52 protein-coding genes and 4 tRNA genes (2 of these 56 running past the window's edge) are annotated in these 57,671 nt (G+C 38.5%); 45 read left to right on the forward strand and 11 right to left on the reverse strand.

The genetic code is table 11. The annotated features are described in order from the left end of the window. From FGL72_RS00615 to FGL72_RS00650, 8 genes are all read left to right on the forward strand, one after another. Window positions 1-274, forward strand: the 3' portion of a protein-coding gene (locus FGL72_RS00615; protein ID WP_004901554.1) for a DUF956 family protein. It extends 104 nt beyond the left edge of the window; only the last 274 of its 378 coding nucleotides appear in the window; its start codon lies off the left edge, out of view; the stop codon is at window positions 272-274. Beyond that, complete coding sequence (locus tag FGL72_RS00620) at window positions 274-1,107, forward strand: YitT family protein (protein WP_004905442.1); 834 nt, start codon at window positions 274-276, stop codon at window positions 1,105-1,107. The genes FGL72_RS00615 and FGL72_RS00620 overlap by 1 nt, the downstream gene beginning before the upstream one ends. Window positions 1,108-1,257: 150 nt before the next feature. Continuing rightward, complete coding sequence (gene groES / locus FGL72_RS00625) at window positions 1,258-1,542, forward strand: co-chaperone GroES (protein WP_004901550.1); 285 nt, start codon at window positions 1,258-1,260, stop codon at window positions 1,540-1,542. A gap of 75 nt (window positions 1,543-1,617) precedes the next feature. Next, window positions 1,618-3,237, forward strand: a complete 1,620-nt coding sequence (groL, locus tag FGL72_RS00630) for a chaperonin GroEL (RefSeq protein WP_004906732.1) — start codon at window positions 1,618-1,620, stop codon at window positions 3,235-3,237. A 136-nt stretch (window positions 3,238-3,373) separates the two neighbouring features. Then, window positions 3,374-3,784: a flavodoxin gene (locus FGL72_RS00635; RefSeq protein ID WP_012305410.1), complete on the forward strand. Its 411-nt coding sequence runs from the start codon at window positions 3,374-3,376 to the stop codon at window positions 3,782-3,784. A 111-nt stretch (window positions 3,785-3,895) separates the two neighbouring features. Next, on the forward strand, window positions 3,896-4,339 hold the full coding sequence (locus FGL72_RS00640; RefSeq protein WP_146992291.1) for a DUF3290 family protein: 444 nt from the start codon (window positions 3,896-3,898) through the stop codon (window positions 4,337-4,339). Further along, window positions 4,336-4,980: a DUF421 domain-containing protein gene (locus tag FGL72_RS00645; RefSeq protein ID WP_004905436.1), complete on the forward strand. Its 645-nt coding sequence runs from the start codon at window positions 4,336-4,338 to the stop codon at window positions 4,978-4,980. Before FGL72_RS00640 ends, FGL72_RS00645 begins: the two co-directional genes overlap by 4 nt. 45 nt (window positions 4,981-5,025) lie before the next feature. Then, window positions 5,026-5,913, forward strand: coding sequence for a prenyltransferase (locus FGL72_RS00650; protein WP_004906724.1), 888 nt, complete (start codon window positions 5,026-5,028; stop codon window positions 5,911-5,913). A gap of 19 nt (window positions 5,914-5,932) precedes the next feature. Here FGL72_RS00650 and FGL72_RS00655 read toward each other — a convergent pair whose 3' ends face one another. The 5 genes from FGL72_RS00655 to cbpA form a co-directional block, all read right to left on the reverse strand. After that, a complete protein-coding gene (locus FGL72_RS00655) occupies window positions 5,933-6,919 on the reverse strand; it encodes a LacI family DNA-binding transcriptional regulator (protein WP_146992947.1) in 987 nt (328 codons plus the stop codon). Between the two features lie 65 nt (window positions 6,920-6,984). Further along, entirely contained in the window at window positions 6,985-7,230 is a 246-nt protein-coding gene (locus FGL72_RS00660) for a hypothetical protein (RefSeq protein WP_004901528.1), read from the reverse strand. Window positions 7,231-7,248: 18 nt separating this feature from the next. Then, window positions 7,249-8,658: a glycoside-pentoside-hexuronide (GPH):cation symporter gene (locus tag FGL72_RS00665; RefSeq protein WP_040190584.1), complete on the reverse strand. Its 1,410-nt coding sequence runs from the start codon at window positions 8,656-8,658 to the stop codon at window positions 7,249-7,251. A gap of 17 nt (window positions 8,659-8,675) precedes the next feature. Continuing rightward, window positions 8,676-10,376 carry a glycoside hydrolase family 13 protein gene (locus FGL72_RS00670; protein ID WP_085699598.1) on the reverse strand — a complete coding sequence of 567 codons (1,701 nt, stop codon included), beginning with the start codon at window positions 10,374-10,376 and terminating at the stop codon, window positions 8,676-8,678. Between the two features lie 186 nt (window positions 10,377-10,562). Further along, complete coding sequence (gene cbpA, locus FGL72_RS00675; protein ID WP_004901521.1) at window positions 10,563-11,210, reverse strand: cyclic di-AMP binding protein CbpA; 648 nt, start codon at window positions 11,208-11,210, stop codon at window positions 10,563-10,565. A 119-nt stretch (window positions 11,211-11,329) separates the two neighbouring features. On the opposite strand from cbpA, the gene pth reads away from it, so the two are divergent. The 14 genes from pth (at window position 11,330) to FGL72_RS00745 (ending at window position 26,406) form a co-directional block, all read left to right on the forward strand. Further along, window positions 11,330-11,899: an aminoacyl-tRNA hydrolase gene (pth, locus tag FGL72_RS00680; protein WP_085699600.1), complete on the forward strand. Its 570-nt coding sequence runs from the start codon at window positions 11,330-11,332 to the stop codon at window positions 11,897-11,899. A 20-nt stretch (window positions 11,900-11,919) separates the two neighbouring features. Further along, complete coding sequence (mfd, locus tag FGL72_RS00685) at window positions 11,920-15,456, forward strand: transcription-repair coupling factor (RefSeq protein WP_133286009.1); 3,537 nt, start codon at window positions 11,920-11,922, stop codon at window positions 15,454-15,456. Between the two features lie 17 nt (window positions 15,457-15,473). Beyond that, on the forward strand, window positions 15,474-15,767 hold the full coding sequence (locus tag FGL72_RS00690) for an RNA-binding S4 domain-containing protein (RefSeq protein WP_004901515.1): 294 nt from the start codon (window positions 15,474-15,476) through the stop codon (window positions 15,765-15,767). 62 nt (window positions 15,768-15,829) lie between these two features. Then, window positions 15,830-16,225, forward strand: coding sequence for an FtsB family cell division protein (locus FGL72_RS00695; protein ID WP_004905424.1), 396 nt, complete (start codon window positions 15,830-15,832; stop codon window positions 16,223-16,225). Between the two features lie 29 nt (window positions 16,226-16,254). Further along, complete coding sequence (gene tilS, locus FGL72_RS00700; protein WP_085699602.1) at window positions 16,255-17,562, forward strand: tRNA lysidine(34) synthetase TilS; 1,308 nt, start codon at window positions 16,255-16,257, stop codon at window positions 17,560-17,562. Beyond that, window positions 17,562-18,101, forward strand: a complete 540-nt coding sequence (gene hpt / locus FGL72_RS00705; RefSeq protein WP_004901507.1) for a hypoxanthine phosphoribosyltransferase — start codon at window positions 17,562-17,564, stop codon at window positions 18,099-18,101. The genes tilS and hpt overlap by 1 nt, the downstream gene beginning before the upstream one ends. A 23-nt stretch (window positions 18,102-18,124) precedes the next feature. Continuing rightward, window positions 18,125-20,215, forward strand: coding sequence for an ATP-dependent zinc metalloprotease FtsH (gene ftsH / locus FGL72_RS00710; RefSeq protein ID WP_004901503.1), 2,091 nt, complete (start codon window positions 18,125-18,127; stop codon window positions 20,213-20,215). 64 nt (window positions 20,216-20,279) lie between these two features. Further along, a complete protein-coding gene (hslO, locus tag FGL72_RS00715; protein WP_004901500.1) occupies window positions 20,280-21,176 on the forward strand; it encodes an Hsp33 family molecular chaperone HslO in 897 nt (298 codons plus the stop codon). A 117-nt stretch (window positions 21,177-21,293) separates the two neighbouring features. Then, a complete protein-coding gene (gene lysS, locus FGL72_RS00720; protein ID WP_085699606.1) occupies window positions 21,294-22,775 on the forward strand; it encodes a lysine--tRNA ligase in 1,482 nt (493 codons plus the stop codon). 81 nt (window positions 22,776-22,856) lie between these two features. Then, a tRNA-Asn gene (locus FGL72_RS00725) sits at window positions 22,857-22,929 on the forward strand. A 127-nt stretch (window positions 22,930-23,056) separates the two neighbouring features. Next, window positions 23,057-23,129 (forward strand) — tRNA-Asn (locus FGL72_RS00730). 29 nt (window positions 23,130-23,158) lie between these two features. Next, a tRNA-Thr gene (locus tag FGL72_RS00735) sits at window positions 23,159-23,231 on the forward strand. A gap of 352 nt (window positions 23,232-23,583) precedes the next feature. Then, a complete protein-coding gene (locus FGL72_RS00740) occupies window positions 23,584-25,740 on the forward strand; it encodes a peptidoglycan amidohydrolase family protein (protein WP_004906698.1) in 2,157 nt (718 codons plus the stop codon). Window positions 25,741-26,094: 354 nt separating this feature from the next. Then, window positions 26,095-26,406 (forward strand): hypothetical protein, encoded by a 312-nt coding sequence (locus FGL72_RS00745; RefSeq protein WP_004901496.1) that lies wholly within the window; start codon window positions 26,095-26,097, stop codon window positions 26,404-26,406. Window positions 26,407-26,460: 54 nt separating this feature from the next. Here the strand turns inward: FGL72_RS00745 and FGL72_RS00750 are convergent, their stop codons facing one another. Next, window positions 26,461-27,633, reverse strand: coding sequence for an MFS transporter (locus FGL72_RS00750; protein WP_004906695.1), 1,173 nt, complete (start codon window positions 27,631-27,633; stop codon window positions 26,461-26,463). Between the two features lie 388 nt (window positions 27,634-28,021). On the opposite strand from FGL72_RS00750, the gene FGL72_RS00755 reads away from it, so the two are divergent. From FGL72_RS00755 to FGL72_RS00765, 3 genes are all read left to right on the forward strand, one after another. After that, a complete protein-coding gene (locus tag FGL72_RS00755; protein WP_004901491.1) occupies window positions 28,022-29,341 on the forward strand; it encodes an APC family permease in 1,320 nt (439 codons plus the stop codon). Window positions 29,342-29,592: 251 nt separating this feature from the next. Continuing rightward, a complete protein-coding gene (locus FGL72_RS00760; protein WP_085699608.1) occupies window positions 29,593-32,283 on the forward strand; it encodes an HAD-IC family P-type ATPase in 2,691 nt (896 codons plus the stop codon). A 110-nt stretch (window positions 32,284-32,393) separates the two neighbouring features. After that, window positions 32,394-33,797 carry a DUF2130 domain-containing protein gene (locus FGL72_RS00765; protein ID WP_085699610.1) on the forward strand — a complete coding sequence of 468 codons (1,404 nt, stop codon included), beginning with the start codon at window positions 32,394-32,396 and terminating at the stop codon, window positions 33,795-33,797. 119 nt (window positions 33,798-33,916) lie between these two features. Here the strand turns inward: FGL72_RS00765 and FGL72_RS00770 are convergent, their stop codons facing one another. After that, window positions 33,917-34,786 (reverse strand): Cof-type HAD-IIB family hydrolase, encoded by an 870-nt coding sequence (locus FGL72_RS00770; protein WP_085699612.1) that lies wholly within the window; start codon window positions 34,784-34,786, stop codon window positions 33,917-33,919. 12 nt (window positions 34,787-34,798) lie between these two features. Next, a complete protein-coding gene (locus FGL72_RS00775) occupies window positions 34,799-36,283 on the reverse strand; it encodes a BglG family transcription antiterminator (protein WP_085699614.1) in 1,485 nt (494 codons plus the stop codon). A 212-nt stretch (window positions 36,284-36,495) separates the two neighbouring features. Here FGL72_RS00775 and ulaG point away from each other — a divergent pair, with 212 nt between their 5' ends. The 7 genes from ulaG to FGL72_RS00810 are packed head-to-tail and all read left to right on the forward strand — an operon-like array spanning window position 36,496 to window position 42,160. Then, entirely contained in the window at window positions 36,496-37,569 is a 1,074-nt protein-coding gene (ulaG, locus tag FGL72_RS00780; RefSeq protein WP_004901478.1) for an L-ascorbate 6-phosphate lactonase, read from the forward strand. A gap of 23 nt (window positions 37,570-37,592) precedes the next feature. Further along, window positions 37,593-38,063, forward strand: a complete 471-nt coding sequence (locus FGL72_RS00785) for a PTS sugar transporter subunit IIA (protein WP_036058399.1) — start codon at window positions 37,593-37,595, stop codon at window positions 38,061-38,063. Between the two features lie 13 nt (window positions 38,064-38,076). Further along, entirely contained in the window at window positions 38,077-39,585 is a 1,509-nt protein-coding gene (locus tag FGL72_RS00790; protein ID WP_133286010.1) for a PTS ascorbate transporter subunit IIC, read from the forward strand. 45 nt (window positions 39,586-39,630) lie between these two features. Continuing rightward, window positions 39,631-39,936: a PTS sugar transporter subunit IIB gene (locus FGL72_RS00795; RefSeq protein ID WP_085699616.1), complete on the forward strand. Its 306-nt coding sequence runs from the start codon at window positions 39,631-39,633 to the stop codon at window positions 39,934-39,936. A 10-nt stretch (window positions 39,937-39,946) separates the two neighbouring features. Beyond that, the gene (locus tag FGL72_RS00800; RefSeq protein WP_004901470.1) at window positions 39,947-40,585 is read left to right on the forward strand and encodes a 3-keto-L-gulonate-6-phosphate decarboxylase UlaD; all 639 of its coding nucleotides are present in this window, start codon (window positions 39,947-39,949) and stop codon (window positions 40,583-40,585) included. After that, window positions 40,585-41,466, forward strand: a complete 882-nt coding sequence (locus FGL72_RS00805) for an L-ribulose-5-phosphate 3-epimerase (protein WP_146992294.1) — start codon at window positions 40,585-40,587, stop codon at window positions 41,464-41,466. Before FGL72_RS00800 ends, FGL72_RS00805 begins: the two co-directional genes overlap by 1 nt. After that, window positions 41,450-42,160 carry an L-ribulose-5-phosphate 4-epimerase gene (locus tag FGL72_RS00810; protein ID WP_085699618.1) on the forward strand — a complete coding sequence of 237 codons (711 nt, stop codon included), beginning with the start codon at window positions 41,450-41,452 and terminating at the stop codon, window positions 42,158-42,160. Before FGL72_RS00805 ends, FGL72_RS00810 begins: the two co-directional genes overlap by 17 nt. A gap of 129 nt (window positions 42,161-42,289) precedes the next feature. Here the strand turns inward: FGL72_RS00810 and FGL72_RS00815 are convergent. Both FGL72_RS00815 and FGL72_RS00820 read right to left on the reverse strand, forming a co-directional pair. Further along, a tRNA-Glu gene (locus tag FGL72_RS00815) sits at window positions 42,290-42,361 on the reverse strand. An 81-nt stretch (window positions 42,362-42,442) separates the two neighbouring features. Beyond that, window positions 42,443-42,766 (reverse strand): hypothetical protein, encoded by a 324-nt coding sequence (locus FGL72_RS00820; protein ID WP_048801607.1) that lies wholly within the window; start codon window positions 42,764-42,766, stop codon window positions 42,443-42,445. 426 nt (window positions 42,767-43,192) lie between these two features. On the opposite strand from FGL72_RS00820, the gene treR reads away from it, so the two are divergent. The 9 genes from treR to FGL72_RS00865 all read left to right on the forward strand — a co-directional run bounded on the left by treR (window position 43,193) and on the right by FGL72_RS00865 (window position 53,891). Next, window positions 43,193-43,891: a trehalose operon repressor gene (treR, locus tag FGL72_RS00825; protein WP_004901460.1), complete on the forward strand. Its 699-nt coding sequence runs from the start codon at window positions 43,193-43,195 to the stop codon at window positions 43,889-43,891. A 47-nt stretch (window positions 43,892-43,938) separates the two neighbouring features. Next, window positions 43,939-45,960 carry a PTS sugar transporter subunit IIABC gene (locus tag FGL72_RS00830; RefSeq protein WP_085699620.1) on the forward strand — a complete coding sequence of 674 codons (2,022 nt, stop codon included), beginning with the start codon at window positions 43,939-43,941 and terminating at the stop codon, window positions 45,958-45,960. A 12-nt stretch (window positions 45,961-45,972) separates the two neighbouring features. After that, window positions 45,973-48,345, forward strand: a complete 2,373-nt coding sequence (locus tag FGL72_RS00835) for a glycosyl hydrolase family 65 domain-containing protein (RefSeq protein WP_085699622.1) — start codon at window positions 45,973-45,975, stop codon at window positions 48,343-48,345. Next, window positions 48,338-49,006, forward strand: a complete 669-nt coding sequence (pgmB, locus tag FGL72_RS00840; RefSeq protein ID WP_085699624.1) for a beta-phosphoglucomutase — start codon at window positions 48,338-48,340, stop codon at window positions 49,004-49,006. The genes FGL72_RS00835 and pgmB overlap by 8 nt, the downstream gene beginning before the upstream one ends. A gap of 123 nt (window positions 49,007-49,129) precedes the next feature. Beyond that, window positions 49,130-50,002, forward strand: coding sequence for an ATP-binding cassette domain-containing protein (locus tag FGL72_RS00845; protein WP_040190561.1), 873 nt, complete (start codon window positions 49,130-49,132; stop codon window positions 50,000-50,002). Continuing rightward, window positions 49,999-50,745, forward strand: a complete 747-nt coding sequence (locus FGL72_RS00850) for an MFS transporter permease (protein WP_085699626.1) — start codon at window positions 49,999-50,001, stop codon at window positions 50,743-50,745. The genes FGL72_RS00845 and FGL72_RS00850 overlap by 4 nt, the downstream gene beginning before the upstream one ends. Before the next feature lie 60 nt (window positions 50,746-50,805). Further along, window positions 50,806-51,273, forward strand: a complete 468-nt coding sequence (locus tag FGL72_RS00855) for a LytTR family DNA-binding domain-containing protein (RefSeq protein WP_004901442.1) — start codon at window positions 50,806-50,808, stop codon at window positions 51,271-51,273. After that, window positions 51,260-51,652, forward strand: a complete 393-nt coding sequence (locus FGL72_RS00860) for a DUF3021 family protein (RefSeq protein ID WP_371862923.1) — start codon at window positions 51,260-51,262, stop codon at window positions 51,650-51,652. Before FGL72_RS00855 ends, FGL72_RS00860 begins: the two co-directional genes overlap by 14 nt. Window positions 51,653-51,812: 160 nt before the next feature. Beyond that, window positions 51,813-53,891 (forward strand): DNA topoisomerase, encoded by a 2,079-nt coding sequence (locus FGL72_RS00865; protein ID WP_085699628.1) that lies wholly within the window; start codon window positions 51,813-51,815, stop codon window positions 53,889-53,891. A 37-nt stretch (window positions 53,892-53,928) separates the two neighbouring features. Here the strand turns inward: FGL72_RS00865 and FGL72_RS00870 are convergent, their stop codons facing one another. Next, the gene (locus FGL72_RS00870) at window positions 53,929-54,225 is read right to left on the reverse strand and encodes a winged helix-turn-helix transcriptional regulator (protein ID WP_004901435.1); all 297 of its coding nucleotides are present in this window, start codon (window positions 54,223-54,225) and stop codon (window positions 53,929-53,931) included. Window positions 54,226-54,354: 129 nt separating this feature from the next. Here FGL72_RS00870 and FGL72_RS00880 point away from each other — a divergent pair, with 129 nt between their 5' ends. The 4 genes in view from FGL72_RS00880 to FGL72_RS00895 are tightly spaced (at most 26 nt apart) and all read left to right on the forward strand, a layout consistent with a single transcriptional unit that may run on beyond the window. Further along, window positions 54,355-55,554: an ATP-binding protein gene (locus FGL72_RS00880; RefSeq protein WP_085699630.1), complete on the forward strand. Its 1,200-nt coding sequence runs from the start codon at window positions 54,355-54,357 to the stop codon at window positions 55,552-55,554. A 15-nt stretch (window positions 55,555-55,569) separates the two neighbouring features. Then, window positions 55,570-56,124: an NAD(P)H-dependent oxidoreductase gene (locus tag FGL72_RS00885; protein WP_085699632.1), complete on the forward strand. Its 555-nt coding sequence runs from the start codon at window positions 55,570-55,572 to the stop codon at window positions 56,122-56,124. A gap of 26 nt (window positions 56,125-56,150) precedes the next feature. Then, window positions 56,151-56,828 (forward strand): triose-phosphate isomerase, encoded by a 678-nt coding sequence (locus FGL72_RS00890; protein ID WP_004901429.1) that lies wholly within the window; start codon window positions 56,151-56,153, stop codon window positions 56,826-56,828. 7 nt (window positions 56,829-56,835) lie between these two features. After that, on the forward strand, window positions 56,836-57,671 hold the 5' portion of the coding sequence (locus tag FGL72_RS00895) for a CinA family nicotinamide mononucleotide deamidase-related protein (protein WP_004901426.1). Its footprint extends 418 nt past the window's final position; the window shows 836 of its 1,254 coding nt (coding positions 1-836); the start codon lies at window positions 56,836-56,838; the stop codon falls past the right edge of the window.

The following is a 57,671-nucleotide window of genomic DNA, read 5'->3' on the forward strand; positions in this document are numbered from 1 at the left end:
CGAGTTCTTCAATGATAATAATGTGTCAGATTTTATTCAAATCCCTTGGGCCAATATGACGGTTGTCTATGCTAGTGTTTCTAAAAATAAAATTGGTCGACGTTTTAAAATTCAAACGGATAAAGGTGTTTTTGATTTTTCGTCACCTGAAGCTGGCAAGATATTAAAATTAATACGCGAGCATCTGGGTAACGATAAAGTACTCAAAAATCCAACACTAATTAAACGGCTACTCAGAATATTTAAAAAAAAGCACGTTAAGAAAGGCGTTTAATGAAATTATTACAGAAGTATCAAATTTTACGATATGTGATTATTATTACGGCGTTAGAAATTGTTGCCATTAGTATTAACTTTTTTTATGCGCCCGCTAAAGTAGCTGCTGGTGGTGCAACTGGTTTTGCTATTTTAGTAAACGAATTGTTTGGTGTTGATCGTGCTGTCACGGTACTCGCCATCAATATCATTATGATTGTTTTAGCAGCTGTGTTTCTTGATCGAGGGACAACTGCCAGAATAACATTTGGTAGTCTTATCTTACCAATTCTTTTAAAAATCACACCTAGTGAACAAGTCTTAACAGATAGAACCTTTTCTGTGCTTGTGGGCGGTACTATTTTTGCTATTGGCGTGGCATTATTGTATCGTGTTGATGCATCGAGTGGGGGTACAGCAGTGCCGCCAATGATTTTAAAAAAATATTTTCGTATTGCGCCGGCTGTTTCATTGTTAGTTATTGATATGGTTGTCTCGTTAGGTAACTTAGTAACGGAAGGGATCGAAGCATTATTATTAGCTTTCTTTTCTTTGATGATTACCGCAGTTGTCATGAATTATATTGAAACTGGATTAGATAGACGCAAGATGGTTTATATTACAAGTAATCATCACATCAATGCAGTTAAAGACTATTTATCAGAAAATGAGACTGGTTATACAGCAATGGATGTTCGTGGTGGTTATACTGGTGATGGTCGTGAAATGTTAATGGTTATTTTAGATAACCACGATTATAATCGTTTAATTCGCGGTGTGCACCAAGTTGATCCAGAAGCATTTATGATAGCTTATGATATCAGTGAAGCACATGGTGGAACTTTCTTATAGAGAACAATTACCTAAGCAGATGAAGTCATTTTCTAATGATGAAAATGTGCTTTTTTTATTGACAATTCATGGTAAAGTGCTATACTTAAAATTGTAATTAGCACTCATTGTAAAAGAGTGCTAAAACTTAAAAATCGGAGGTATTGTCTCATGTTGAAGCCATTAGGTGATCGCGTGATTATTGAAGTAACAGAAGCTGCAGAACAAACAGTTGGTGGCATTGTTTTAGCTAATAATGCCAAGGATAAGCCAGTCACAGGTAAAGTTGTGGCTGTTGGTTCAGGCTATGTTCTAAACGATGGTTCAAAGCAAGACCTAACAGTTAAGTCTGGTGATCAGGTCTTGTTTGATAAGTATGCAGGGCAAGAAGTATCATTTGAAGGGGCAGATTATTTGGCACTTCATGAAAAGGATATTGTTGCGATTGTTGAGTAACAACAAAAGAGACGTAGTCACTTTTTAAGTGAATTCAAAATATAACGATAAAAATTCTAAAGAGGTATTTTAACAATGGCTAAAGAATTAAAGTTTTCAGAAGATGCACGTGCTAAGATGAAGGCTGGCGTTGATAAGCTTGCTGACACAGTTAAGACAACAATTGGTCCTAAGGGCCGTAATGTTGTTTTGGAACAGTCATACGGCGCACCAACGATCACAAATGATGGTGTAACAATTGCTAAAGCAATTGAATTAGAAGATCATTTTGAGAATATGGGCGCTAAACTAGTCGCTGAAGTCGCCTCAAAGACAAATGATATTGCTGGTGATGGCACAACAACAGCAACGGTTTTGACACAAGCAATCGTTGCAGAAGGCTTGAAAAACGTCACAGCTGGGGCTAACCCAGTTGGTATCCGTACGGGTATTGAAAAGGCAACTGCGGCTGCTGTCGCAAAATTGCATGAAATGTCACATACAGTTAATACAAAAGATGAAATTGCTCAGATTGCTTCAATTTCAGCGGCTAATGAAGAAGTAGGTGCTTTAATTGCCGAGGCAATGGATAAGGTTGGTAATGACGGTGTCATTACCATTGAAGAATCAAAGGGTATTGAAACAACACTCGATGTTGTTGAAGGTATGCAATTCGATCGAGGTTACATGTCACAGTACATGGTAACTGACAATGACAAGATGGAAGCAAACTTGGATAATCCATACATCTTGATTACAGATAAGAAGATTGGTAACATTCAAGATATTTTGCCTGTGTTACAAGCTGTTGTTGAGCAAGGTCGCGCGATGCTAATTATTGCTGATGATATCACCGGTGAAGCATTACCAACACTTGTACTAAACAAGATGCGTGGTACATTTAATGTTGTTGCGGTTAAGGCACCAGGATTCGGTGATCGTCGTAAAGCACAACTTGAAGACATTGCTATCTTAACTGGTGGTACGGTTATTACCGAAGATCTTGGATTGAATTTGAAAGATGTTACAATTGATCAGCTTGGACAAGCAAGCAAGGTTAATGTGACAAAGGACAACACAACGATTGTTGAAGGCGGTGGTGACAAAGCAGCTGTAGCAACGCGTGTGGAAACAATTAAGCAACAAATCGCTGAAACAACTTCTGACTTTGATCGCGAAAAGTTACAAGAGCGTTTGGCAAAATTGGCTGGTGGTGTTGCCGTCATTAACGTTGGTGCAGCAACCGAAACTGAACTCAAGGAACGCAAGTATCGTATCGAAGATGCTTTGAACGCAACGCGTGCAGCTGTTGAAGAAGGTTTCGTTGCTGGGGGTGGCACAGCGCTTGTTAATGCCATTTCTGCTGTAGAAGCTTTGTCAGAGGCTGGCGATGTACAGACTGGCATTAACACAGTGATTAAGGCGCTTGAATCACCAGTACGTCAGATTGCTGAGAATGCTGGCCTTGAAGGCTCAGTAATTGTCAACAAGTTGAAAGATCAAGACGAAGGATTTGGTTACAATGCGGCAACTGATGAATGGGTTGATATGATTGCCGCTGGTATCGTGGATCCAACTAAGGTAACACGCTCTGCCTTGCAAAATGCAGCCTCTGTCTCAGCTTTGTTGTTGACTACTGAGGCGGTAGTTGCTGAAGAACCAAAAGATGAAACACCTATGCCTATGCCACAAGGTGGTATGCCAGGCATGATGTAATGAAGTGATACAGTCAAACGATAACCTTTTTGATAGGGTTTATCGTTTTTTTGTGAATTGATAAAGCTTCAGGGTTGCGGTATACTGTCATAGAAACTAATTAAGAGTTGCCAGCGAGCAATCATTGGAGGCGTATATGATTATTTACTTTTCACAGGGTGGGCATACGAAAAAGGTTGCAGAGGAGATAGCCAACAAAACAGGCGATCGCTTATATGCTATCGAACCAGTTGTACCCTATCCAAGTAGTACAATATTAGCAACGCCACGTATTACTAAGGAAATTGCCACACAGAGCATACCAGAAGTCAAAAAAGCGCCGACAGATGTGTTATCAGATGATACGATATATCTCGGTTATCCAATGTATGGCATGGACATGGCACACGCTATGCGCGGATTTTTGGCAGTAAATGATTTATCCGGAAAGACGATTAAGCCTTTCATAACGAGCGGAACAAGCACCGTTAGTATGAGTCTCAAAACGCTCCAACAATTAGCCCCAAATAGTGTTATCGATAACAGTTTTGATCCTAAACAGTTATAGAAGTGTTTTTTAATTAAGATGAGTAAAGCGCAGCTGTTTGTAATAAACATAAACTGCGCTTTTTATTGTTGTTTGAATTGTTTTAAAAAGCGGTCGGGGGAGAGATAGATTGTGAATTTTTATAGTATTAATTTTTTAAGTCAGAATGCTAACTTGAACGATACGATTGTCATTTATACTATGGTAGTTGTTTTTGGATTAATGGCGGTTGGTGCAGTTGCCTCATTACGAAATCGTTATAATACTAAATATCGAGACTTAAGTATTATTGCATTATTGTTGTTTTTATTTTTAGCAGGTGCTAGATATACAGACTATGAACAAGCAAAGTCAAATGATACACAAGTAACGCAGATGCCTTCTTTTGCACAAAAAGTTGCTGAGACACAACATGTAAGTAAAAATGACCTCTATTTTAATCAAAAAACGATCAATGATGGCATGATTGTTAAAATAAAGGACAAGTTTTTTCGGATGACAATTAGTCCTGACCAACAGTCTTATACATTAACGCGAACTTATATTACAGCAAAGGAGATTAACTATATCAAATGACAACCTATTTTCCGATTTTAATTAAATTAGCGATTGGTTTGTTAGCGTTAATTATCCAAATTAATATTATGGGTAAAGGTAATTTAGCGCCTACATCAGCACTAGATCAGGTTCAAAATTATGTATTAGGTGGCATTATTGGGGCAGTGATTTATTCCGATACCATTACTATTTTCCAATTTACGATTGTGCTTATTATTTGGACGATGCTCGTGATGTCGTTGAAATTTGCTAAGCAACATAACAACCTTGTTAAAAAGCTAATTGATGGGCAACCACGCGTCGTGATTGAACGTGGTCAAGTTCGTGTCGATAATGTGTTACGTGCCAGTATGACGGCTGATGAATTAATGTTTAAGCTACGGACACAAGGGATTTATAAAATTGCAGACGTCAAGCGGGCTATTTTGGAGCAGAATGGGCAATTAACTGTGATAGAATTTGGTGATGATAGCATTAAGTATCCCATTATTTACGATGGCCAAATTAATGTGGATGTATTAGAGATGGTTGATAAAACAGAAGACTGGCTCAATGATCAGGTTAAGGCACAAGGTTATCAGCACATTGGCGATATCTTTATTGGTGAATTTATTGATGGTGAGGTGCGGTTAGTTGCTTATCATAAAACTCAAAGTTAGCTGACGATATTTTTCTGGTAAAATAAAAGACTAGAGGTTGAAAAAATGACACCAAAACAGTTTTTAGACTTAGTTGAGATTCGTGTTGTGATTCCTAGTGTGGCCCCTTTAATGGTCGGATTAGCCTATAGTCAGTGGCAATATGGCCGTTTAAATTGGACCAACGCACTATTACTCATAATCGCGACAGTATGCGTTCATTTAGCAGTTAATACATTTAATCGCTATGAAGACTCAAAACGACAAAAAGAAAATGAGTTTTTGCGTGAAGCAGCACAAGGTGAAGTGATTTCTAACAAGCAGGTACTGTACGTTGCTGCAGGGTTGGCATTGATTGCCGCCATTGCTGGTGTTGTAGTTGCTGTGCGTACTGATTATGTGACATGGATTATTGGTATCGTCAGCTTTTTAATTGGTTATTTGTACTCGGCAGGACCCAAACCAATTACTAATACGCCTTTTGGAGAAATTGTTTCAGGCATCACCATGGGTTATTTCATTTTTGTTGCCCAGGTATATGTCAATACACGTATGGTACCGATGCCAAGTGTATTATGGCAATGGTTTATGGTCAGCTTGCCTTTGACAGTGTTTATTGCAGAAATTATGTTGGCCAATAATATCGCAGACCATGCTGAAGATGAACGTAACAACAGACATACGATTGTTCATTATACTGGTATCGCTGCCGCAAAAAAGCTTTATCTATTTTGGGCAATATTAGCCGTGGTGGCGTTGTTGATTGTGACGTACGTTGGTTGGTTACCGGTGACAAGTTATGCAATTATTATTTTGTTACCTTTGATTATCAGTAATGCGCGTCATTTTACTGCCCGGCCAATCAAAAAAGAGACCTTCATATTGGCTATCAAAAACTTAATCATTGTTATGCTCGGTATGACAGTAGCGATTCTTGCTGGTATATTGATTTGAATTAAAAAAGTTAGACCGTTTATGGTCTAACTTTTTTTGTAGTGAAACCTTGTTGAAAAGTAACAGGCAAAGTTGTAATTGTTGCTTGGGATACGGGATGCTGTGACGCCATTTGTTCGTATAATTTTTCCACAGTTGTTTTGGCAATGGCTTCTACAGGCTGACGTATTGAGGATAAAAAAATTTTTTGGCGTTTATAAACATGCGCAGCATCAAAACCAATAATTTGGACAGTGTTGGGAACATCAATATGCTGTTGCATAAGCAGATGCCAAAAATCACTGGCATACTCATCGGCATCTGAAAATATTCCATCGTAAGCAAAATCATGATTGTGAGTATGATTAATAATGAATGCTTCAAAGTCGTTAATGAAATCAGGTGAGTCAGAGGCCAGAAAGGTACTAACTGATAGGTTATTTTTAGTACAAAAATCTTTAAACCCTTTTTCTCGAATACTAGATATATTTTTAACAGGTGCTTTAGAAATAAAGAGCAGTTTCTTGGCACCGAGCGTCTGTAATTGTTTGGCTGCTAATTGACCGCCTGCATAGTTGTCAGATACAACGAGAGGAAATTGAGGCGAAACAGGTTTTTCGATAGCCACGAGTGGAATATTAGGAGAGACAATATCAGCAATATCGGAATATGACATGGTAATAATGCCAGCTACTTTTTGCATATTAGCCATTTGAATGTAATCAATTTCATCTTCGGGATTACTATTAGAATTGCATAAAATCATTTTATAGCTAAATTGATTTAATGATAGCTGCATGTGGTAGCTCAATTCTGAAAAGAAAGGGGTGTTGACCGTTGGAATAATTAGCACAACGTAATTTGACTTGTTGGTTTTGAGCGCTCGTGCAGTAGCATTGGGCACGTAATTTAATTGCTCAATAGCTGCTTCTATTTTCAATTGTGTTGCTGGTTTTGTACGACGACCATTGATGTAATTAGATATCGACCCTCTCGATACTCCAGCAACGCGCGCAACATCATTCATATTAACCACTAGTCATACCTACTTTTATTTTCTAAAAAAACGTCTGATACAGACGTTTTGACATGTTAAGGTTGAAACCTACCTGATAGTATTTTATCAAATAATTCGGAAATTTGCTTTTGTTTCATCTGATCCATTTGACTAATTTCAAGGTGATTAAAATCTTTAATTAAATAATATGTTTCTAAGTAGAGTGTTAATTGTTGTTTGATGAACTGTGTATTCGTTGTTTTCGGCTCTTTTTGTGTATTGCGAATGATTGTCATCGCAAATTCAGTGGGATCGATTTGTAATTTGTCTTCGGATAGCATGTTTATTTCCTCATTTCATTAGTTGCTGAAGGCTGCATCCTCGGCAGCTTCTTTTTGGTGTTTTGCATTAAGTTCTTGTCGCATAATCCGTTCTTTGTTTGGCGTGAGTTGATAGAATAAAATAAGAATAAAGGATAATACGAGTGCAAGTAATGGGACCCAAACGTAGTTTGCTTCAATACTAAAGAGCGAAGCAGCTGTTTGCGTTTTATTTGGGACGTAGTGACCGATTGAGAGTAGTAGGCCAGTAATGGCGCCACCTAAGCCCATGCCGAATTTTGCTGTAAAACTTGAAGCAGAAGTCACGATACCTTCGGCACGAACGTTATTTTTCCATTCACCATAATCAACGGCGTCAGCTAATAATACCGCGATTAAAGCACCGACAAAGCCGTTACCAAAGTTACCGACAATTGTGCCTAAAATAACAGTTACTGTGCTTAAAGTCCAAGCGCCGAGGCCCAAAATAAGTTGACCGACAATACTAATCAGTAGACCGCCCAGCAAGGTTCGTTTCTTGCCAATTTTTGTTACGACGTAAGGGGTTAAGAAGACAGAGACAAGACCAACGGCATTAAAGAACAGTGCAAGAGAGACTAAACCAGGTTCCTGTAAGTTATATTTGAAGAAGTAAATAGTGACTTGACCTTTAGTTTGCATACCCAGCCAGTAGACAAAATTGAGACCAATCACAATTAACCATGGCCAGTTACGCTTAAGGGCTTTGAGAGATGTTTTAATCGGCAATGGTTTTTGAGACTGCCGTGTTTGGACACGCTCTCTTAAGTTAGCAAAAACAAATAAATAAATGACGAAGAATACCAAAGCAGCAAGGACAGCTAACCAAAAGAAGCCACGCCGTGGATTATTTGCGCCACCAAACAGGCCAACTAATGGTAACGCTATAACAGAAATTAAAGTACCACCAAAATTTGAGAAGAGTGAGCGTATCGTAGATAAGACAACGCGCTCATCAGGGTCTGCAGTCATACTTGGCAGAATCGATGTCAAGGGGATGTTGACGGCCGAATATAACACATCAATACCAATATAGGTGACATAGGCCCAAACGATTTTCCAGGTCATGGGGAGATTGGGTGTGGTGAAACAGAGAATGGTAAAAATAGTAAACGGGGCATTAAACCATAAGAGAAATGGTCGACTACGACCCCATTTTGTATGTGTGTGGTCAATCATAATACCCCAGAAAGGACCATCTAAGGCATCAATAACACGAGCAACTAGCATTAAGGTACCGACAGCGGCAGCAGAAATACCAAATACATCCGTATAAAAATACATTAAATAAGTGCCAATAAGACTAAAAGTAAAGCTGCAGGCAAAGTCACTGGCACCATAACTGAGTCGTTCACGCCAAGGCAGTTTTCCTGTAATATAACTATCCTGTGCATTTATATGATTATCCATGATACAAGACCTCCTTGTTAATCAGTTGCAGCAGTTGATTGATAAAGGTAGACTTTCGTTTCATAAGGGCGTAGTGTGCTGCCCTGATCATCGGTATAATTTTGAACAATTAATTTATGATCACTTGGTATGTCGTAATAGCGTGTGAGTTGATTTGCAGTAAAATTAGCTATGACTAGCAGTGTTTGATCACTGTTTTGACGCGTATAAGCAAAGACTTCTGTATCTTTCTCATTGCCTGTTACTAAACTAAAAGTACCGTTTGTTACAACAGGCAAGGTATGGCGCCACTTGATGAGTTGCTTATAGAAATTGAAAACAGAGTTGCTGTCTGATAGTTGCTGTTGCGCATTTACCTCGGTATGGTTATCGTTGACGGGCAACCAGGGTTTATTTTGACTAAAACCGGCATACTGGCTGTTATCCCATTGCATCGGTGTACGTGCATTATCGCGAGAAGTTGTCTGTAAGTAACGTAGCATAGTTTCAGGTGAGACAAGTGCTTCTTTATCAACGAATTCATGATAGGCATTGAGAGATTCCAAATCACGATATTGTGATAAATCATGCCACGCGCTATTGGTCATTCCCAGTTCTTCACCTTGATAAATATAAGGCGTACCTTGCATGAAGTGTAGCATAGCACCAAGCATTTTAGCTGAATAGTCACGATATTGTGGATCATCGTCACCAAAACGTGAGACTGCGCGCGGTTGATCATGGTTGTTCCAATAGAGACTATTCCACGCTTTGCCGGCTAATTGTGTTTGCCACTTAACAAGATTTTCTCTCAAGTCAACTAATGAGACACGACGATCAGACCATTTTCCTAGTATAGGGTTCACATTACCATCTAAGCTGACATGTTCAAATTGAAATACCATATTTAACTCTGAACCATCGAGGTTAGCGTATTTGTCAGCTTGTTCCGTTGTGACACCGGCAGTTTCGCCGACGGTAATCCAATCATATTTTGATAAGACTTCTTGGTTCATTTCTTTGAGATACTGGTGTACATGGGGACCATTGGCAACAGCTTGGCCAGCATCTTCATAAGGTTGGCCTTTACCTGCGTGATCATCTGTTAAATTTTTTGGTTTAGATATTAGTGAAATGACATCCATTCTAAAACCATCAATACCCTTTGCCGCCCACCAATTCATCATACGAAAAATGGCCTTGCGAACTTCCGGGTTATCCCAGTTAAGATCAGGCTGCTCTTTAGCAAATAGGTGTAGATAATATTGTTGGGACTGTTCATCGTAGGTCCAAGCAGGGCCAGAGAAAAACGATCCCCAGTTATTTGGTTCATGACCGTCAACTGGGTCGCGCCAAATGTAATAGTCGCGATAAGGATTGTCTGTTGATGAACTACTTTGTTTAAACCAATCATGATCGCTAGAAGTATGATTAACGACAAGATCCATCATAATCTTTAAACCACGTTGATGAGCTTCAGTAACTAATGCATCAAAATCAGACATTGTGCCTAAGTCAGGGTTGATACTTTGGTAGTCTGAGATATCGTAGCCACCATCAATATTAGCAGTTTTATAGACCGGATTAAGCCAAATCACATCTGCACCTAACTGCTTAATATAGTCTAGTCGACTGATGATTCCACGCAAATCACCTAGGCCATCTTGATTACTATCTTGAAAGCTTTTGGGATAAACTTGATAAATAACGGCTTGTTGCCACCACTTTGAATTGTTCATGTGATACATCTCCTTTATTGTCATAACGACTAAAATGGAACGTTCCATTTATCAACTATAGTATATGCCTAAGTGTCATTTTATGCAAGCGCTTACATTTTTATGTAACAAAAAAAGAGTGACTAATTTGATACTTTTGGAAAGCACCATTGTTAGTGACTCATGAATTGTTTGAACTATATCAGTTTATGCATTGAAACGTTGTAAATCTTCAATACTAGTTACTTGAAAACGCTTTTTCTCAAGATGCTTTACCAGTTTTTGTAGTTGTGGACTATCGACACTAATTGGCAGTGTGAACATAAGTGTTACTGTTTCACTAACGGCTTGTAGGCTTAGTACCGACTCAATGTTTGAATAACGTGCAATGATACCAGAAATGAGCTTGAGATCACCTTGTGTATTATGTGATGCAATCGATACAGCCACACCACCAGTGCGAACAGACCAACTTTGTGACAATAAGTCCATTAAAGCATCATGCGTGAAAATCCCAGTAAAATAATGATTTTCATCTAGAACAGCAATAAATGGTAAATCGCGAATAGCAAAAAATACCTCATAAAACTGACTAGTCGTATAAATGAACTTAGTCGAGTTACGCATGATAGCGGTAACTGGCAAATTCATATCACCTTGCTTTGCAATGTGTTCATAGACGTGTTGTTTGTAAACGTTTCCCCGAAAAAGCTTGCCAGATTCATCTAAAATTGGCATTGTCCGTGTGTGAGCCTCTTCAGGAGAATTAAATAATTCATTTACTTGTGCAATCGTTGTATTTTCAGTTACGGTTGTAATATCTGATTTTGGTGTGATAAATGACTTATGAATCATATCTATGTCCTAAAATTAATTTTTTTATCATGAAATAGCCATATATCATGATAACACAGAATTCTGTTATACTGGTATATAAGATTAAGAAATTTATTAAGGACACACGTATAATCAATATGAAGTATGTTATTGGATTGGGAAATATTGGCACGAAATATGAGAAAACACGTCATAATATTGGATTTATGGCAGTAGATAATTTTGCTGAAGCACATCATGTCGCTTTTTCGCCCAGCAAACAATTTGCAATTGTGGGCAAAACAGCGATTAATGGGGAGCAAGTGCTAATCGTCAAGCCAACAACCTACATGAATGATTCAGGGAAAGCAGTGCGTGCACTGTTAGACTACTATGGCGGGAACATCGATAGTGATGTTTTAGTATTAGTTGATGATATGGATTTGCCATTTGGCAAGTTGCGTTTTCGAGGCAAAGGGTCAGCTGGTGGGCATAATGGGCTAAAATCTATCATAGCGCATACTGGCTCACAAGCTTTTTTGCGTTTAAAATTTGGGTTAGGTCATCCACAGCATGAGCAAGAGGCTGTGATTAATTATGTTCTTGGTCAGTTTACACGTAGTGAACAACCAGAAATTGATCAAATGCTAGATCGGAGTACACAGGCCATTGACATGTGGCTATCAGGGGCCAAGGTATCACAACTAAGTAATCAATTTAACGGATAATAGGCGGTAGTAAAATAATTATGACAAATGTGTTAACTGATTTTCTAGCACAAACCGACACAATTAAAACATTAAATCAGCATGCGCGCCCAACAACACGACAACTTTTGCTAGGCGTGAATGGTAGTGCTAGAGCTGCAAACATTGCCGCTTTATATCAGTCAAATCCGCGACAGATGTTAGTCATTACGGACACCCAGGCACATGCTGACCAAATGTTAGCCGATTTATCTGGCTTAACCCCTGAAGCAATAAGCTTTCCGGCTGAAGAATCCTTAGCAACTGAGATGGCCATTAGTTCACCTGAATTACGTTTGCAGCGCGTCTTAACGTTACTTAGGCTGCGTACACAACAGCCATGCATTGTTGTGACTAGTCTTGCAGGTGCCGAACGCTTTTTACCGGAGCCAAGTACTTTAGATCAGGCGTCACTATCGTTGACTGTGCAAGCACGATATGACATTCATCAGATTAAAAATACTTTGATGATGATGGGGTATATACCCACTAAGCTAGTACAAGGACCTGGTGAGTTTGCACAACGTGGTGCGATTGTTGATATTTACCCACTAACTGAAGACAATCCTATTCGATTAGACTTTTTTGATGATGAGCTCGATCAGATTAAAATATTTGATGTTGAGACACAAAAAAGTATCACTGTGCTTGAAGCGACAACGATACAGCCGGCAACCGACTTGATTGTCTCTGAAACGCGCTATGAGCAAGCAAAACAAATAATTGAAGCACAATTTAATACCTATCGTACGACATTATCAGGTATTGATAAAAAGCATATTACAGAGGGCTTTGCGGCAACGCAATATAGGCTTAGTAATCACACCCGTGATAACCAGCTGTTACCTTATGCACTGCATTTTTTTGGTAAAGAAACCAATTTATTAGACTATTTTGATGGGCAAGCATTAGTCGTTATTGATGAGTATACACGCCTCAAAGAAACAAGATTACAGCAGTTGATGCGTGACCAAGAGTGGTTATCCCATCAACTTGAAACTTATCAAATATTGCCACATCAATCCTTACGTGCAGACTTTGATCATATTGTTTCTAGTATGGCCCAACCATTTATTTACTTAGCTAATTTTCAACGTGGTCTCAATAAAATTCATTTCACTAACATTGTTGAAGTGACGACAAGGCCTGCTACTCAGTATTATGGTCAATTACCGGCAATCAAAAATGACCTTGTTTACGCGCAAGAATCGGGAACAACGGTTGTTATGCTAATTAGTGAACCGCAAAGAAGGCAACATTTCGGTCAATCGTTACAGGACTTAACGGTGCCACTGCATGAATCAAATCATTTATTAGTTAATGAGGTACAGTTGGCAGATGGCAATCTATCAGCTGGATTTGAATGGCCTAAACTTCATTTAACTGTTTTAACAGAGCACGAATTGTTTACCCAGTCGCGGCGGCCTGCACCGCGGCAACGAAAAATAGCCAATGCTGAACGTTTAAAATCATATAACGAGCTCAATGTTGGTGATTATGTTGTGCATATTAATCATGGTATTGGTCGTTATGAAGGCTTACAGACTATCACTGTAGATGGTGGTAAGCAAGATTATTTGTCGATTGCCTACCAAAAAAATGCTAAGATTTTTATTCCAGTCACACAGTTAAACCTGATCCAAAAGTATATTGGTGCCTCGGATGCAGCAAAGGCGCCCAAGTTAAATAAATTGGGTGGTGCAGAATGGGCAAAGACGAAGCGACAAGTTGCAGCCAAAATAGAGGATATTGCTGATGATCTCTTGGATTTGTATGCGCAAAGAGAGGCTTTGTCAGGATACGCCTTTCCACCAGATGACACCGCTCAATTACAATTTGATACCACATTTGGATACCCTGAAACACCAGATCAAATTCGTTCTATTGAAGAAATTAAGGCAGATATGCAAAAAGAACGACCAATGGATCGGTTATTAGTTGGAGATGTTGGTTTTGGAAAAACAGAGGTTGCCTTGCGTGCTGTATTTAAAGCAGCACATGCTGGGAAACAAGTTGCATTTTTGGCGCCAACCACAATTTTAGTGCAGCAGCACTATGAAACGATGCTGGCACGGTTTAGTGACTTTTCAGATATTCGTATTGGCGTCTTGAGTCGCTTCCAAACACCAGCGCAAAATAAAAAAGTAATCAAGGAACTTGAAGCACATGAACTTGATGTAGTGGTTGGTACACATCGATTATTAAGTCAAGATGTTAACTTTGCTGATTTGGGTCTACTCATCATTGATGAAGAACAACGTTTTGGTGTGAAACATAAAGAACGTCTGAAACAATTACGAAACAATGTTGATGTGTTAACATTGACAGCCACGCCAATTCCCAGGACACTTAATATGGCCATGGTTGGTGCGCGTGACTTATCCGTCATCGAGACGCCACCCGCTAATCGTTATCCAATTCAAACATATGTTCTTGAAGCGGATTGGACAATTGTTAGAAATGCGATTGAAAAAGAATTAGCACGAGACGGTCAAGTCTTTTATCTGCACAATCGTGTGGCAGATTTAGATCGTGTTGCCAGTCAAATAGAAGACTTAGTGCCATCTGCACGTGTAGCCAGTATTCATGGGCAAATGTCAGAAACGCAATTAGAAAGTGTGCTTTATGACTTTTTAAATGGCAACTATGATGTGCTCGTGACCACAACTATTATTGAGACGGGTGTGGATATTCCTAATGCGAACACGCTGATTGTTGAAAATGCTGATCACATGGGGCTTTCACAACTTTATCAACTACGTGGTCGCGTTGGTCGTTCAACACGTTTGGCCTATGCTTACTTTACTTATCCATTCACACGTACACCTAGTGAGGAAGCCGAAAAGAGGCTGGAGGCTATTAGAGATTTCACTGAACTTGGCTCTGGCTTTAGAATTGCCATGCGAGATTTAAGTATCAGAGGTGCAGGTGATTTACTTGGTAAGCAGCAGCACGGTTTCATAGATTCTGTTGGTTATGACATGTATACACAAATGTTAAAAGACGCCGTGGCAAAAAAACAAGGCAAAGTAACGCAAAATCAGCAACCAGAAACAGATACAGAATTGATATTGGGTGTGTTGGCTTATTTGCCTGACGACTATGTTCCTGATAATGCGCAAAAAATTGAACTTTATACGCGTATTAGACAAGCAAAATCAGATGAACAGTTTGAAGATATTGAAGCTGATATGTTAGACCGTTTTGGCGACATGCCAGATGAGGTCGCACGCTTGTTATTGGTTGGGCAAATTAAATCACTAGCTGATCAAACGCAGTTAGTCTATATTAGACGACAAAAAAATCAGTTAACCCTACAGTTTAATCATGATGCAACCGAAAAATTAGCTGGAGAAGCAATTTTTGAAACCTTAGCTGATGTGCCACTTAAAGTCGCCGTCCGAACAGAAGCGGGAGATTTACAGGTGATAATGACGGTTGATGATGTTGCTGAAAGTAGTATATGGTTAATTATTTTACGTCAGTATTTATTGACTGTCTTAGAAAAAGAGCAAAATATGACGAGCAACCAAATTTAATTAAAAGGAAATAAATTATGCGTTTAGATAAATATTTAAAAGTGTCACGCTTAATCAAGCGTCGCACTGTTGCAAAAGAAATCGCCGATCAAGGGCGCATTTCAATCAATGGGAAGGTTGGCAAATCTTCTTCTGATATTAGTACAAATGACATACTAGAAATAAGGTTTGGTAACAAAACACTAACCGTTAAAGTATTGAAAATTGTCGAAACGACTAAAAAAGAGGCATCTGCAGATGTGTATGAAGTGATTAGTGAAAAGTATGAGAATGATTTTCGTACACCGAGTGATGAGACGCCAAAAGTTTAAGTATTGTTAAATATTCTTGTAAAAATGATAAGAACGTGCCAAACTAGGACTAGGTAAAGTTCATGTCGACTCAAAAAAGAAGACAATTGAATAGGCAGCATGTTAATCCTGAAATACAGCAAATTATCCGAAACTCAGAATCGGCAAACATGCAGGCAAGGCGTCACTATAAAAAGGCGCATGCTAGTCGTGAAAAAAAGATTCTGTTTTTTGGCGCGGTTATCGCAACTATTTTTGCAGTACAGCTGCTTGTTAGCCAAGTGAAACTACACACGGCTAATGCGACTTTAACAACAACACAAAGTCGCTTGACATCAATACAAAAAACAAATGATAATCTTAAGGCTGATGTTAAACGCCTGAATGATCCAACTTATTTGCAGCAAATTTTGCGAGATAAGTACGGTTACACTAAGCAAGGTGAACTAATCTATAATTTGCCTTCGGATAAGCAGTAATAGGGCACCGGAATGGTGCTTTTTCTAATATGATTAATAAAATTGATGAACAATTACGACGCTATGCTTGGGAAGCAACGATTATTGTGGCTGTTTCAGGCGGAGTAGACTCGGTTGTCTTGCTCCATGCTTTGCGTCAATACTTACCTGACACCAAGTTAGTGGTTGCGCATGTTAACTATCATCTTCGTAAAGAAAGTGACGGTGATGCGCTTTTTGTGCGTCAGCTTGCTACGACCTATCAAGCAGTTTTTGAACAAATAGACTGGTCAATTATGCCTAGTCATGCTGTGGAAGAACAAGCACGTGAGTTCCGCTATCGTTTTTTTGCGCGATTGGCTGGCCAGTATCAAACCAAGACTATTGTTGTTGCACACCATGCCAATGACCAGGCTGAAACAGTGTTGCTCAAATTAATCCGTGGCGGACGGTTGGAACAGCTGGCGGGTATGTCAGTAAAAAAACGCTTAGTTTTGCGTCCCTTTTTGGGGATAACTAAGCAGCAACTGATAACTTATGCACAACAACATCATTTATCATGGCGCGAAGACGACACTAATTTTGATGCGACATACACGCCTAGAAATCTTTTGCGAAATATTGTCATACCCGAATTGAAGACAATTAATCTGCAAGTGGTTAATCATGTGAATAGCTTTGCCAAACAAATAGCCGAACAATCTGAACTTATCTCTTTTCAAGCGAAACAGTACGTACCGTTATTAACAAAGGATTGGACCAAAATTCCTGATTTGTGGCTTGAAGTCACGTTAGCCGCTTATTTACATGAGCAGAAGGTATATCGGTTTAAGCAACAGCAATTAAAACATATTCATCAATTGCTGATTAATGAGAAAAAACCGACTGGTTCGATTCAATTATCTCACACGGTTGTGTTAATTAAGAATTATCGGCAGGTTTATCTTAAAAAAACAACAGAAATACCAAATACAGTGCAAGATTTGCCGACACTTATGTTAAAATTAAATCAATGGCAAAATTTTGCAGATGATGTATATTGTTGGACAACAAATCAGCCAGTTAACTCTGACAATAGTTTTGTCTTTGGCTTGGTTGATGATCTGCCAGCTATATACTTGCGCCCAGTAAAAACAAGTGATAAACTTGCACTCATACATGGGCATAAAAAACTGCGACGCTTAGCGATTGATGAAAAATTATCACAAAATGAACGGCACGATATGGTCGTTTTATCAACACCAAATGACGATGTGATAGCCGTACGTGTTCGTCAGCGTTGGCGTTTAAGTGCAGATTTTGTCAGCAAACAAGATGCAACCAATTATTGGCTTGCATGGCGAATTGAGGAAAAGTAGTGGATAACGATATACAAGAAGTGTTATTTGACCAGGCTAGTATTCATAATGCTGCCTCACGCTTAGGTCAAAAAATTACACAAGATTATGCAGGCGAAAAACCGATTGTTTTGTCAGTGTTGAAGGGCGCGTATCTTTGGACAGCTGACTTATTGCGAGAAGTTGATTTATACGTTGACTTAGAGTTTATTAACGTATCTAGCTACCATGGTGGCGTTAAAAGCACCGATGAAATTACACTGGTGACAGATATTCGTTCCGATGTTAAAAATCGACAGGTCATCATTCTTGAAGACATTGTTGACACTGGACAATCATTGTTGTTCATGAAAGATTTGTTACGCAAGCGTGGTGCAAAGTCAATTAAAGTAGCAACCTTGTTAGATAAAAAAGAAGGTCGTAAGGTATCAATTGATGCTGATTATGTCGGCTTTGATGTGCGTAACGAATTTGTTGTTGGCTATGGTTTAGACTACAAAGAAATGTACCGAAACTTGCCATATGTTGGTATTCTGAAAAAAGAAGTTTATACTGACTAACTTCTAGAAATTGGGGAAACTTAATGAATAATAATCCAAAAGGTGGTTTCTTAAAAAGTTCTGTCTTCTATATTTTCATTTTCCTAGCTGTCGTTGGGATGATTTATGGTTTGTTTGGTAATGATAAGTCATCTTCTAAGACACTAACGTCAAGTGAATTTATGAAGGCACTGAATGACAAGGAACTTAAGTCAATTACAGTGCAACCTGGAAATGGTATCTATAATGTTTCAGGTGAGTATCGTACGGCGCAAAAGACGAAGGCTGACAAGGGATTAAGTTTCTTGCAGTCATCTCAAAAAGTAACACGCTTCAGTTCTACATTGCTACCTAACGATGCTTCTCTGAAGTCAGTGACACAAGTCGCTTCATCAACTGATACGGATATGGTTACAAAGCAACAAGAGTCGTCAGGCTTTTGGCTAAATTTGTTAGTATCGTTGATACCTGTTTTGCTTATCGTGGCAGTATTTTATGTCATGATGAGCCAGGCTGGTGGTAAAGGCGGCCAAGGTGGCATGATGAGCTTTGGAAAATCAAAAGCAAAGCCATCTGATCCTAAGGACAACAAAGTTCGCTTTTCTGACGTCGCTGGCGCCGAAGAAGAAAAACAAGAATTGGTTGAAGTTGTTGAGTTCTTAAAGTCACCTAAGAAGTTCGTTAATCTTGGTGCCCGTATTCCAAAAGGTGTTTTGCTTGAGGGACCTCCGGGAACTGGTAAAACATTATTAGCTAAAGCAGTCGCTGGTGAAGCGAGTGTCCCATTCTTTTCAATGTCAGGTTCTGACTTCGTTGAGATGTTTGTTGGTGTTGGTGCTTCACGTGTACGTGATTTGTTTGAAAATGCTAAAAAGTCGGCACCAGCCATTATCTTTATTGATGAAATCGATGCCGTTGGTCGTCGACGCGGTACAGGCATGGGTGGCGGAAACGATGAACGTGAACAAACACTTAACCAAATATTGATTGAAATGGATGGTTTTGAAGGATCAGAAGGTGTCATTATTTTGGCTTCAACTAACCGTTCTGATGTGCTAGATCCAGCATTGCTTCGTTCTGGTCGTTTTGACCGTAAAATTTTAGTTGGGGCACCTGATGTTAAGGGCCGTGAAGCTATCTTAAATGTTCATGCCAAGAACAAGCCATTGGCAGATAATGTTGATTTGAAAGCCATTGCGCAGCAGACACCAGGGTACGTTGGTGCCGATTTGGAAAACTTGTTGAACGAAGCTGCTTTACTTGCAGCACGTCGCAATAAGAAAAAAGTTGATGCAGCAGATATTGATGAAGCTGAAGATCGTATTTTCCAAGGCCCAGCAAAAACAAACCGTGGTATGTCAGAGCAAGAGCGTCGAACAACAGCATACCACGAAGCGGGTCATGCATTAGTTGGTTTGGTACGTTCAGAAGCATCAGTTGTCCGTAAAGTAACGATTGTACCACGTGGTCGTATTGGTGGGTATGCATTGATGACGCCTAAAAATGATCGTTACAACTTACGCTACTCTGAGGCAAAAGAGCAGCTAGCTGGTTTGATGGGTGGTCGTGCCTCGGAAATATTCATGTTTAATGAAGCTAGTTCTGGCGCGTCAAACGATTTTCAACAAGCTACTGGTTTAGCAAGACAGATGGTTACGGCATTTGGTATGTCTGACAGAGTTGGTATGGTACAGCTTGAAGGTAATGCCAGTGTCGGTTACGCTGAACAGGCTGGGAATCGTAGTTATTCTGAAGAAACCGCAAGATTGATTGATGAAGAAGTGCGTCGTATTACGAAGGAAGCATTTGAAGACGCTTCAGCAATTCTTTCTGAACATAAGGATAAGCTGGTTGCGATTGCCGAAGCATTGCTAGAAGTTGAAACATTGGACGAAAAGCAAATTAGAGATATTTACGAAACTGGTAAATTTACACGTAAAGATATACAAGATGATGATGAACTGGCGACAGCTAAATCATTTGAAGAAGCAAAAGCAGCCGTTGATGCTAAAGATTCAGAGGCTGAAGAGCGTTATGAACATCACGATGAACCAAAAAAACAAGATGATAGTCAGTCAGAAGTTGAAACACCAGATGATGCGCCAATTGATGACAAAAACGATAAAAATAAGTAAAATGATAGTTGGCGTTTAACGTCAACTTTTTTATTTTAATGACGCATGGCGTAGAAAGTATATTATGGCAGATCAATTTATTAAAACAGTGACAAAAAACAAATTTTTTCGAGCATATGCATTAGATGGTACGCAGCTTGTTCGTGCTGCAGCTTTGACACATGACACATCGCGCTTAGGAGCGATTGTTTTAGGGCGTGGTATGTTGGCAACGACATTAACTGCTCAATCAGTCTTAAAGGGCGAAGAACGACTTGCTATTCAAATTAATGGCCGTGGCCCAATTGGGAATATTGTGGTCGAGGCAGATGCTAAGGGTAGCGTTCGCGGTTACGTGACCAACCCGCAAGTTGCATCAATCGTTGATGACAAAGGACAATTGGATGTTGCGCAAGCTGTTGGTTCAAATGGTTTCTTACAAATAACTAAGTTTGCACCTTATTCAGATCCTTATATAGGGCAGAGTCAGCTGGTCTCAGGCGAAATAGGTGATGACTTTACCTATTACTTGGCGCAATCTGAACAAATACCATCAGTTGTTGGTGTATCAGTTTATATGAACGCTGATAACACAGTTGAAGCTGCCGGTGGTTTTCTCATTCAAGCATTACCGGATGCAACCGACGAAGCACTTGATACCCTAGAAAAAGCGTTAAAGCAAATGAAGCCCTTGGCGGATATGCTAGTTGATAGTTACACACCACTAGATATTTTAGAAGAAATTTTTGGTAAAGGTGAAGTCGAGATACTACAAGTAGCAGGGGTTGGTTTAGCTGCAGAGCCATCAAAAGCGGCTTACCGGGATATGTTGACAACTTTGCCCGCAGAAGAAGTACAAGCGATGATTGATGAAGATGGCGGTGCGGAGGTTGTGGGTAAGTTCTCTGGTAAACGGTACTTTTTCACAGCTGAAGAATTAAGCCGTATTGTTGCAGAAATTAAGAAGAATAATCAGGACTAACCTTTGAGGTTAGCTTTGTTTTTTGGTATAGTTATTATTAGTGAGAACTTTTAGAACTGGTTAATATAACCAGAATAATATGGAGGAAACGTGCTCAATTCAGAGCACTTTATACACATGGCAGAAGAAAAAGCCCTCAACGATCAAATGCTGGCTCGTCGTCAAAAATTAGCAACTATTGTTGATGATTTGCATTTAGATCCATTTGGTAAGCGTTTTGAGCGTACAGCAAAGGCGCAGGAATTACACGATTTATATGATAACAGTACATTGGAAACGCTCGAAGCAGAACAACATGAAGTTGTGATTGCTGGTCGTATGATTGCTAAGCGTGGTGCAGGGAAAGTGATTTTTGCTGATTTCCGCGACGTTTCAGGCAAAATTCAAGTCTATGCTAAGCGCGATGATTTGGGTGAAAATTATCCAATTATTAAGCGAGCTGATTTGGGCGATTTCCTTGGTATTAAAGGAATTATAATGAAAACTGAAGCGGGTGAATTAACCGTTTTGGCAACCGAATTAACGCATTTAACAAAGGCTTTACGTCCCATGCCTGACAAGTTCCATGGTATTGCTGATGTTGAAACTCGCTATCGCAAGCGTTATTTAGATTTGATTGCTAATGAGGAATCATTCAAGAAATTCCAATTACGCTCGAAGATAATCTCAGCAATTCGTGCTTATATGGATTCACAAGACTTTATGGAAGTTGAGACGCCAATTTTACAAACAGAAGCTGGTGGTGCTGCTGCGCGGCCATTCATCACACATCATAATGCACTTAATATTGACATGTATATGCGAATTGCGACTGAATTGTACTTGAAGCGTTTGGTTGTTGGTGGCTTTGAACGTGTTTATGAGATTGGCCGTATTTTCCGAAATGAAGGTATGGATCCTAAGCATAACCCTGAGTTTACAACAATGGAGACATATGCTGCATATATGGACTTCACAGACGTTATGGACGAAACTGAAGGCATATTCAAAGCAGCTGCTTCGGTAGTCTCTTCCGATTTAAAAGTGACGTATCAAGGGACAGAAATTGATTTGGGTTCAAACTTTGCGCGTAAGCATATGGTTGACTTGATTAAAGAACAAACAGGTATTGATTTCTGGCAAGACATGTCTGTCGAGGCAGCACAAAAGTTAGCTGACGATAAGCATGTTAAATATGAAAAATATTGGGGTGTTGGTCATATTATCAATGCATTCTTCGAAGAGTTTGTTGAAGACACACTGGTACAACCAACCTTTGTTTACGGTCATCCCGTCGAAGTATCGCCATTGGCTAAACGTAACGCTGAGGACTCTCGTTTTACAGATCGTTTCGAACTGTTTATCATGGGTAGCGAGTATGGCAATGCCTTCACTGAGTTGAATGATCCCATTGATCAGCGCGCACGTTTCGAAGCGCAAGTTGCTGAACGTGAAAATGGGAATGATGAAGCAGAAAATATCGATGAAGATTTCATTGAAGCACTTGAATACGGTATGCCGCCAACAGGTGGCTTGGGCATTGGCATTGATCGTTTGGTCATGCTGCTGACAGATTCTGATACGATTCGTGATGTTTTGCTTTTCCCAACAATGCGTTAAATTGTAAAAACTAATTATCAAAAACGCTTGACACATCGCCTAGTTATTCGTTATAATAATTAAGTTGTGTTAAGCAATTATTCCGACTTAGCTCAGTTGGTAGAGCACCTGACTGTTAATCAGGTTGTCGCCGGTTCGAGCCCGGCAGTCGGAGTTATATGAGAAGCAAATCTTAAAAGATTTGCTTTTTTTGTGCCATTTTTCTGGGTATCTTTATCGAAAAAAGTGTTGACATTTTTAGTCAAAACTGGCATAATTAAATAGTTGTGTTAAGCAATTATTCCGACTTAGCTCAGTTGGTAGAGCACCTGACTGTTAATCAGGTTGTCGCCGGTTCGAGCCCGGCAGTCGGAGTTATCAGGTAACCTCAGTGTTATCTACTTGCCGATGTAGCTCAGTTGGTAGAGCACGGGTATCGTAAACCTGGGGTCGGAGGTTCGATTCCTCTCGTCGGCATCAGTTTAAAACCTTCAATCATAAATGATTCGTGATTGAAGGTTTTTTTGTAATGTTGAGACTAATTGATTAGCTCAGTGTTATGTTGGTAATTTGAAAAATAAGCAAATGACGAGGTACAAAATACTTACTAACAAAAGATAAAAACAATTTGATTACAATATGTTGTTATTCTTATTAAAATGGCTGTTATTGCGAATCGATGTGATACAATAATGGCGGTGTAATTGACTTGCCTGATGACTCAGTGGTGATGGTCTACTTGTTTGCAAAATAGCTAAGTACTAAGTATTTCAACTTACTGCTTCCCATTGGTGCCAAAGGTATAGCCGTTTAATAATGGGAGAAAATCATGTTTAAACCTTGGTCTATTTTATCAACGTCTGTTATCATCGCAACAGCACTAACTACTATCAGTTTAAAGCAAGCAAGCGCGGATACAATAACTGGCGCAGCAGTAGCCGACAATAAAACGCAGACAGTAACAACGCCAATAACAGCTGACGCTACTATGGTGTTAACTGCAACTGATGTTAACCGTCACCAAAATGTTGCAACGGTAACGAGTAAAGTACCTGATAAAGCCAGTGACACAAAAAATGATGTTTCAGTAACAACGGCTAGAGATAAGAGTCAGAAACAAGAGATTGTTCAAACCCCAGACAAACAAACGAGTGCTGGCAATGATATACCAACAGATATACAAGTCTCTCATTCAGTGGCGCGTGATGACACATCTGCTACTGAAACGACAGACACAGACAAGACATCGGAATCTGCCAGTGCTGGTAAGGTAGTGGTCAATCAAGAGACACATGAACATACTAATTCTCTGCAAGTAGCAACATTAACTAGTTTTCAAAACCAAAGGACCTTTCGGGATTCTAATCGGGATTCTAAAATACAAGCTCGTTCTGGCTGGGTAAATGATAATGGTCAAAGAAAGTACCAAGAAAATGGTCATTTTATCAGTGGTGAGAAGAAAATAGATAACTACTGGTATAATTTTGATAACAACTATGTCATGTCACGTGGTTTGACACAATTACCAAATAAAATCGTGTACTACAATGCGCAAACTGGGCGAATGGTGTATGGGTATCTTTGGTACAATAATGATTTTATGTACTTTGATGATTATGATGGTCACATGATTAAGGGTGAACGGCATTACGGTAATAACAGCATGGAGTATTACGATAATTCTGGTATGCAAGTACGTGATGCTTATGTCTGGGCTGGTAACACATTTTATTATATGAAGCCAAATGGCGATGCGGTTAAAGGTGTGCGTTATTATGGTAATGGCAATATGGAATTTTATGGTGATGATTTCAAGCAAGTACGTAATAATTATGCACAAGATGCTGCTGGCCGATATTATTTAACTAGTAATGGGGATGCTTTCAAGGGTGTTCGCAACGTTGGTAATAGTTTTGAAATTTACGGTAACGATTATAAACAAGTTATCAATCAATATGTCGCTACTGGCAGTACCTTTTATTATATGGATCAAAATGGTCTGGCGATTAAAGGGATTCGCCATTATGGCAATAATAACATGGAGTACTATGGTAGTGATGCCAAACAAGTTCGAGACGCCTATGTTCACGACAATGGTGTGCTATACTATATGAAATCTAATGGCGACGCGCTGAGAGGCTTTCGGCATTATGGCAATAACATGTTAGAGTACTATGGAGATAATTTTGTTCAGTACCGTGACAAATACTTAATATACGGTCATAAAAGATACCATTTTGGCCGGTGGGGTGACGCTGACACGATTGATACTGTTGATGCCAATGGCAATGTGGTCGCCGTATCGAAATTCAACGTCTGGGACACAGCTTATATAACAAAGTTTGCTGATTCAACATTAGGCGGTAGTCATGACTTGAAGCAGCTGGCTGGACAAAATGTTACAATTCTCAACAAGACACAGACGAATTATTCAAATTCTTCATACTATTATACGGTTAGGCTGGCTAATAATAACATTATTAGTCATGTTTTAGAGCAAGACTTACAATCGTCTCCGGTACAATTTCACGTGGATGTTAATCAAGTCATTAATTGGTTTGAATATAATAAGGGTCGTTTGACTTATTCAATGTATGGTTCACGTAATGGCGCCGATGGTACAGCCGATTGTTCTGGTTCAATGACACAAGCTTTGTATGAGGCTGGGGCTAAACCATATGATTACTTGTACAGTACAGAGTCATTACATGATTATTTGACAAATAATGGATTCAAATTAATTATTGAAAATGCTTCTAGTTGGGATGCCAAACGTGGCGATATTGTGATCTGGGGTAAGCGCGGATTTAGTGAGGGAGCTTTTGGTCACGTTGGGATTATGACCACAACAGAAAATGACCCATACTTTATTTCAACATGTTATTTAACAGCAGGGGCAAAAGGATCAGCTGTTCAAGAAGTGCGTTATAATGAATTTGCGCAACGTGACAGTTACCCGTATTACTATGTTTATCGTCAAATGTAAGTTATTAAAAGCCGAAGGGCTTTTTTTCATTGCTTTCTGAAAATATTTGTTATAATGACAGTAGCAACACAGAAAGTTTTGAGTATTCATACGTTAATTTGGCGCAGCCATTAAAGGGGTAGCAAGAAATATGAATATGATTTTTAACATACTAGCTGACTTACACTTAGAAATTATATATCGAAAAATACGCTCAAGAATTGTAACTAGTTCGCCATAGATTTTTTCATGCGCACGTGTATAAATTGTGCTATCAAGCTGTCTCCAAAAATTTAAACGATAATCACAATAGGCATTGTGCGCATTTATCAGCTTAATGAGTCTAAATGACAATTGTTGAAAGTGAGTTGGCGCATGAATAGCGATTATTTGTACAAAGTCATTAAACACGCATTGTTAAAATTACAGGCAAAAGCTAATCAAAATGAGGCTGAGAGAGAAAAACTTATACCATATATTAAAAATTACCAAAAAGACCTAACAACACTTAAACGTAAGAAACGCGCAGTCCATCCAAATGATCTTAATAGTGGCGATTTAGCCGTGCGCTATGAAACACAAGTTGCCGTTGCCGACCACGAAGTTATCTTAATTATGCGAAAAACTGAACGGATAATTCAGGATCTGGCTAAGTGTCCGAGACGCGGTATTGCTGTTAATTATTAATATAAAAGAGACGTGCAATCTATTAATGGATTGCACGTCTCTTTTAAAATGTCGTTAAGCTGGCTTAAATTTAACAGTGAAAGTTAGCACACTCGCAATGACTAATATGACAGCCACGAAACTATATGGCAAAAAACTATTAATGTCCAGTAGCACACCGCCCAGAACAGGACCAATAATATTACCGACACTTGTCAAAGACATATTTAAGCCATTAATAAATCCTTGTTGTTCATTATCAATTTTGGATAGCATAGTTGTGATGGCGGGTCGTAGAATATCAAAACCAACGAAAATAATTAAGGTAGCGATAAATACTTCCCATTTGCTTTGCGAGAATAAAATCCACAAAATAGCAACAAATCCAGCCATAAAGCTGATACGAATGACCATCAGCTCACCGACTAACATGACGAGCTTTTCAAACAAAATAACCTGAAAAAAAAGAGATACGGCACCGTTGATTACTAAAAACCAAGCAATTTCTGTTAAATTAAAACCACGAACATCATGAAAGTATAGGCTGAACATATTCTCAAAGGCAGACAAACCAAACGATGCCACAAAAATCATTAATAAAAGCATGACTAATGCGACTGTCCAAAAATTACGAATAGTTTTAGTCTGAGATTGTGTCGTCTCAGCAATATTTTTGACGCGTAAGTCCTCGTCTTTTGGCATGAATATCATAAAAATGAGGAAAGCAGTGGCACCGAGTACAGCTGAACCAACGAAAGGCAGTGTATGATTAATATTAGCTAAAACACCACCAATACCAGGGCCTAAGATAATACCACCACTAAAAGAAGCGGATAACCAACCAATCACACGCGCACGATTATCGTTAGTTGTCATATCGGCTGCTAGTGCGGTAATTGAAGGAATTGACAATGCTGCCGCAAGACCACCTAATGCGCGAGCTAGGTTGAGTAACCACAAAGCATTGCCTATGCCAAAAGCGAAAACAGCTTCCGATACAGCAAAAAAGAATAAACCAGCAGCAATTAAGGGGACACGCGCAAATTTATCAGAAATTTTACCAATAATGGGTGAGGCCACAAATTGTACAGCTGCAAACAGTGCAGCCATAATGCCCATATCAGTGGCTGTCAGTCCCATATCATCTTTGATATAGGGTTCAACTGGAATAATGAGACCAATACCCAACATAATGAGTAATTGTGATCCAACTAATAAAGTTAATGCACGTTTTTGAATCTTTGTCATGAAATGTTCACGCTCTCTTTCAGTATTAAAAAAGTGTATAAAAAAGAGGACGTCGCATTGACAACGTCCAATCTATACCCATTCTGCAGGGTTAACGCATACGTGAAGTCACGTCGGTATTTACTTAATCACTATACAATATCATCAAAAAAAAGTTGTGTCAACTAGTCAAGCTGGCGTAGTAAAATAGCAGCGAGGAAACGATAACGGTATACTAAAATAGGTTATCGCGCTAACTGCGTATAAATGACGTACCAATTGACAAAAAAGACGATTACAAAGCAAACAATTGACGATTATTTTCATGAAAAGAGATATGTTTGTAACATATAACCTGTTATGATAGAAGAATATGTTTAATCATAAATGGAGAAATAGAGGAGTAAACATGGCGACAGATCAAAAACTTAATCGGACCATGACGTTAGTCCCTGCGATTTCAACTGTGATGGGTACAGTGATTGGGGCAGGGGTATTCTATAAGGCATCGAGTGTAGCTGATGCAACTGGTTCGACAAGCATGTCGTTGTTTGTATGGTTAGTTGGTGGATTAATTAGTTTAGCAGCTGGTTTGACAGGCGCTGAATTGGCGGCCGCTTTGCCACAAACGGGTGGGATGCTTGTCTATATTGAACGTGCCTATGGCAAGCTAGCAAGTTATTTATTAGGTTGGGCACAAATTATTATTTATTTCCCAGCCAGCATTGCAGCTAAGGGTGTCATCTTTGGGACACAGGTCGCTAATTTGCTACATTGGGGTAGTGCGGCGATTATTCCTTCTGGTATTGCCGCTTTGGTATCAGTTGCAATGATTAATATGTTGGGTTCAAAAATTGCTGGGCAGTTCCAGTCAATTACATTATTTTTCAAACTAATACCACTAGCTTTAATTATTATTTTTGGCTTATTACAGCCAGGCGGGGTTGATGTCAGCTTATTCCCTGTGTCACCTGGACACGCAGTTGGCGGTTGGGCAACTGCGATGGGTGCTGGATTATTAGCCACAATGTATGCTTATGATGGTTGGATTCACGTGGGTAATATCGCCGGTGAAATGAAAAATCCAACCCGTGATTTACCACGTGCGATTGCTGGTGGCTTACTAGGCATCATGATTATTTATTTGTTAGTTAATTATGCTTTCTTGCATGCATTACCATTTCATGCTATTCAAGGCAATCAAAACACCGCTATGGATGCTGCACAACAAATATTTGGTGGTTTCGGTGGTAAATTAATTACAATAGGTATCTTAATCTCAATTTATGGTACTTTAAATGGTTATACCATGACCGGAATGCGCTTGCCCTATGCTATGGCATTAGAAAACAGCTTGCCATTCTCAAAACATTTAGTTAAACTTAATCGTTTCAAGATTCCTTATATTGCTGGTATATTTGAATTGATAGTGGCGATTGCTTTGATGTTTGTCGGTGGGTTTGATACATTAACTGATATGCTGATTTTTGTGATTTGGTTATTTTACACAATGGTCTTTATTGCGGTGATTAAGCTGCGTCGTACAGAACCAGACTTAAAGCGCCCATACCGTGTGCCATTTTATCCGGTTGTGCCAATTATCGCTATTTTAGGCGGTGTATTCATTATTGGCATGACATTGATGACTGAATTTAAATTAGCTATGATTGGTGTCTTGGCAACATTAGCTGGGTTGCCACTGTACTATTTCATGCAAAAGCGTAAATAAATCAGTAAAACGTCTGACGATTGTCAGGTGTTTTTTATTTTCGCCAACCACGCCTAAAAGCGAACCAGTAGCATTTTGAAAAATGACATGGTAAAATTTTATTAATCAAAACTTTTTTGCTCAGTATTGACATGCTTGCGGGAGTAGCGGCACAAATGTGTGGGAAACTGACTAACTAGGTAATCTAATATCTAGCGGCCAACCTTAAACAGCAAGACGCAAAGTAAATTTCTCTTAAAGGAGTGTGTCATATGAGCATACAAACTAGTGAAACGGACGACGTGCCGTTATCGCCTGACATTAAGTTTCACAATCAAGAATGGTCCCAAGTTGTTGATGAACTATCAACGCCGTATCCTGATGGTTTGAGTACCAAGGAAGCAACTGATAGGTTACACAGCAATGGGTATAATGAGGTGACATTAAAACCAACACCAAAATGGGTCATGTTTTTACGGCAATTCAATAATATCATTGTGTATATTTTAGTTGTTGCCGCTGTTTTAACGTTATTGATGAGGCATTACTCTGACTCAGTGGTTATTGGATTAGTCGTGGTTATTAATGCGCTAATTGGCTATTTACAAGAAGTTAATGCAAGTAATGCACTTGAAAAGATTAAGCGCATGTTGTCAGTGGAAGCAACAGTGATTCGACAGGGACAACGTGTAGATATACCAGCGCGTGAATTAGTGACTGGCGATTTAGTATACTTAGAGGCTGGGGATAATGTCCCTGCAGATTTACGATTATTAGATGTTGATAACCTACGCATACAGGAGTCATCCTTAACCGGGGAAGCAGATTCGGTTTTAAAAAATGATGCTGTATTATCTGCTAATATGCCATTAGCTGAGCGCTATAATATGGCCTATGCTTCAACAGCAGTGACTAACGGTAGTGCTACAGGTATTGTTGTGGCTACAGGGCTACAAACACAAATTGGACAAATTTCTCAAAGTGTATCAGATGTCGCTGGAAACAAATCACCATTAACGCGAGAATTAGATAAACTGGGACATGGCATTTCTTGGTTTATTGTTGCGGCTTCTGTTGTGATGTTTGTTATTGGATGGTTACTAGATATTTATACATTGCCAACTTTGGTAATGGCTATTATTGCTATGATTGTTGGTTCAATGCCGGAAGGCCTTCCAGCTGCAACATCAATTATTTTGGCAACTGGTGTACAAAAGTTAACCAAAAAACATGCGATTGTAAAAACTTTACCTGCTGCTGAAACACTGGGAGCCGTTGATATTATAGCTTCTGATAAGACTGGGACGCTCACAAAAAATGAGATGACGGTGCAAGATATTGTGATTGATGAGAAACATTATCAAGTCACAGGAACAGGTTATGCACCCAATGGTCAAATTCTATATAACCAACAACCAGTTGAATTATCACAAGATAAATCACTAGCTATGTTTTTGACTATGGGGCATCAAGCTAATGATACGTTTTTAACAGAAACAAATGGTATTTGGGAGGTTAATGGTGAACCAACGGATGCAGCATTCTTGTCAGCTTATTATAAAGCTTTTGGACAGAAAACACCTCAGTTAGTAGAAATAGATCGTATTCCTTTTGATTCAGATTATCGGTATATTGCCAGATTAGTTGAAAACCAGAAACACGCACGTTTTATTGCTATAAAAGGTTCCCCGGACAAATTATTTGACTTAGCAGCGCATGATGATCAGTTCGATCGTCAGTATTGGGAAAAACAAGCGACTCATTTTGCGCAACAAGGTAAACGTGTGATTGCTGTGGGTTACTTAGACGTTGCTACTACATTGTCTGAAGTGACACATGAGCATTTAGCTATTGAAGGGATTAAATTACTTGGTTTGGCAGCTATTATCGACCCACCGCGGCCAGAGGTAGTTGAAGCAATTGCTGACATGCGACGGGCAGGCATTCGCGTTAAAATGATTACTGGCGATAGTGCGGATACAGCCAGAGCCATTGGTAGTCAACTCGGCCTTGCTAATAATATTAAAGCAATGACAGGCGCTGAGGTAGAAACCCTTTCTGATCGTGCCTTAGCAAAAATCGTTCCAAAATATGATGTCTTTGCTCGTACCACCCCACAGGATAAGTTACGCATTGTTGCTGCTTATCAAGCTAACGGTCTTGTAACGGCGATGACTGGGGATGGCGTTAATGACGCACCAGCGTTAAAAAAGGCAGATATTGGCGTTGCTATGGGGATTAAAGGTACGGATGTTGCCAAAGATTCTGCGGATATGGTACTAGCAACCGATGATTTCTCAACGATTAAAGTAGCCATTGCACAGGGACGCCGCTTGTATGATAATATCCGTAAAACAATTTTATATTTATTACCTACAAGTTTTGCTGAGGGGCTGATTGTGGTCTTTAGTATCTTGCTACGCCAACCAATGCCGTTGACAGCAACACAATTATTGTGGATAAATATGGTATCAGCACTGACGTTACAACTTGCCTTGATTTTTGAACCAGCTGAACCAGGTATTATGACAAGACCACCACGTCGGGCCTCGGCAAAACTGATGACACGTCATGATGTTATTCAGATGGTTTATGTAAGTGTAATTATTGCTGCGGTAGCTTTAGGCGTCTTTGAATACCTTAATGGTAAAACGAGTTTTGCGGTTGCCAGTACGATGGCAGTGAATGTGATTATTTTCGGGAAAATTTTTTATCTTTTTAATATTAGAACAGCAGCGCCTGCGCTAAGTCGTTCATTTTGGACGAATCCAATGGCATTTGTGACAATTGCTGTGATGATTCTATTACAGTTGGTTTTCACCTATGTGCCATTTATGCAAAGTGTCTTCTCGACGGCTGCATTGCGTCTAGAAAACTGGGGGGTTATTATCGCAACAGGCACAATTGTCTTAATTGTTGCAGAATTAGATAAATACCGACGTCTTTTCAAGAGTCGTCATTAAGTAACAATATATCATACGATAATAGCTGGAAGGTCGCTTAATGAGTGGCCTTTTTGCTATAATAAAAACGGTATACCCATTTAGGGCAATAATTTGAGATAGGTAATGACATGGCAAAAGTTAGATTTCACATTGCATCACAAACAGAATTAGTCCTTGATCAAGAAGCTCATATCGGGGATGTGATTGATTTGACTGATGAACAAAATATTGATACGTCTATTATTAATGGTAAGATTGCAGATATTTTAGATGATAAGTTGGTGCAGGCCAAGGTGGAATGGCAGGCACAACAAGAAAAGCAAGCGCAAATAGAATTAGAAAACCAATTACAAGCGCAAAAACAAAGTTTACAAGAACAACTTAATGACAAGTCACAACAAATTGTGGCACTAGAGACCAAATTAACAGCATTATCACAACAAAATGAGGCTGAACTGCAATCAAAACTTATACAAAAAGACCTTGATTTGCAAGAAACATTAGCTAAAAAGCAGGCTGAAATCGTTGAATTACAAGCTAAAATTGATGCTGTGAAACAACAAAGCCAATCTGAATTGACAACAACTTTAATCAAAAAAGACGCAGAAGTGCAAAATGAATTAGCTACACGCGAAAAGGTTTTAGCCGAACTGCGCTCACAATTACAGCTCAAGGAACAAGAAAAACAATTACAGCTAGCTAGTGTTAAAAATGACTATGAAACACAACTTAAAACAGCTAATGAACAAGTTGAATTTTATAAAGATTTTAAAGCACGTCAGTCAACTAAGGAGATTGGTGAAAGTTTAGAGCAATATGCCATGACAGAATTCAATAAAATTCGGCCATATGCTTTCCCAAATGCTTATTTTGAGAAAGATAATACCTTGTCGGAAACCAATTCCAAAGGCGACTTTATTTTTAGAGACTACCAAGATGATTTAGAATTTATTAGTATTATGTTCGATATGAAAAATGAGGCTGATACAACAGCTTCTAAACATAAAAATACTGATTTTTTTAAAGAATTAGATAAGGATCGCCGAGAAAAGAAAACCGAATATGCAGTTCTAGTGTCCATGTTGGAAGCCGATAGCGACTTATACAATACCGGTATTGTCCAGGTGCCGGATTACGATAAAATGTACGTGATCCGACCACAATTTTTTATTCAATTTATTGGTGTGTTGCGTAATGCGGCACTTAATTCAGTTAGTTATAAAAAAGAACTAGAACAAGTTAAAGAACAAAACATTGATATTACACATTTTGAGAGTGATTTGACGCAATTCAAAAATGCGTTTGGTAAAAATTACGAAAGTGCCTCAAATAACTTTAAAAAAGCAGTTGAGGAAATTGATAAGTCAATCGCCCGAATGGAAGCTGTTAAACGCGCGTTGACAACTTCGGAAAATCAATTACGGTTAGCCAATAACAAGTTGGAAGATGTGAGTGTTAAGAAACTGACAAGAGGCAATCCAACGATGAAGGCAAAGTTTGATGAGACTAGCAATGTAAACAGTAAAAAATAATGCAACACGGTGCATTTAAAAGCGACAGAATATGGCAATAATTTATGTTACTCTTTAGAAGCAAGCATTAGAAGATGGTTTGATTTTTATCTTGTTGTATATACTTTTTATATCTATCACTAAAAATTAAGTTGATGCTGTTCTTTTTTATGCTGGTCTAGTGTTATATTTCTAAAATAACTTTCCAAAAACTCTGATACACCATCGTGAACGTTGTCTAGTGTTTGAAAATCAGCAGCTGCTTTTACCTTTGGAATAGCATTTCCCATTGCAACTCCTATGCGGGCAAGTTTGATCATTTCTATATCATTTTCCTCATCACCGAAAGCCATTAGGTTATCTGGTGTGAGTGATAAGTGTTCTAACAATGCATTTAGAGCAAGTGCTTTGTTAACATTTTTGGGAACGAATTCTAAAAGAATACGGCGAGATCTCACAAAGTTAAACTGATTGTTAATCAATGGACTATTGGACAATATTTTTTCTAAGTGTGATAATTGTTCGCTTGTAGCGCAAACGACAAATTTATTAAATTGAAAGTTAGTATGGGTATTTAATACGCTTAGATTAATCTGAGAATATGGCAATGATCGACTAATGAGTTGAGAATATGCAGATTGGCCATATTCTTTAATGCTGTACACATGATTTTGTGTGACCAGATCGATAGGTAAGCTTAATGATTTAAGAATTAATAAGATATGTTGAATATTTTTTATTGAAAAATACTTGTTCAACAAAATATTGTTATTGGATAGATTTTTTATTAGGCCACCATTAAATAATATGACGTAATCATCCTTTTCTGTAAAATTAAGCTGATCAAGAATTGGCTTCGTGTTAGGCAAGGGACGTCCAGTTGTCAAAACAATCTTAATATGATGATGATGCAATGTTTGGAGAATACATTTATTTCGATGAGAAAGTGTTTTATCAGGTAATAGTAAAGTGTTGTCCAAATCTAGTGCAATGAGTTTGATTGTTGTCATGTGAAATACTCCTTAGATTTCAGAAATTATTTTCTGCAATCTTTCAAATTCGCTATTGTTTAATTCTTGGCCTATCAAAAAGGTTGGTTGCTTTGTTTTTAATTGTGCAGTATCAGTAATAATGATATCGAAACTGTCAAAATCATCAATATTTTCAGAGAGTTGTAGTAGTTTTCTAATAGAAAGATTAATATTTGAACCAGAACGCAAAATAATGGTTCTTAGTAAATTTTGACTATAGACTGGGAGTGCAGATGTTAGTAAAATATTGACCGGTTTAACTTTTTGATGTGATAAATAAAAGTTATAAAAAATCATAGCTAAGATGGTGACTTGATCGGGAAATAATCCGAATGGGAATAATTGATGATAAATAGCCGATTTGGACAGCGATTCAAGGGTTGATTGCATCTTATTTTCAAAATTTTTATTATGATACAGATACTCATAATTCGTAATTGATTGGTAGTGAACGGCAAACCAAAAAGGTTTAAGCTGTGTTTGTACTGATTCAATCAGTTGGTCTAATTCCTCTGGTTCGGGTCGATAATTTTCGTGCATTGTTAGAAAAGTGTTGACAATATCGGTACTGACTAACAATAAATCTTGAAATGCTTCACTATTAAAATGTGCGTCACTCTCTTTTGAGACACTTAATAATTCAAGCGTTAAAAAGTATTTGATGAAATCAGTAATTTGAATATCAAAATTTAGCGCTACTATATTAGTGAACAGGTCAATAACTTCATATTCTTGTCGATTGGTAAATGACAAAATATCATTGTGGCTAAACAAATGTTGCATGTGCTTAGTGTTGATATCGTAATAGCGAGCCAGAATAACAGAAAACATCGCTAATGCATTTGCATCGTAATTAGATATTTTTTTATCTAAATTTTCTTGGTATATACTTTGTAGTTTACTACTTAATAGGTCGAATTTTGAAAGTGTCATCTCTCTGTCAATCGTACTAATGAATAGTTTACGTATCCCAATGTCGTACTGCAATGAATAGATTAGGTTATAGGCATGAACTAAGTTGGTATATATAGGAGAATCATACATAAAACCTTTCCCTTTATCATAAATAGGTCTGAATTCTTTTCGGGCTTTTAAATCAGAGATATCTCGTAACGCTGTTGCACGGGAAACAGTAAATAAATCTTGGAAATCAATTAGACGCCATTTTCTTAGGGGCATACTAATTAATATATCCATTATTAATTGTCTTTCGTACGCATTAATGTATGACTCTGTTTTTTCAGAATCGGCTAAAGCATCTATCAACACGTGAATTTGTGAGGCATGAATTTTTTCATTAGGAAATAAGAAAGGCTGATGAGCAGAACGCAACTCCGCATTGGCATGTTGCAGAATGTAATAAATCTTGCGAGAAGACAAGTTTAAATGTCGCGCAATTGTGCGCACGCTGGGTAACGATTTGTGAGAAACAAGATAATGAACAAAATTTGAATAATTGTCATCAAAGGATTGCATAATAGAACCTCATTTAGCTGAATTCGAGAAACTACTTATGAGTCTCATTATAGAGATAGTATGAAACACTTAACAGTATCATTAGTGTACAAGTAACCGACGTAACTAAATCTGTTGCCGATAAGTTTTTTGTTAGATAATGATGGTACAAATAAATTGTAAGCGCATACATTTATTAAATCAAATATTCATGAAAAGGATGGTAGTGACATATGGCAAAGCCTAAGAATGTTATTGAGGCAACACGTGAAAATTGGATAGCAAATACTTTTCCAGAATGGGGTACTTGGCTAAATGAGGAAATAGAGCATAGTTTGGTTCCAGAAAAGAATTTCAAAATCTGGTGGTTAGCAAACAATGGTATCTGGTTAAAAACACATGAAGATACCAATATACTAGTTGATTTGTGGAATGGTACGGGTAAGCGAACTCATGGCGATGGTCTCATGAAAAAAGGGCATCAAATGCAACGTATGAGTGGTGTTGCGAAACTACAACCCAATCTCCGCTTGCAACCTTTCGTGATAGATCCCTACGCTATGAAAGATATCGACGCACTATTTGTAACACATATCCATTCTGATCACTTAGATATTAATACTGCTGCAGCTGTGTTACAAAACAGTACGCCAGATACGAAATTTATTGGGCCTCAAGCAGTTGTTGATATTTGGCATAGCTGGGGTGTACCAGAAGAACGTACTATTGTGGTACATCCTGGGGATGAAATACAAGTTAAGTCGGTTACTGTTAAGGCGTTAGAAGCTTTTGATCGTACAGCGTTGTTAACAGTAAATCAAGATCAAACGATTAAAGGTTCAATGCCACAGGATATGAATGAAATTGCTGTGAATTATTTATTTAAAACGTCTGGCGGTAATTTATATCATGCGGCCGATTCACATATGTCAAATATGTTTGCTAAACACGGCAATGAAAACGATGTGGATGTTGAAATTATTAATTACGGTGAGAATCCACGTGGTATTACTGATAAAGTTACATCTTTTGATGTTTTAAGATCAGCAGAAGATCTTAAAACAAAGGTTGTTATTCCAGTTCATTATGATATTTGGTCAAATTTTGATGCTGATCCAAAAGAAATTATAAAAATTTGGCAGATGAAAAAGGATATTTTGAACTATCAGTTTCATCCGTTCGTTTGGAAAGTTGGCGGTAGCTATACTTATCCACAGGATAAGGAACGTACTCAATACCATTATGATCGAGGATTTTCCGATGTCTTTTCGTTAGAAAACGATGTACCGTTCCCATCGTTTTTGTGAAAAAGGAGAATAATATGTCCACGATGTTGAAATATTTTTATGATAACAATCTTGTGCGTATTGAGAAGCAACAGCCCAAAGATTGGCGACAAGCATTGAATCAGTCGACTCAGAGTTTGATAGATGCAAATTTGGTTACCAAAGATTATGTGAATGAAATTATCCAAAATGTGGTATCTTACGGGCCATATATCGTCATTCAGCCAGGGATTGTCATGCCACATGCACTATCTACTAGTCCGAATGTGTTGGGTACGGGTATTAGTTTTACAAAGTTTAATCAACCTGTTTATTTTGATGAGGGTAATTATGAAAAACAAGGAAACTTATTTTTCACATTAGCTGCTAAAGATGAGACGCAACATTTAGAAAATATTCAAAAACTTATGTCACTATTAATGCGTGATGGTGTTATTGAGTCGTTGCAGTCAATTAATACTGAAGAAGACTATATTCGAATTATGAACAGCCTTGAACAAATCTCGACAACATGACTAAGGAGAAAAAATGATAAACAATTTAATAACAGGGATTATGGCTGTTTGGTCTTTCTTTGCTAATAATATTTTGACTCAGCCTGCCTACATGATTGGATTCATTGTGTTAATTGGTTATTTATTGGAAAAAAAGCCTTGGTATGATAGCTTAGCTGGTTTTCTGAAGGCAACCATTGGCTATATGATTTTAATGGTTGGATCAAGCGGTTTAGTGAATGGCTTTAGACCAATTTTAACTGGACTTAAAGACCGATTTCATCTCACAGCAACCGTAATTGATCCTTATTTTGGACAAAATGCAGTTACAGATGGTGTGATGAAAACATTTGGTAGATCGTTTGGCGATGTTATGATTTTGCTGCTAATCGCCTTTGTTTTTAACATATTACTCGTTAGATTTTCAAAGTATACCAAATTACGCGCGGTGTTTACAACTGGTAACGTTCAGGTACAACAAGCAGCAACAGGATTTTGGATTCTACTTTTTGCCATACCTAGCTTGAATCGTATTGAAGTTTTACTTGTTATGGGGGTACTGCTAGGATTGTATTGGGCTGTAGGGTCAAATATGACCATTAAACCAGTTCAGGAATTAACAGATGGCGGTGGATTTGCAGTAGCGCATCAGCAAATGTTTGGTATTGCGCTTGTTGCTTGGCTATCTGATAAAATGAAAAAATCCAATATTCAAAAAGGAAAGCGTTCTGCAACGAAACTTGAAGATGTCTCACTACCTGGTTTCTTGAGAATATTTAATGAAAATATGGTTGCCACAGCAATTCTAATGTTTTTGTTCTTTGGCATTATTATGTTAGTTTTAGGAGAAAATTATTTTCATCAAGTATTTATTGAAACTAAGGGCGTTTCTGGATTAGCAAAGGGTGCCAGCTTCTTCTTTTATATTTTAACTACATCTCTGGGATTTGCTGTTAATTTAGCTATACTACAACTTGGTGTAAGAACATTCGTTGGCGAATTAACTGAAAGTTTCACGGGTATTAGTGATACAATTCTCCCTAATTCTGTACCAGGGATTGATGTTGCAGCCACATTTGCTTTTGGTGAACAAAATGCTGTAACGATCGGTTTCTTATTCGGTGCATTGGGACAATTCTTAGCCATTGGTGCGCTGATGCTGTTTCATTCTCCTACCATTATCATAGCTGGTTTCATACCATTGTTTTTTGATAACGCTGTGTTTGGTGTTATTGCCAATAACCGTGCCGGTGCTAAAGCAGCAATGATATTGCCGTTCTTTTCGGGCATTATTCAAGTGGTAGGAGCCGCACTAATTTCTACGTGGATAGGTATGTCAAAATTTGGCGGTTATTTGGGTATGTTTGATTGGGATACAGTATGGCCTGGATTTACAGTTATTTTGAAGTATTTAGGCTATGTTGGTATTGTTGTTGTTGCCTTGATTTTAATTCTTATACCGCAACTACAATATCGAAAAGATCCTAAAAATTATTTCCTAATGGTTGAGGATTATGAGGCATATAAAGAAAAAACAAAATAAAAATAGTGACTACGACTTAAGTGATAAACGTATTGGAGAAAAAAGATGAATATTTTAGTTTCTTGTGCAAATGGTTCAGGTACTAGTTTAATGATGATGAAAAGTGTTGAGAAGGCAATGAAAAAGCTGGGAATTCCAATTTCAAATATCAATCATACAAGTATTGCTGAGGGAAAATCCACTGCGGGGCAATATGATGCTGTATTTACACCATTAAATTTTGTGGATATGTTTGACGATGCTGCAAAAAAAGGTGTGAAAGTGATTGGTGTTAAAAACGTTATGAGTGATAAAGAAATTATGCAACGAGTAATTGATGAGACAGATTTTCAAGAGAAATATGTGAAGTGAGGATGATAAGATGACAAAACCAAATTTACAAATCGCTTTGGATCAAAATAGCTTGGCAGATGCCGTAAAAATAGCCCATTTGGCTGGGCCAGTAGTTGATATTGTAGAAGCAGGTACAATTCTTGAACTGCAAGCTGGACAACAATCTATTAAGGTATTACGAGAGATGTTTCCCGAAAAGATTATTGTTTCAGATACGAAATGCGCAGACGCAGGCTCAACTGTTGCACAAAATTCTAAAGATGCTGGCGCTGATTTTATGACAGTTATTGATTCTGCAACCATTGCAACTATGAAATCTGCCAAATCTATTTTGGCAGGTATCCAAGTTGAATTATATTCTGCGTGGAATTGGGATTTAGCAAAAAAATGGCGAGAGATCGGCATTGATCAAGTGATTTACCATCAAAGTCGCGATGCATTACTGGCTGGTGAAGTTTGGGGGAAAAAGGATTTAGATATTGTAAAAGAATTTATTGATATGGGGTTCAAAGTCTCCGTAACTGGGGGATTAACTTTGGATACAATTAAACTATTTAAAGGGGTGCCAGTGTATACTTTCATAGCTGGTCGTGCAATTACAGGGAAGGAGAACCCTGCTGCCGCAGCGAGAGATTTCCAAGATGAAATTAGAAAGTATTGGGCATAATGTCAAAAATAGGAATAAACGAAAAGTCACTACCTTATGATTTACCTTGGTCTGAAAAATTAGCTTTGGCTAAAGAAGAAGGTTATTCATTTGTTGAATTATCAATAGATGAGACAGAAGAAAGACTAGCTCGCTTAGATTGGTCTAAAGAAGAAAGACTGGCCATTGTTCGCGCAGTTTATAATGTTGGTATACCAATTGACACGATGATGTTGTCAACTCTGCGAAAAACGCCGTTAGGATCAGAAGATGATCAGATTTATGAACAAGCATATTTGATTTGCAGAAAAGCTATTTTACTGGCTTGTGATCTTGGTGTTCGTAATATTCAAATTCCAGGATATGATGAATATTATGGTAAAAAAACAGTTTTGACAAGAGAGAATTTTATAGAAAACTTGCAGCGTGTGGTTGATTTTGCGGCAGAAAATCAGGTAATGATTGCTGTTGAAACAATGGACGATTCATTTATGAATTCCATCTCAAAGATTAGAACCATTAAAGAAACGATAAAATCACCATGGTTACAAACTTATCCTGACCTAGGGAATATTTCGGCTTGGCCAGAAAACAATCCTAGTTTGGATTTAGAATCTGGTCTCGAGAGTATCGTGTCAATTCATTTAAAAGATACATTATCTGTCACTGCGAATACACCAGGAAAATTTAAAGATGTTGGATTTGGTTCTGGACAAGTTAATTTTTTGGGATTATTAAAAACCTTAAAACGGATTGGTTATCAAGGTACCTATACAGTAGAAATGTGGAATGAGAGACGCCCAGATGCGGTAAATCAAATGAGATATGCCAGAGCATTCTTTGAGCAACTATTTAAAAAAGCGAATATTGTATTGGAGGATGAGTATGTTAGAAGAAGTTAAAGAGAAAGTCTATCAAGCAAATATGTTGTTACCACAATCTGGTTTAGTAACATTGACCTGGGGTAATGCTTCTCAAATTGATCGTGCTAGTGGCTTAGTGGTTATCAAACCGAGTGGTGTTCCTTATAAACAATTGACACCAGAAGATATGGTTGTTGTTAATATGGATGGTAAAGTTATTGAAGGAGATTTACAGCCGTCTAGCGATACACCAACACATCTCTATTTATATAAAAAATGGTTGAATATTACCGGTATTGTGCATACACATTCCCCTTGGGCTGTTGCCTTTGCTCAAGCAGGGTTGGACATTCCTGCAGCAGGAACAACGCACGCAGATACTTTTTATGGCGATGTCCCTGTGGCGCAGAAGTTGAGTAAAGAGCAAGTCGAGCGTGACTATGAATTGAATACGGGAAAAACGATTGTCTCCGAATTCACAAAACGTGATCTTAGCCCGATGGCCATCCCAGCGGTATTGACAGATGACCATGGACCGTTTACATGGGGAGAAAACGTCAATGAAGCAGTACACAATGCAATCATACTAGATACAGTTGCCAAAATGGCATATCATACAATGATGTTGTCTCCTGGCCAAGATATTCATATTGAGCAGTATTTATTAGATCGCCATTATTACCGTAAACATGGAGAAATGGCTTATTATGGGCAAAAAAACCAGACATTTTAATCGTTTAATAGCAGTATGTCCGTAATGTTAATAATTGGTTATTTTATGCAGTTGCTATTGTTATTCTTTTGTCTATTGATTTTAACTCAAACCAACATAAAAAGCCGCAACCGAAGTTGCGACTTGATATAGCTCGTGAGAGAATCGAACTCTCGATTCCGCCGTGAAAGGGCAGCGTCTTAGCCACTTGACCAACGAGCCATGGTCAGTGATGTCTAATTTGTATCAGACAACTATAATATCATATCAACTTTCACGGTGGGTGTCAATACTTTTCAATTGCTAGTTAAGTATTTTTTTTAGAGTTTGTCGTTGCGTAACTGTTAGATATGTTTCTAACGCACATAATTGTGCTATATAGTGTTGACGCCCTTGGTATGCGATGATGCCTTTGGCATGTTGTAAATGTTGGTAATGAGCAATTAATACGTCTGCTTGAGATTGTGCGACTTGGTTAATTTTGGCATGTATATTGTTATCTTTCGTGGCATGTGCCATAAGATTTAAATCGTTAATTGTCACATCTGGCATTGTCAGCACGTAGTCAAAACCTAGTTGTGATAACGCTTGTGTGCGCAGTGCGTCTGATAAATTTAATGAAACCATCTCATACTCCTGTTTAACGTCCAAAGGACTAGTTAAACAAATAAAAAACGTGCACGATATACGCGCACGTTAAGAGTGACGTATATCCTATTACAGTGGAGCACCTTGCCAAAGTGGTAGGTTGCTGCTAGGTCGAAGTGTGTAATCACTCACTAGCTCTCGATATAACACGTGATTTAATTGTTACACTCAGTCTATACAATAAGACAATGAATGTCAATACGACAGCGATTCATTTTTGTAGTAGCCCAGAATTATTTCTGGGCTATTTTTTTTAATAAAAAGTTGTCTAGGGACAGAATAACGAGATAGAGTGCTTGCTTATCAACTTGTCTATACATTTCTTTAAAAAGTGCGTATATCTAATTTGTAAGCGGTTACATTACGTGATATATTGGGATTGTTAACACAGGGGAGGGCATTAAAATGAATAAATATCAGATAATTCATGATGACCTAGTGAAAGATATTCTGGCGGGTAAATATCACGAAAAAATGTTACCTAGTGATTATGCGTTAATGAATCGCTATCATGTTGCGCGCGAAACTGCTCGCAAAGCTATTGCTATGTTGGTCGATGAAGGCTATGCCATGCGAATCAAAGGCAAGGGCACATTTGTGATTCAACATAATCGTTATTCATTTCCAATCTCTCATGTTGAGAGTTATCGTGAATTAGCCAATAGATTACACCTTAAAGAACATACACAACTAGTTGCGATTCAGGACGCTGAGGTGCCAGCAACTTTTGATAGTAAAGCAGAAACAGTGGTGCTAGCAACAGAAATTACGCGTGTACGCTATTTAGATGATGAACCAATCATCATTGATAGAGATTATGTTTTGAAAGCTGTGATTCCGGAAATTCTAGCACTTCCAAAATCATTGTCTCTATTTGAATTATTTGAGCAGCAACTAGGCCTAACGATTAGTCATGCGACCAAAACAATTACCATTGAAGCACTAAGTATACAAGATAAACAACTAATGAAATTACCCGAAGCGGGTGTCGTCGTTGTTGTGCGTTCCGAAACGTTTTTAAGCGATGGCAGGACATTGTCGTACACTGAATCACGTCATCGCGCTGATAAATTTAAGAGCGTCGAATTTGCTAGACGGCATTAAATTACTACGTGACTCATGCACTAACAGCCGATATGAAGGAGAAAATGATGAATAATGTGGAGATATTGGCACCAATTACTGGGCAACTGATAGCGTTGTCATCTGTAAAGGACAACGTTTTTAGTCGAGAAGTGATGGGGAAAGGTTTTGCTATTATACCGACTGGGCAAGAAATCGTTGCGCCAGTCGATGGCGAAGTGATAGCTTTGCAGGGACATGCTTTTGGCATCAAGCAAACCAATGGACTAGAAGTACTGACGCATGTTGGTTTAGAAACAGTTACCTTGAATGGCAAACCCTACTCATGGTCAATTAAAGTAGGCGAAATGGTTCATGCAGGAGATGTTATTGGTCATGTCGATTTGGCACAAATTGCGGCAGCAAATTTAGATGCAACAACAATGGTTGTGATGACAAATACTGATGATGTCGTAGAGCATGTTAATATTTTGTCGCAAAGTACAGTCAATATGGGGCAATCAGTTGCTAAAGTAACGTTGAAAAAAGTCCAACTGACAGAAGTCGCCAGTCCAACTGGTAGCCAATACGAAAAATTGGCAGCTGATATTATAGCTGGCGTAGGTGGTAAGCAAAATGTAGTTAAAGTCATTCACTGTATCACACGGTTACGATTTTATCTTAAAAATCATGAGCTTGCTGACGACCAGGGAATCTCACAGTTAAATGGCGTTGCTGGCGTGAACTATGCAGAATCACTGGGACAATATCAAGTAGTGATTGGACCAGCTGTGACTGATGTTTATGATGAAGTAATCTCACAGCTTGGTGATGGTGTTGCCGATGATTCAGCCAAAAGCAATAATAATACGGATAGTGCCTCAAAAAATCCAATAATACGTGGTTTTCAAGCAATTATTGGTACAATTACAGGTTCGATGATGCCTATTATTGGGTTATTGGCTGCTGGTGGAATGCTGAATGGTTTCTTAAGTTTATTTTCTAACAAAGCGTCGTTTCCAGCGATTTATTTTATTGATCCTGCATCAAGTACTTTTACTATTTTACAGTCCATGGCGATGGCACCATTCTATTTCCTGCCAATTTTAGTAGGATTTTCTGCTGCACAACAACTTAAAAGTGACCCATTTGTCGTTGCAGCGATTGGGGCTTTCTTAGTTAAGCCTGAGTTTATTGGGATAACTAATCCGCATGTTGTCGATGGTAAGTTGGCAGAACCAGCCAAGGCAGTTGGTTCATTATTCGGCGTATCGCTGAATGCGACTTTTTTCGGGCTACCAATTAACATCCCTAGTTATGCCTATTCAATTTTCCCAATTATTTTTGCAGCCTGGCTAGCAAGACCAGTAGGTAATTGGTTAAAGAAACATTTACCATTGGTTTTGCGGTCAATTTTCCAACCATTGTTAACGCTCTTGGTTGTTGGGGCAGTCGTTCTTGTCTTTGTTGGCCCAGCGATTACATTACTATCGCAGGGTATTTCTACCATAATTAATTGGTTATTGCACTTGAATTATCCATTGTCTGGATTGATTATTGGTGGCTTGTATCAAGCTTTGGTTATTTTCGGGTTACATTGGATGGTTGTACCATTGATTGCCAATGAAATTGCACAAACAGGGCACTCAACTCTAAATGCAATCGTGAACTTTACAATGATTGCACAAGGTGCTGGGGCATTAGCTGTTTGGGCAAAAACCAAGATACCATCATTAAAGGGGTTGGCTGGTGCTGGTTTCTTGTCAGCGATGGCCGGTATTACAGAGCCAGCAATGTATGGTATTAATTTGAAATATGGTCGTGTATTCTGGATGGCTAATATTGGTGGTGCTGTTGGCGGTTTGATTGCTGGGTTATTTAATCTGAACATGTATGGCTTTACAGGGTCATTAATTGGTTTTCCATCATTTGCGGTACCAAAGGGGCAAGCTGGTTCAGCAAACAATATGCTTATATTCTGGGTTGCAGCTATAGCAACCATCGCTGTTGCGTTCCTGATGGTTTACTTCTTTGGCTTCAAAGATACAGATACACAACAAATTAAAACTGTCGAAAAGAAAAATGCTTTTAAAGACGCAGTAAAAAAGTAGAAAGGACAACACATGGTGGATAAAAGATGGACCTTAACATACGATACGATGGTAACGGGGGTTAAAAATTATGGTCGTGAGAGTTTATTAAGCCTTGGCAACGGTTTTCTAGGTTGGCGTGGTGCTCTAGTGACCAACGACTTCAGTGATGATTCATACCCTGGGTTGTATGCGGCCGGTGTTTTTAATCAGACGACAACACCGGTGGCCGGCCGCCAAGTGGTAAATGAAGATTTAGTCAACTTGCCCAATTTACAGCGTATTAATATCATTATTGATGAACAGCCTTTACGTGTTAACGCTGAAACAGTTAAACAGCTAAAACAAACTTTAGATTTTAAAACAGGGACACTAACAGATTCATTTCGTGTACAAGTTGATGATAATGTCTTGCATTATGTTGATATCACTACAGTGAAAGTGATTGATCCTGTGAATTGGCATTGTTTAGGCTTAACATTGGCACTCAAAACAAGTTATGAATTTAATCTGACTTTGAAGGCAGAAATTGATGGGCAAGTATTGAATCAAAATGTCGCGCGCTACCGACAATTTGATAGTCAAGAATTTGATGTAACAGCTACTAAACCAGGGTTGATGTTGCTATCTACTAAAACGACTGCAGTCGATATTGCCATTGCGGCGCAATCAAGCCTGGATGTAGCAGCCCATAAAGAGGTTGTCGTAGAAGCTACAAAGTTATCCGATCGTTATCAGCTGCAATTGGCACCTCAGCAAACAGTCACTTTGAGCCGAGTGATGGCAGTTGCCACAAGTTTGGAAACACCGGGGAACTTGGCCACATTTACAACGCAGACAATCGAAAAGCAAACGTTTAAACAAATGCAGATGAGTAGTCAAAATTATTGGCAACAGTTTTGGCATGAAAAAGATGTTCATATTGTCGGCGATGATGCAATTCAACGTCTAGTGCGAATGAATATTTTTCACCTTAATCAAATGGCTAATCCCAATGCTAATAGCCACTTAGACGTTTCAATTGGTTCACGTGGCTTGACCGGAGAAGGCTATCGTGGTCATATTTTCTGGGATGAATTGTTTGTTTTGCCTTACTATTCAGCCAATGAACCTACTATGGCTAGTCAGCTATTGAATTATCGTAAGCGCCGACTACAAGCAGCAGAAAAAAATGCTGATTTTGAAAATGAGGTTGGGGCGATGTATCCGTGGCAATCAGGCATGTATGGGGATGAACAAAGTCAACGGATTCATCTTAACACGGTAGATCAAACTTGGATTCCTGATAATTCGAGATTGCAGCGGCATGTTTCTCTGGCAATAGCCTATAACATGTGGGTTTATCAACAAATCAGTGGCAAAAAAGATCATTTGGAGAATGATGGCTTGGCTATGTTGTTGGCGATTGCACGTTTTTGGGTAAGTAAAGCGGAAAAAGTTGCTGGACGTTATCATATCAGTGGTGTTATGGGACCTAACGAATTTCATGAAGCCATGCCCAAACAGTCAATTGGTGGGCTAAAAAATAATGCTTATACGAACTTAATGGTGGTTTGGTTGTTAAACTATGTGCATGATTTAGAACAGCAGGATAAGACATCCTTTGATTTGATTGCTGCGACAGTCGGCTATACGAAAGCATTACAAGATAAGGCTGTTATGATGCGACATCAGATGAAGCTATCAATTAGTTCAGAAGGTATTATCGAACAATACGAGGGGTTTTTCAGCTTAAAATCGTTAGATTTTCAAGCCTACAAAACAAAATATGGTGATATTCATCGTATTGATCGCCTCTTAAAAGCCGAAGGTCAGTCACCAGATGAATTTCAGGTCATTAAGCAGGCTGACTTGTTGATGCTCCTTTATAATTTTGGGGCCCGTCAGACCGAGGCGTTGGTCACACAACTTGGATATACCTTACCAAGTGATTGGCTAGCGAAAAATACGGCTTATTATTTAGCACGTACAACGCATGGTTCAACTACGTCACGACCAGTTTTTGCTGGTATTTATGTTGCGTTAGCGCGGCAAGGACAACAAGTATTTGAAAAACAAGCCTATTATTTTCTGACTGAGGCGATTGGCTCTGATTATTATGATATTCAGGGCGGGACCACCGCTGAAGGTGTGCATATGGGTGTGATGGGCGAAACCTTAGCGGTCATTCAAAATGATTATGCTGGAGTTGACATGCTGCATGACACATTTCGGGTGATGCCAAAGTTACCATCGCAATGGTCAAGTATTTCTTTCACGCAAAAATATCATGGCGTCACTATTGATTTACAAATTTCGCATCATCACGTGATAGCTAAGGCAGATAAAAAAATTTCTGTGATAATTGCTGGTGAACAGATGATATTACAACCAGATGAAAGGAAAGAGGTAAAATACCATGGTTGAGTTTTCTGATATTAAAGGCTTTACTTTTGATTTAGATGGGGTAATAACCGATACCGCTAAATTTCATGAACAAGCTTGGCATGAATTAGCAACAGAACTATCTTTGCCTTTTCCAGATGAACTTGCGCGTCAACTAAAGGGTATTAGCCGGATGGATTCCTTGCAAATGATTCTTGATCAGGGGGATAAGTCCTATACGGATGATGAAAAAGCAAATTTTGCAGCACGTAAAAATAAGCACTATGTGACATTAATTACCGGGTTGACGCCAAATGATATTCTACCAGGTATGTTTGACTTTATTGCTGATATAAAACAGAAAGGTTATGTGGCTAGTATCGCTAGTGCCTCAAAAAACGCGCCGACAATTTTAAAACAGTTGGGTTTGACAGATTATTTTATTGGTATTGTTGATCCAAGTACATTGGCGCATGGTAAGCCAAATCCTGAAATTTATATCAAAGCTGGGGAATTGCTAAAGTTAGCACCACAACAAATTATTGGTCTAGAGGATGCCAGTGCAGGCGTTAAAGCCATTCAAGGTGCTGGGCAAACAGCATTGGGTATTGGCCCAGCTGTGTCGCAAGACAATTTACAGCTGTGGTTTGCCGATACAGCAAGCGTGACATTAGATAATATTAAACAAAAGCTAACGCAGTAAGTTTTACATTGCAAGGCAGTGCAACATAAAGGTAAATTAAAACCGCTTATCACAAAAGCGGTTTTTTTTTGATGCTACTTGGTAAACTAACATCATAAAGATAGGAACAACAGGGGGAATGATATGTTAGAGATGAAGCATATTAAAGTCAATTATGGTGAGTTTGTTGCACTTGATATGGGACGCGATATAATTGTTGATGCACATGATATCGTTGGCATTGTTGGCAGTAACGGGGCTGGTAAATCAACTTTAATCAAGGCATTAACGAATCAAGTAGCTTATACTGGTAAAATCGTTAAACCAGGGCAAATTGCGGTGCATTTGCAAGAAAACAATTACCCAGCCACTGTCACTTGTCGCACAATTTTGGAAGGTTTATTACAAACAACCTACAAGAAAAATCCAAAATTAATTGCGCTCGTACAATTTTTTGACTTTGAAAAGAATTTGAAAAAAAAGGTGGCCCAGTTATCGGGTGGGCAAAAGCAGCGATTGACGATTATTATGGTGTTATATCAGGATGCGCCATTAACTTGTTTTGATGAGTTGAGTACTGGCCTTGATTTTGAGACACGCTTTAACTTAATGGCCAAAATTAAAGCATGGTATGCTAATAAGCCAGCTATGATTTTACTGATTACACATTATTTTGATGAATTGGAAAAATTAGCCAATAAATTATTGATTATTGATCAAGGGCACGTTGTAGATTACGATTTAACGACGATGTTGTTTGCAAAATATGTGGGTTATTCGGCGGTTGTCGTAGATGCACCGCAGTTAGCGATTACCTTGCCAAAAGGGTGCGATATTATACGTGGTGAAGCAGGGCAAACTGTGATTGGTTGTGACAATCAGAATAGTCAACAGTTAGTGATTGCGCACTTAAATCAACACGGTTTTACCTTTTCGGCAACACGAACAAGTGTGACACTTATCTATTTGAACGCGTTACACCAGCGTGAAATAAACAGATTGGGGCAGACATCATGAAGCACTATATTAAATTTGAACTTAAAAATACACTAGGGTATAGTCTTGCGATGATCGTTGGTGGACTATTACCGATGATTTTGGCTATTGGCAATTATCATGCCACTAGTAACACGTTAGCAAATCAAGCATTAGCTAAAGGTTTATTTGCAACGTTATTACCGATGATACCGCTTGGCTTAGTCATTTTGCCATTCACGATTTCTTTTGGTCGAGATATGGCTGATGGTGTCACAACACGATTTGTCTTGTTTGGCTATCGTATGGCTAAACAGTTGGTCGCTAAATTTGTCTCAGTGGCCATTTTGGTGTCACTGGTGACAGTAGTTTATTGTTTGGTTTTGTATCAGGTATTACCGTTGCCTTCAATGAGTATGCTGAGCTTAGCCAACGTCTTTGCTAGCACCATGATTCTAACTGCAGCATTATATCTTTTGTCTTTTGCCATTGCCCAAGTTTTTAAAGGCTTCAATATGATTCAGGGCGTGGCGATGGTGTGTTACTTTGGTATTGCCTTCTTAACAGGCAGTATGGGCACATTTCAATTGCCGCGTACGCTTGAAAAAGCCATAGAATGGATTCCATTTGCTGCCATACGAGAGACACTCAAAATGCATTGGGGCAGTAATACGGTGACTGATATGCAGACAGAGTGGTTTAAACTGATTGTTTTCTTATTAATCACGCTATTCTTATTTGGTCTGGCAGAATTTTATCGCCGTCTCAAAACACACGCCGTCTGATAACAGAATTTGATAGAATAAGGTTATATTGGTAAGCTAATTGCCACATGGGGGAGAGACATGGAAATTAAAATCAATGTCGATGAGCAACTTGATGGCATTAAAGTTGTCATTTCGGGCAACGATTTGACACAAATGACAGCCATCGCCAAACAACTACAAACAAAAAAATCAGAAACAAGTAAATTTGTGGTTAAAACGGTTGATGATATTCATGTGATTACGCAATCAGATATTTTAATGGTATCAAGTTTTGGTAACGAATTAACAGTGACACGTAATAATCATCAGCAATTAGTAACGCGTAAAACACTAAAACAATTTTTAAATGAAGACAAGTCGCAGTTGTTTGTTCAAATATCTAAAGCAACAGCGATTAATTTAAACCAACTATCACGAATGGCATCGGCTTTTTCTGGTAATTATTATGGTTTTTTAACAGATGGGACACGTGTTACTGTGTCGAGACGATATATTAAGCATATTTTAAATCGATTAGAAGGGAATGATGAAAATGAGACAATTTAAGTATATAATCATGCTAGCTTTCATCGGTATCGGGATAGGGTCATTTTTCTCCTTATTGTCAATCACATTAAATCAAGCAATATTTTCATTGACACAATTTGCTTTGTTAATGACCATGAGTGCCATTATGGGAATATTATCAATAATTTTTGATTATGATAAGTTCAGCTTCATGACGCAACTAGTCTTACATTTTGTATTAGAGATGTTAACTTATTTGATCTTTATTGCTTTGACTTTTGGTAAAACAAGCATCTCATTAACAAATATACCAACTTTTGTGATTATCTATTTAGCGATTTTTCTTTATATGCGTCAACAAGGACATGACAATGCTCGACGTATTAATGAACAATTGGCCAATAAAAAGCACAGTTGAATGCGTTCATTCAACTGTGCTTTTTTGCTGATGTTAACGATAAGCAAAGGATAACTCACCATATCAAATTTTGCCATAGCAATACCAGTTTTTAGTGAAATATGTGATAATCTGGTAAAATGAGAGAAAGTATTAGAGAAGAAGTGACACAGGATAGGACATGCCCAAATATCTTATTTTAACTGAAAAGCCGTCAGCTGCCGCAAATTTTGTGAAAGCGCTAGGCGGTAAAAACGGTCAATTTGACACGTTTACTTACACAATTACCAATTTGCGTGGTCATGTGATGACGCTAAAAGATCCTGAAAAAATGGTGTCAGAAGACCTAAAAAAACAGTATAAATCCTGGTTAATTAAGCATTTACCTTGGAATTTAAACGATTTTAATTGGGCGCGTACCTATATTCGACAACGTAATTTGCGGACAGGTAAAGTCGCATCTACTAAGCAGTTAGTTGACGATCTCAAAAAAGAAGCTGCAAATGGTTATGATGCCATCGTGATTGCCACCGATACGGATCCTTCTGGTGAAGGTGAGTTATTGGCTTGGGAAGCATTAGAAGCAATTAAATGGCGCGGACAAGTATTACGTGCCAATTTTATGGATGAATCGGTTAAGGGTATTCAGACGTCTATGCAGCATTTACGTGATGTTTCTGATAAAAATCAAGATGGCGAGTACATTAAAGGTGAAAGTCGTAATCGATGGGATTTTGCGTCCATGCAATTGACACGTATCGCCACGACAGCTGCCAAGAAGCAAGGTTTCAAAGTTGTGGCACGTGAGGGCCGACTGAAATCAGTGATTGTTTGGCAGATTTATGCCCAGCTAGAAGCGATTAAACGATATGTGAAAAAACCTTATTTTGAAGTTAAGTTTAAAGACCTTGCGGGGCACATTTTTGGTCGTATTACGCCAGAAGGGGATGTGATACCTTGGCGTTTTGATAGCAAAGCAGTTGCACAGCAGGATTTATTGCAATATCATGAGAGTGCGGTTACTAATGAGCGGCACCAAACCCGTACACAAGCACCTGGTAAACTATTAGATTTAGCTGGATTAGCAGCCATATTAGCACCACGTGGTTTTTCTGCCAAAGAAGTATTAAGTACCTACCAAAAAATGTATGAGGCCCAGGTTGTTTCATATCCGCGTACCGAAGATAAGACAGTGACCCCAGAACAATTTAATGAACTATTACCTAAAATTGATCAAATTGCTCAAGTTGTGCATGTTGATACAGCCCTGCTGACACATAGGCAACCACGGGCGACCCATGTTAAGAACCAAGGAGCACACGGGGCTAATCGACCTGGAGAAAATGTACCTACTGATTTGGCAACCCTAACCAAATTTGGAGCGAGTGCACAAGCTATCTATGAGGTATTGGCCAAAAACTATTTGGCCATGTTGGCAGAAGATTATGTCTATGATCATGTCACGGCAAATTTGACTGATTATCCAATTTTTAAGACAGCTTATAATGTGCCAGTTCAGTTAAATTTTAAGGCTGTGTATGATTCACAGCGTGCCATTAAGGTAGATGATGATGATGAAACAGCTGTAATGGGTCAGCTTGGACCAACTGCACAACCTTATTTGTATGAAGGGGCCAATAAAAAGCCACAGGCGCCAAGCACGAAGTGGATCATGGCCTTTTTAGAGAAACACAATGTTGGAACAGGTGCGACGCGCGTCTCGACCTTATCTGATATGAGTCGGGGGACGAAAGCTATGATTAAGGAAACGCGTGGTAAATTAACACTGACTGAAACAGGTAATGTCTCAGCTGTTATGGTTAAAGGCACATGGATTGCGTCCCCTAAAATAACTAAGCGCCTCTTTGAGATGATGGACCAAGTCGGTCGTTTTGAAATGACAATGCCTAAATTATTGGACTCTGTTACCCAAGTTGTGGTACATGACATGCCTATCATGGTAGCAAATGCTGAGCAATTAGAAACGTTACTTGGGCAACCAAAAATAAAACCGAAACGCCCAGTAAGTGAAAAGACGACGGGCCAATTTAAAGGTGAAGAAATCACCTTTGCTAAAGAATGGAGCGGGCATGTTTTTACGGACGAGGAGCTAACCAAGTTACTCAATGGCGCTGAAATTAGTTTTGAAGCTAAATCTAAACGTGGTAAACTATATACGGCTACAGGCACAATGGCAAAACAAACATATAAAGGGCGTACTTTTTATGGCTTCAAGTTAAAACCCAAGCCCAAAAAATGAAACATCTAACAGTACATTAATGACTGTTAGATGTTTTTTAATTTGATGTATTATTTAGTTGTTCTAATATGATCAGCATAGTCGAACCTTTTGGTGAGATTTTATAGATAACACGCAGTGGAATACGTTCCACAACTGTGCGACTAACTAGACGATAAGTCACTAGTTGTTTTAAACGATCAGTGAGTACCTTGTGCGATATTCCCGGTAAAGACTGATGCAATTGGTTGAAACCAGTAACTTGTAAATCTGCAATGGTCAATAATATTTCAATTGACCATTTGGCGCCCATTAGCTTCATGACTTGCTTTGTAGATGTTGAAATAGTGGGCATGTTTCCTCGATTTAGTCATTAACGCACAAAATAGTGCGTTATGTGCGATTACAGATAAATATAGTAAAATAATTCACATGGCTAATTATAAACTATGCAATATTATTTAGCAAGATAAGGAGGCCTCCCATGCAGATTGATCACTTTGCTGAAGCATTAGATGCCTCTCAGCCATTGTCTATTGATGCCAATAGCTTGCTGGCACACCATCTGCTTATTACTGGCGCCACAGGGAGTGGTAAATCAACCTCACTCCTGAGGCTAGTGGAATGTTTACGAGACAAAAAACAAGCAACAATTATTTTTGACCCAACAGGAGAATATCAGACAGCTGGGCATGTTGTTCGTTATAAATTAGGAGAAAATGCCAGTATAGATGTTAGTCAGTTAACCGCCATGGAAATTACCAAGCTTCTTGGTGATCATGAGGGCGAGTTTGTTGACAGGTTTGAGAGTGCAATTACTGCGTTACAAATACAAAAACAAGTCGTCAAGCAACCAGGGATATACAACAAAATTAATCGCACACAAGTCAGTTACAGAAATGATAAATCGCAGCTAAAATTCTGCGGACATGACTATGATACGTCTCAATTAATTAATCAATTAATTCAAGAATTTATTGTACCATATGCTGATCATCAGGCTGACTACAATTTATTGGGTCAGACATTAGACTATCAAGTTATTCAAAGACATTGGTCAAAAATATTGGCCATGCAAGAACAATTATCATCACCGAATTTGGCTGGTTTATTTAAGCATGAACAAGTCAATGCGCAACAGCCACAAACAGATATGAGTTATGTACTTAAGTTATTTGCAACACGAAAAAGTCAGGCTACTTTGGTGATTGACGTGAGCATGCTAATGAAGCATGGGGCACAAAGTAGGCTAGTATTATCCATTTTGTTAAGAGAATTACTGACTATTCGCACGACAAGTGATGCCCGTTTTCCGCTAACTATATTTTTAGACGAAGCACATCGTTTCTTACCAAATAACAATGATACACTTTCTGATTCAGGACTTTTTAAATTAATACGTGAAGGCCGTAAGTATGGTTTGTATGTTGTGTTATCGACGCAATCGCCATTGGACTTACCAGTCAAATTAAGCGGACAATTTGGCAGCTTGTTGATACACCAGTTAAATAATCAGGCAGAGGTAACGAGCTTACTAAATAACCAAGCAGAGCAGGTCGCTACATATCAAAAGTTATCACCAGGTCAAGGGCTACTTAAAGTGAATGGGACAACAGTGGTACATCCAGTTTGTGTTGCTATACCGAATGCTTTACATTCTACGGATTCACCTAAATTTAGTTAAAATAAGGAAAAATAAATGAATATACTAGTAATTAATGGCTTTGAAGAACACCACGATGCAAATGGTCAGTTAAATCACCGTTTGTTTACAGAATATGTGAGACAACTAAAAACACAACACAACATACGTGTGTCATTTGCAACAGAATATCAACGTGCTGATGAAATTAATAAATGGTTATGGGCTGATTTAATCATCATACAATGCCCTATTTATTGGTTTAATGTACCAGGAAAACTGAAAAGTTACTTTGATGATGTATTCGCTTATGGCATCTTTTATGGGCTAGATTATACAAAATATGGTCAAGGTGGCCGATTAATAGGTAAAAAGTTTATGTTGTCGACAACATGGAATGCACCTGAGTCAGCATTTAATGATAATAATGAATTCTTTAATGGTATGCGAGTGGCAGATATCTTGATGCCCACAATTAAAGCATTAGAATTTGTTGGTGTAGCACCTTGGTCACGTGATGGTGTCATTGCTTATCACGATGTGATTCATAACCCGCAATTTGAGCTGTATTTATCGCAGCAAGCGCAATTTATTGATGAGGTTAATGCATGATTTGTATCGTTAATTTTAAGAGTCTGATGTGCTATAAGAAACAGCTACAATGGTTACAAGATATTGAGCAACTGCCACTTAATTTTAAGTTACTGGTTGCACCAACACTACCTGAGCACAACACGTATCAAAATTATGAAATTATTGCGCAAAACATTAGTCTAGCACAACGTACCGTTGGTGAAATGTCTGCCAATGTGCTTAAAGCATTAGACATTAGATACGCTTTTGTTGGTCATTTAGAACGGCGAAAATTATTGAACGAGACCACGGATATCATCCATGAACGCTTAGCCAACTGTCTGAATAATGATATGATTCCAATTATTTGTTTGGGGATGCATAGTGGCCCAGATTTGGTTATACGTGAATTAAAATCTATTCTTAAAAATATTGATTTTATGGGGCAACGTATTATTGTTGCTTATGAATCGCTTCGTTCCACACAGTCTAATAGTTCAGCGTACTCTTATGTAGAAATGGAAGCTGTTTATTTGAAGTTAAATCAATATCTGTCTGAATTAGTAAAAAACAGCAATTTAGCGTCTTATAGTTTAGTAATGGGTGGACATATTACGGCAGAAGGTATTTCTGTAGCTCGAAAGATTGGCTATGATGGGGTGCTTATTGGCGATCGGTATCAAGAAGTTAGTGCATTTCAGCCCATTATTGAGGCATTAAATCAAGTTAAAAAAGAAAGGTGAGGCTGCTTTGAAAGCTGAAATTATATCTGTCGGCACCGAGTTGTTACTAGGTCAAATAACAGATACGAATCGACCATACATTGCACGGGCTTTGCACGATATGGGGATTGAATCGTATCATCAGTCAATTGTGGGCGGTAATGCGGCCGATATTCTAACAACGCTGCGTTTAGCTGCACATCGTTCTGATTTAATTATATTAATTGGTGGATTAGGGCCTGCCGTTGATGATCTCACAAAACAAGTTGTGTCGCAATTCATTAATAGCTCACTGATACCAGATACAGAAGCATTGCGTAAATTAAAAAAGTGGCATGATGCTGTTGATGTTGAAATGGCCGATAATAATTATCGGCAAGTGCTCTTCTTAGAACAGGGTAAGCCATTAAAAAATGATTTTGGTTTTGCTGTTGGTAGTTTTTATCAAAGTAATGATGGGCCAGATTTTTTATTAATGCCTGGACCACCTTGGGAAATGGTGCCAATGTTTGATCATTATGTTGTCCCGTTACTTGAAAGACAGTATTTGCATGGCCAGGTATTGAACTCGCTCGTCATGCGTTATTTTGGCATTGGTGAATCGCGATTATCTCAACTAATCAGTGATTTAATGATTTCTCAAACGAATCCAACAATGACAACTGATGCTAAAAAACACGAAGTAACCATTAGGTTAACGTCTAAGGCATCATCTGAAGCCATAGCAGAGAATTTAAATCAAAAAGCGGCTGCTAAGATTAATACATTGGTTGGAGACTACTTTTATGGTTATGGTGCCCATAATTCACTCGAAAAAGTGGTTGCAAATTTACTTGAAGAAAATCAGCAAACGATTGCGATGAC

This window comes from Leuconostoc citreum, assembly GCF_007954785.1.
Taxonomy (GTDB): domain Bacteria; phylum Bacillota; class Bacilli; order Lactobacillales; family Lactobacillaceae; genus Leuconostoc; species Leuconostoc citreum.

What these genes read in the sequence shown, in the direction of transcription:
- hslO (WP_004901500.1), top strand. Translation starts at nt 20,280, where the DNA reads ATGGCAGATCAATTTATTAAAACAGTGACAAAAAACAAATTTTTTCGA.
- FGL72_RS00650 (WP_004906724.1), top strand. Translation starts at nt 5,026, where the DNA reads ATGACACCAAAACAGTTTTTAGACTTAGTTGAGATTCGTGTTGTGATT.
- FGL72_RS00665 (WP_040190584.1), bottom strand. Translation starts at nt 8,658, where the DNA reads ATGGATAATCATATAAATGCACAGGATAGTTATATTACAGGAAAACTG.
- lysS (WP_085699606.1), top strand. Translation starts at nt 21,294, where the DNA reads ATGGCAGAAGAAAAAGCCCTCAACGATCAAATGCTGGCTCGTCGTCAA.
- FGL72_RS00870 (WP_004901435.1), bottom strand. Translation starts at nt 54,225, where the DNA reads ATGCCCACTATTTCAACATCTACAAAGCAAGTCATGAAGCTAATGGGC.
- FGL72_RS00740 (WP_004906698.1), top strand. Translation starts at nt 23,584, where the DNA reads ATGTTTAAACCTTGGTCTATTTTATCAACGTCTGTTATCATCGCAACA.
- FGL72_RS00790 (WP_133286010.1), top strand. Translation starts at nt 38,077, where the DNA reads ATGATAAACAATTTAATAACAGGGATTATGGCTGTTTGGTCTTTCTTT.
- pth (WP_085699600.1), top strand. Translation starts at nt 11,330, where the DNA reads ATGAAGTATGTTATTGGATTGGGAAATATTGGCACGAAATATGAGAAA.
- FGL72_RS00765 (WP_085699610.1), top strand. Translation starts at nt 32,394, where the DNA reads ATGGCAAAAGTTAGATTTCACATTGCATCACAAACAGAATTAGTCCTT.
- groL (WP_004906732.1), top strand. Translation starts at nt 1,618, where the DNA reads ATGGCTAAAGAATTAAAGTTTTCAGAAGATGCACGTGCTAAGATGAAG.
- FGL72_RS00775 (WP_085699614.1), bottom strand. Translation starts at nt 36,283, where the DNA reads ATGCAATCCTTTGATGACAATTATTCAAATTTTGTTCATTATCTTGTT.
- FGL72_RS00830 (WP_085699620.1), top strand. Translation starts at nt 43,939, where the DNA reads ATGAATAATGTGGAGATATTGGCACCAATTACTGGGCAACTGATAGCG.
- FGL72_RS00880 (WP_085699630.1), top strand. Translation starts at nt 54,355, where the DNA reads ATGCAGATTGATCACTTTGCTGAAGCATTAGATGCCTCTCAGCCATTG.
- FGL72_RS00755 (WP_004901491.1), top strand. Translation starts at nt 28,022, where the DNA reads ATGGCGACAGATCAAAAACTTAATCGGACCATGACGTTAGTCCCTGCG.
- FGL72_RS00745 (WP_004901496.1), top strand. Translation starts at nt 26,095, where the DNA reads ATGAATAGCGATTATTTGTACAAAGTCATTAAACACGCATTGTTAAAA.
- FGL72_RS00750 (WP_004906695.1), bottom strand. Translation starts at nt 27,633, where the DNA reads ATGACAAAGATTCAAAAACGTGCATTAACTTTATTAGTTGGATCACAA.
- FGL72_RS00885 (WP_085699632.1), top strand. Translation starts at nt 55,570, where the DNA reads ATGAATATACTAGTAATTAATGGCTTTGAAGAACACCACGATGCAAAT.
- FGL72_RS00660 (WP_004901528.1), bottom strand. Translation starts at nt 7,230, where the DNA reads ATGCTATCCGAAGACAAATTACAAATCGATCCCACTGAATTTGCGATG.
- FGL72_RS00690 (WP_004901515.1), top strand. Translation starts at nt 15,474, where the DNA reads ATGCGTTTAGATAAATATTTAAAAGTGTCACGCTTAATCAAGCGTCGC.
- FGL72_RS00620 (WP_004905442.1), top strand. Translation starts at nt 274, where the DNA reads ATGAAATTATTACAGAAGTATCAAATTTTACGATATGTGATTATTATT.
- FGL72_RS00645 (WP_004905436.1), top strand. Translation starts at nt 4,336, where the DNA reads ATGACAACCTATTTTCCGATTTTAATTAAATTAGCGATTGGTTTGTTA.
- pgmB (WP_085699624.1), top strand. Translation starts at nt 48,338, where the DNA reads ATGGTTGAGTTTTCTGATATTAAAGGCTTTACTTTTGATTTAGATGGG.
- FGL72_RS00820 (WP_048801607.1), bottom strand. Translation starts at nt 42,766, where the DNA reads ATGGTTTCATTAAATTTATCAGACGCACTGCGCACACAAGCGTTATCA.
- ftsH (WP_004901503.1), top strand. Translation starts at nt 18,125, where the DNA reads ATGAATAATAATCCAAAAGGTGGTTTCTTAAAAAGTTCTGTCTTCTAT.
- FGL72_RS00655 (WP_146992947.1), bottom strand. Translation starts at nt 6,919, where the DNA reads ATGAATGATGTTGCGCGCGTTGCTGGAGTATCGAGAGGGTCGATATCT.
- FGL72_RS00760 (WP_085699608.1), top strand. Translation starts at nt 29,593, where the DNA reads ATGAGCATACAAACTAGTGAAACGGACGACGTGCCGTTATCGCCTGAC.
- FGL72_RS00770 (WP_085699612.1), bottom strand. Translation starts at nt 34,786, where the DNA reads ATGACAACAATCAAACTCATTGCACTAGATTTGGACAACACTTTACTA.
- ulaG (WP_004901478.1), top strand. Translation starts at nt 36,496, where the DNA reads ATGGCAAAGCCTAAGAATGTTATTGAGGCAACACGTGAAAATTGGATA.
- FGL72_RS00800 (WP_004901470.1), top strand. Translation starts at nt 39,947, where the DNA reads ATGACAAAACCAAATTTACAAATCGCTTTGGATCAAAATAGCTTGGCA.
- tilS (WP_085699602.1), top strand. Translation starts at nt 16,255, where the DNA reads ATGATTAATAAAATTGATGAACAATTACGACGCTATGCTTGGGAAGCA.
- FGL72_RS00850 (WP_085699626.1), top strand. Translation starts at nt 49,999, where the DNA reads ATGAAGCACTATATTAAATTTGAACTTAAAAATACACTAGGGTATAGT.
- FGL72_RS00855 (WP_004901442.1), top strand. Translation starts at nt 50,806, where the DNA reads ATGGAAATTAAAATCAATGTCGATGAGCAACTTGATGGCATTAAAGTT.
- FGL72_RS00795 (WP_085699616.1), top strand. Translation starts at nt 39,631, where the DNA reads ATGAATATTTTAGTTTCTTGTGCAAATGGTTCAGGTACTAGTTTAATG.
- FGL72_RS00865 (WP_085699628.1), top strand. Translation starts at nt 51,813, where the DNA reads ATGCCCAAATATCTTATTTTAACTGAAAAGCCGTCAGCTGCCGCAAAT.
- FGL72_RS00835 (WP_085699622.1), top strand. Translation starts at nt 45,973, where the DNA reads ATGGTGGATAAAAGATGGACCTTAACATACGATACGATGGTAACGGGG.
- FGL72_RS00785 (WP_036058399.1), top strand. Translation starts at nt 37,593, where the DNA reads ATGTTGAAATATTTTTATGATAACAATCTTGTGCGTATTGAGAAGCAA.
- mfd (WP_133286009.1), top strand. Translation starts at nt 11,920, where the DNA reads ATGACAAATGTGTTAACTGATTTTCTAGCACAAACCGACACAATTAAA.
- FGL72_RS00860 (WP_371862923.1), top strand. Translation starts at nt 51,260, where the DNA reads ATGAGACAATTTAAGTATATAATCATGCTAGCTTTCATCGGTATCGGG.
- FGL72_RS00845 (WP_040190561.1), top strand. Translation starts at nt 49,130, where the DNA reads ATGTTAGAGATGAAGCATATTAAAGTCAATTATGGTGAGTTTGTTGCA.
- FGL72_RS00805 (WP_146992294.1), top strand. Translation starts at nt 40,585, where the DNA reads ATGTCAAAAATAGGAATAAACGAAAAGTCACTACCTTATGATTTACCT.
- FGL72_RS00670 (WP_085699598.1), bottom strand. Translation starts at nt 10,376, where the DNA reads ATGAACAATTCAAAGTGGTGGCAACAAGCCGTTATTTATCAAGTTTAT.
- FGL72_RS00635 (WP_012305410.1), top strand. Translation starts at nt 3,374, where the DNA reads ATGATTATTTACTTTTCACAGGGTGGGCATACGAAAAAGGTTGCAGAG.
- groES (WP_004901550.1), top strand. Translation starts at nt 1,258, where the DNA reads ATGTTGAAGCCATTAGGTGATCGCGTGATTATTGAAGTAACAGAAGCT.
- treR (WP_004901460.1), top strand. Translation starts at nt 43,193, where the DNA reads ATGAATAAATATCAGATAATTCATGATGACCTAGTGAAAGATATTCTG.
- FGL72_RS00810 (WP_085699618.1), top strand. Translation starts at nt 41,450, where the DNA reads ATGTTAGAAGAAGTTAAAGAGAAAGTCTATCAAGCAAATATGTTGTTA.
- FGL72_RS00890 (WP_004901429.1), top strand. Translation starts at nt 56,151, where the DNA reads ATGTGCTATAAGAAACAGCTACAATGGTTACAAGATATTGAGCAACTG.
- cbpA (WP_004901521.1), bottom strand. Translation starts at nt 11,210, where the DNA reads ATGATTCATAAGTCATTTATCACACCAAAATCAGATATTACAACCGTA.
- FGL72_RS00695 (WP_004905424.1), top strand. Translation starts at nt 15,830, where the DNA reads ATGTCGACTCAAAAAAGAAGACAATTGAATAGGCAGCATGTTAATCCT.